The organism is Micromonospora sp. NPDC048898, from assembly GCF_043198035.1.
Taxonomy (GTDB): Bacteria; Actinomycetota; Actinomycetes; order Mycobacteriales; family Micromonosporaceae; genus Micromonospora.
The window spans coordinates 1-57,192 of sequence record NZ_JBICUF010000006.1 but is presented as its reverse complement, the minus strand read 5'-3'; the positions used below and the strand labels follow the sequence as shown (position 1 = coordinate 57,192).

The 57,192-nt window shown below is 72.0% G+C and carries 46 protein-coding genes and 2 pseudogenes; 21 read left to right on the top strand and 27 right to left on the bottom strand.

Annotated elements, in window-relative coordinates:
• Both ACGFIQ_RS17935 and ACGFIQ_RS17930 read left to right on the top strand, forming a co-directional pair.
• Positions 1-193, top strand: a pseudogene (locus ACGFIQ_RS17935) (hypothetical protein); the annotation flags it as partial.
• Between the two features lie 9 nt (positions 194-202).
• The gene (locus ACGFIQ_RS17930) at positions 203-1,471 is read left to right on the top strand and encodes a cupin domain-containing protein (RefSeq protein WP_393244816.1); all 1,269 of its coding nucleotides are present in this window, start codon (positions 203-205) and stop codon (positions 1,469-1,471) included.
• Position 1,472: 1 nt separating this feature from the next.
• Here the strand turns inward: ACGFIQ_RS17930 and ACGFIQ_RS17925 are convergent, their stop codons facing one another.
• The 7 genes and pseudogenes from ACGFIQ_RS17925 to ACGFIQ_RS17895 form a co-directional block, all read right to left on the bottom strand.
• Entirely contained in the window at positions 1,473-1,988 is a 516-nt protein-coding gene (locus ACGFIQ_RS17925) for a trypco2 family protein (RefSeq protein WP_393244814.1), read from the bottom strand.
• Between the two features lie 39 nt (positions 1,989-2,027).
• Positions 2,028-4,673 (bottom strand): CHAT domain-containing protein, encoded by a 2,646-nt coding sequence (locus ACGFIQ_RS17920; protein ID WP_393244812.1) that lies wholly within the window; start codon positions 4,671-4,673, stop codon positions 2,028-2,030.
• 87 nt (positions 4,674-4,760) lie between these two features.
• Positions 4,761-5,423, bottom strand: a complete 663-nt coding sequence (locus tag ACGFIQ_RS17915; protein ID WP_393244810.1) for a hypothetical protein — start codon at positions 5,421-5,423, stop codon at positions 4,761-4,763.
• Positions 5,420-8,095 carry an FtsK/SpoIIIE domain-containing protein gene (locus ACGFIQ_RS17910; protein WP_393245431.1) on the bottom strand — a complete coding sequence of 892 codons (2,676 nt, stop codon included), beginning with the start codon at positions 8,093-8,095 and terminating at the stop codon, positions 5,420-5,422. The genes ACGFIQ_RS17915 and ACGFIQ_RS17910 overlap by 4 nt, the downstream gene beginning before the upstream one ends.
• Positions 8,096-8,380: 285 nt before the next feature.
• Positions 8,381-9,398: pseudogene (locus ACGFIQ_RS17905) on the bottom strand (hypothetical protein); the annotation flags it as partial.
• A gap of 6 nt (positions 9,399-9,404) precedes the next feature.
• Positions 9,405-9,665, bottom strand: a complete 261-nt coding sequence (locus ACGFIQ_RS17900; RefSeq protein WP_030504016.1) for a hypothetical protein — start codon at positions 9,663-9,665, stop codon at positions 9,405-9,407.
• Between the two features lie 152 nt (positions 9,666-9,817).
• Positions 9,818-10,198: a hypothetical protein gene (locus ACGFIQ_RS17895; protein ID WP_357074157.1), complete on the bottom strand. Its 381-nt coding sequence runs from the start codon at positions 10,196-10,198 to the stop codon at positions 9,818-9,820.
• Between the two features lie 140 nt (positions 10,199-10,338).
• Here ACGFIQ_RS17895 and ACGFIQ_RS17890 point away from each other — a divergent pair, with 140 nt between their 5' ends.
• The gene (locus tag ACGFIQ_RS17890; RefSeq protein ID WP_393244807.1) at positions 10,339-12,897 is read left to right on the top strand and encodes an ATP-dependent Clp protease ATP-binding subunit; all 2,559 of its coding nucleotides are present in this window, start codon (positions 10,339-10,341) and stop codon (positions 12,895-12,897) included.
• Positions 12,898-13,082: 185 nt separating this feature from the next.
• Positions 13,083-13,433 carry a DUF3140 domain-containing protein gene (locus ACGFIQ_RS17885; protein WP_393244805.1) on the top strand — a complete coding sequence of 117 codons (351 nt, stop codon included), beginning with the start codon at positions 13,083-13,085 and terminating at the stop codon, positions 13,431-13,433.
• A 58-nt stretch (positions 13,434-13,491) separates the two neighbouring features.
• Here ACGFIQ_RS17885 and ACGFIQ_RS17880 read toward each other — a convergent pair whose 3' ends face one another.
• The 3 genes from ACGFIQ_RS17880 to ACGFIQ_RS17870 form a co-directional block, all read right to left on the bottom strand.
• A complete protein-coding gene (locus ACGFIQ_RS17880) occupies positions 13,492-13,737 on the bottom strand; it encodes a hypothetical protein (RefSeq protein ID WP_357074146.1) in 246 nt (81 codons plus the stop codon).
• 57 nt (positions 13,738-13,794) lie between these two features.
• Positions 13,795-14,775, bottom strand: a complete 981-nt coding sequence (locus tag ACGFIQ_RS17875) for a LysR family transcriptional regulator (RefSeq protein ID WP_393244802.1) — start codon at positions 14,773-14,775, stop codon at positions 13,795-13,797.
• An 87-nt stretch (positions 14,776-14,862) separates the two neighbouring features.
• Positions 14,863-15,471, bottom strand: coding sequence for a hemerythrin domain-containing protein (locus ACGFIQ_RS17870; protein ID WP_393244800.1), 609 nt, complete (start codon positions 15,469-15,471; stop codon positions 14,863-14,865).
• A gap of 185 nt (positions 15,472-15,656) precedes the next feature.
• Here ACGFIQ_RS17870 and ACGFIQ_RS17865 point away from each other — a divergent pair, with 185 nt between their 5' ends.
• Entirely contained in the window at positions 15,657-16,985 is a 1,329-nt protein-coding gene (locus ACGFIQ_RS17865) for a M20/M25/M40 family metallo-hydrolase (RefSeq protein ID WP_357074137.1), read from the top strand.
• 46 nt (positions 16,986-17,031) lie between these two features.
• A complete protein-coding gene (locus ACGFIQ_RS17860; RefSeq protein ID WP_393244798.1) occupies positions 17,032-17,694 on the top strand; it encodes a hypothetical protein in 663 nt (220 codons plus the stop codon).
• A gap of 101 nt (positions 17,695-17,795) precedes the next feature.
• Here the strand turns inward: ACGFIQ_RS17860 and ACGFIQ_RS17855 are convergent, their stop codons facing one another.
• Entirely contained in the window at positions 17,796-17,987 is a 192-nt protein-coding gene (locus tag ACGFIQ_RS17855; protein ID WP_013734349.1) for a DUF5703 family protein, read from the bottom strand.
• Between the two features lie 480 nt (positions 17,988-18,467).
• On the opposite strand from ACGFIQ_RS17855, the gene ACGFIQ_RS17850 reads away from it, so the two are divergent.
• Positions 18,468-19,367 carry a hypothetical protein gene (locus tag ACGFIQ_RS17850; RefSeq protein WP_393244796.1) on the top strand — a complete coding sequence of 300 codons (900 nt, stop codon included), beginning with the start codon at positions 18,468-18,470 and terminating at the stop codon, positions 19,365-19,367.
• A 24-nt stretch (positions 19,368-19,391) separates the two neighbouring features.
• On the opposite strand, the gene ACGFIQ_RS17845 is transcribed toward ACGFIQ_RS17850, so the two are convergent.
• Positions 19,392-20,363 carry an aldo/keto reductase gene (locus ACGFIQ_RS17845; RefSeq protein ID WP_357074128.1) on the bottom strand — a complete coding sequence of 324 codons (972 nt, stop codon included), beginning with the start codon at positions 20,361-20,363 and terminating at the stop codon, positions 19,392-19,394.
• Positions 20,364-20,548: 185 nt separating this feature from the next.
• Here ACGFIQ_RS17845 and ACGFIQ_RS17840 point away from each other — a divergent pair, with 185 nt between their 5' ends.
• From ACGFIQ_RS17840 to mshC, 6 genes are all read left to right on the top strand, one after another.
• On the top strand, positions 20,549-21,601 hold the full coding sequence (locus ACGFIQ_RS17840) for an LLM class F420-dependent oxidoreductase (protein WP_393244793.1): 1,053 nt from the start codon (positions 20,549-20,551) through the stop codon (positions 21,599-21,601).
• A complete protein-coding gene (locus tag ACGFIQ_RS17835) occupies positions 21,598-22,434 on the top strand; it encodes an undecaprenyl-diphosphate phosphatase (protein WP_393244792.1) in 837 nt (278 codons plus the stop codon). The genes ACGFIQ_RS17840 and ACGFIQ_RS17835 overlap by 4 nt, the downstream gene beginning before the upstream one ends.
• Before the next feature lie 303 nt (positions 22,435-22,737).
• Entirely contained in the window at positions 22,738-23,451 is a 714-nt protein-coding gene (locus ACGFIQ_RS17830) for a histidine phosphatase family protein (RefSeq protein ID WP_393244790.1), read from the top strand.
• Positions 23,452-23,635: 184 nt separating this feature from the next.
• The gene (locus tag ACGFIQ_RS17825) at positions 23,636-24,226 is read left to right on the top strand and encodes a DUF3090 domain-containing protein (protein ID WP_357074116.1); all 591 of its coding nucleotides are present in this window, start codon (positions 23,636-23,638) and stop codon (positions 24,224-24,226) included.
• Positions 24,223-25,041: an SCO1664 family protein gene (locus ACGFIQ_RS17820; RefSeq protein ID WP_393244787.1), complete on the top strand. Its 819-nt coding sequence runs from the start codon at positions 24,223-24,225 to the stop codon at positions 25,039-25,041. Before ACGFIQ_RS17825 ends, ACGFIQ_RS17820 begins: the two co-directional genes overlap by 4 nt.
• Positions 25,042-25,107: 66 nt before the next feature.
• Positions 25,108-26,346 carry a cysteine--1-D-myo-inosityl 2-amino-2-deoxy-alpha-D-glucopyranoside ligase gene (mshC, locus tag ACGFIQ_RS17815; protein WP_393244785.1) on the top strand — a complete coding sequence of 413 codons (1,239 nt, stop codon included), beginning with the start codon at positions 25,108-25,110 and terminating at the stop codon, positions 26,344-26,346.
• A 604-nt stretch (positions 26,347-26,950) separates the two neighbouring features.
• Here mshC and ACGFIQ_RS17810 read toward each other — a convergent pair.
• Together ACGFIQ_RS17810 and ACGFIQ_RS17805 are read right to left on the bottom strand one after the other, a co-directional pair.
• Entirely contained in the window at positions 26,951-27,742 is a 792-nt protein-coding gene (locus ACGFIQ_RS17810; RefSeq protein ID WP_393245429.1) for a GntR family transcriptional regulator, read from the bottom strand.
• Positions 27,743-27,919: 177 nt separating this feature from the next.
• The gene (locus ACGFIQ_RS17805) at positions 27,920-28,789 is read right to left on the bottom strand and encodes a PAC2 family protein (protein WP_357558847.1); all 870 of its coding nucleotides are present in this window, start codon (positions 28,787-28,789) and stop codon (positions 27,920-27,922) included.
• Between the two features lie 277 nt (positions 28,790-29,066).
• On the opposite strand from ACGFIQ_RS17805, the gene metH reads away from it, so the two are divergent.
• From metH to ACGFIQ_RS17790, 3 genes are all read left to right on the top strand, one after another.
• A complete protein-coding gene (gene metH / locus ACGFIQ_RS17800) occupies positions 29,067-32,567 on the top strand; it encodes a methionine synthase (protein ID WP_393245427.1) in 3,501 nt (1,166 codons plus the stop codon).
• A gap of 185 nt (positions 32,568-32,752) precedes the next feature.
• The gene (locus ACGFIQ_RS17795; protein ID WP_393244782.1) at positions 32,753-33,445 is read left to right on the top strand and encodes a response regulator transcription factor; all 693 of its coding nucleotides are present in this window, start codon (positions 32,753-32,755) and stop codon (positions 33,443-33,445) included.
• Positions 33,442-34,890 carry an ATP-binding protein gene (locus ACGFIQ_RS17790; protein ID WP_393244780.1) on the top strand — a complete coding sequence of 483 codons (1,449 nt, stop codon included), beginning with the start codon at positions 33,442-33,444 and terminating at the stop codon, positions 34,888-34,890. Before ACGFIQ_RS17795 ends, ACGFIQ_RS17790 begins: the two co-directional genes overlap by 4 nt.
• A gap of 203 nt (positions 34,891-35,093) precedes the next feature.
• Here the strand turns inward: ACGFIQ_RS17790 and ACGFIQ_RS17785 are convergent, their stop codons facing one another.
• Entirely contained in the window at positions 35,094-37,235 is a 2,142-nt protein-coding gene (locus ACGFIQ_RS17785; protein WP_393244778.1) for an MMPL family transporter, read from the bottom strand.
• A gap of 2 nt (positions 37,236-37,237) precedes the next feature.
• Positions 37,238-37,690, bottom strand: a complete 453-nt coding sequence (locus tag ACGFIQ_RS17780; RefSeq protein ID WP_393244777.1) for a hypothetical protein — start codon at positions 37,688-37,690, stop codon at positions 37,238-37,240.
• A gap of 494 nt (positions 37,691-38,184) precedes the next feature.
• On the opposite strand from ACGFIQ_RS17780, the gene ACGFIQ_RS17775 reads away from it, so the two are divergent.
• Complete coding sequence (locus ACGFIQ_RS17775) at positions 38,185-40,656, top strand: ATP-binding protein (protein WP_393244775.1); 2,472 nt, start codon at positions 38,185-38,187, stop codon at positions 40,654-40,656.
• A 61-nt stretch (positions 40,657-40,717) separates the two neighbouring features.
• On the opposite strand, the gene ACGFIQ_RS17770 is transcribed toward ACGFIQ_RS17775, so the two are convergent.
• The 5 genes from ACGFIQ_RS17770 to ACGFIQ_RS17750 all read right to left on the bottom strand — a co-directional run bounded on the left by ACGFIQ_RS17770 (position 40,718) and on the right by ACGFIQ_RS17750 (position 46,584).
• Positions 40,718-42,226: a cellulose binding domain-containing protein gene (locus tag ACGFIQ_RS17770; RefSeq protein ID WP_393244773.1), complete on the bottom strand. Its 1,509-nt coding sequence runs from the start codon at positions 42,224-42,226 to the stop codon at positions 40,718-40,720.
• A gap of 900 nt (positions 42,227-43,126) precedes the next feature.
• Positions 43,127-44,245, bottom strand: coding sequence for a hypothetical protein (locus tag ACGFIQ_RS17765; protein ID WP_393244771.1), 1,119 nt, complete (start codon positions 44,243-44,245; stop codon positions 43,127-43,129).
• Positions 44,246-44,323: 78 nt separating this feature from the next.
• Positions 44,324-45,094, bottom strand: a complete 771-nt coding sequence (locus ACGFIQ_RS17760) for a hypothetical protein (RefSeq protein ID WP_393244769.1) — start codon at positions 45,092-45,094, stop codon at positions 44,324-44,326.
• A 94-nt stretch (positions 45,095-45,188) separates the two neighbouring features.
• Positions 45,189-46,064, bottom strand: coding sequence for an alpha/beta fold hydrolase (locus ACGFIQ_RS17755; protein WP_393244767.1), 876 nt, complete (start codon positions 46,062-46,064; stop codon positions 45,189-45,191).
• Positions 46,065-46,212: 148 nt separating this feature from the next.
• On the bottom strand, positions 46,213-46,584 hold the full coding sequence (locus ACGFIQ_RS17750; protein ID WP_393244765.1) for a hypothetical protein: 372 nt from the start codon (positions 46,582-46,584) through the stop codon (positions 46,213-46,215).
• A 247-nt stretch (positions 46,585-46,831) separates the two neighbouring features.
• On the opposite strand from ACGFIQ_RS17750, the gene ACGFIQ_RS17745 reads away from it, so the two are divergent.
• Complete coding sequence (locus ACGFIQ_RS17745) at positions 46,832-47,272, top strand: VOC family protein (protein WP_393244763.1); 441 nt, start codon at positions 46,832-46,834, stop codon at positions 47,270-47,272.
• 15 nt (positions 47,273-47,287) lie between these two features.
• Here ACGFIQ_RS17745 and ACGFIQ_RS17740 read toward each other — a convergent pair whose 3' ends face one another.
• Positions 47,288-47,782: a GNAT family N-acetyltransferase gene (locus ACGFIQ_RS17740; protein ID WP_393244761.1), complete on the bottom strand. Its 495-nt coding sequence runs from the start codon at positions 47,780-47,782 to the stop codon at positions 47,288-47,290.
• Between the two features lie 66 nt (positions 47,783-47,848).
• Here ACGFIQ_RS17740 and ACGFIQ_RS17735 point away from each other — a divergent pair, with 66 nt between their 5' ends.
• On the top strand, positions 47,849-48,328 hold the full coding sequence (locus ACGFIQ_RS17735; protein ID WP_393244758.1) for a GNAT family N-acetyltransferase: 480 nt from the start codon (positions 47,849-47,851) through the stop codon (positions 48,326-48,328).
• A 50-nt stretch (positions 48,329-48,378) separates the two neighbouring features.
• On the opposite strand, the gene ACGFIQ_RS17730 is transcribed toward ACGFIQ_RS17735, so the two are convergent.
• Positions 48,379-49,317 carry an NAD-dependent epimerase/dehydratase family protein gene (locus ACGFIQ_RS17730; protein WP_393244756.1) on the bottom strand — a complete coding sequence of 313 codons (939 nt, stop codon included), beginning with the start codon at positions 49,315-49,317 and terminating at the stop codon, positions 48,379-48,381.
• 217 nt (positions 49,318-49,534) lie between these two features.
• On the opposite strand from ACGFIQ_RS17730, the gene ACGFIQ_RS17725 reads away from it, so the two are divergent.
• Positions 49,535-50,119 carry a hypothetical protein gene (locus ACGFIQ_RS17725; RefSeq protein WP_393244754.1) on the top strand — a complete coding sequence of 195 codons (585 nt, stop codon included), beginning with the start codon at positions 49,535-49,537 and terminating at the stop codon, positions 50,117-50,119.
• Between the two features lie 112 nt (positions 50,120-50,231).
• Here the strand turns inward: ACGFIQ_RS17725 and ACGFIQ_RS17720 are convergent, their stop codons facing one another.
• The 4 genes from ACGFIQ_RS17720 to ACGFIQ_RS17705 all read right to left on the bottom strand — a co-directional run bounded on the left by ACGFIQ_RS17720 (position 50,232) and on the right by ACGFIQ_RS17705 (position 56,383).
• A complete protein-coding gene (locus ACGFIQ_RS17720) occupies positions 50,232-53,063 on the bottom strand; it encodes a PQQ-dependent sugar dehydrogenase (RefSeq protein WP_393244752.1) in 2,832 nt (943 codons plus the stop codon).
• A gap of 89 nt (positions 53,064-53,152) precedes the next feature.
• Positions 53,153-54,352: a ThuA domain-containing protein gene (locus ACGFIQ_RS17715; protein WP_393244750.1), complete on the bottom strand. Its 1,200-nt coding sequence runs from the start codon at positions 54,350-54,352 to the stop codon at positions 53,153-53,155.
• A gap of 395 nt (positions 54,353-54,747) precedes the next feature.
• Complete coding sequence (locus ACGFIQ_RS17710) at positions 54,748-55,602, bottom strand: type II CAAX prenyl endopeptidase Rce1 family protein (RefSeq protein ID WP_393244748.1); 855 nt, start codon at positions 55,600-55,602, stop codon at positions 54,748-54,750.
• A 37-nt stretch (positions 55,603-55,639) separates the two neighbouring features.
• Entirely contained in the window at positions 55,640-56,383 is a 744-nt protein-coding gene (locus ACGFIQ_RS17705) for an SAM-dependent methyltransferase (RefSeq protein WP_393244746.1), read from the bottom strand.
• A gap of 74 nt (positions 56,384-56,457) precedes the next feature.
• Here ACGFIQ_RS17705 and mug point away from each other — a divergent pair, with 74 nt between their 5' ends.
• A complete protein-coding gene (gene mug / locus ACGFIQ_RS17700; RefSeq protein WP_393244744.1) occupies positions 56,458-57,027 on the top strand; it encodes a G/U mismatch-specific DNA glycosylase in 570 nt (189 codons plus the stop codon).
• The last annotated feature ends 165 nt before the right edge of the window (positions 57,028-57,192 follow it).

Here is a 57,192-nt window from a genome sequence, read left to right as displayed (position 1 = left end):
GGGCCCGGCCGACGGTGGTGCGACCCCCGGTCACCAGGACGGTGGCGCTGACGGTGGCGCGGAGGGCCCGGCCGACGGTGGTGCGACCCCCGGTCAGCACGACGGTGGCGCTGACGGTGGCGCGGAAGGTCCCGCCGACGGCGGTGCGACGCCGGGTCAGCAGGACGGTGGCGCCGACGGCAGCGCACGGTAGCGGCACACCATGACGCACCTCGACCCGCCGGGCGGCCACGGCCGCCCGGCGGTTCCGTCCGCAGCCGCCGCCCTGGCCCGTTGCGTCTCGGTCGAACCGGCCAAGTTCGCCGCCGCGCACTGGGGCCACACCCCGCTGCTGTCCCGCGCCGCCGAGTTGCCCGACCCGGCCGGCTTCACCGACCTGCTCAGTCCCGCCGACGCCGACGAGCTGCTGAGCCGGCGGGGTCTGCGTACCCCGTTCCTGCGGGTCGCCAAGGACGGCCAGTTGGTGCCCTCGGCGCGCTGGACCGGCGGCGGTGGTGCCGGCGCCGAGATCGGCGACCAGGTGCTCGACGAGCGGGTCCTGGAGCAGTACGCCTCCGGCGCCACACTGGTGTTGCAGGGTCTGCACCGGATCTGGCCACCCCTCGTCGACTTCGCCCGTGACCTGGGCCTCGCGCTCAACCAGCCGCTGCAGATCAACGCCTACCTCACCCCGGCCGGCAGCCAGGGCTTCGCCACCCACTACGACACGCACGACGTGTTCGTCCTCCAGGTCGACGGCCGCAAACACTGGCGGATCCACCCGCCCGTGCTGCCCGACCCGCTGGAGAAGCAGCAGTGGGGTGGCCGCGCCGACGAGGTCGGTGCGACCGCGCAGGGCCCCGCCGCGCTGGACGTGGTGCTCGCCCCCGGCGACGCCCTCTACCTGCCCCGGGGCTGGCTGCACAGCGCGCAGGCGCAGGACGCCAGCTCGCTGCACCTGACCGTGGGCATCCGGGCGCTGACCCGCTACGCCCTGGTCGAGGAGTTGCTCGCGCTGGCAGCCGAGGACCAGCGGCTGCGGGCCACCCTGCCGTTCGGCACCGACGTCGCCGACCCCGACGCCATCGAGCCGGAGCTGACCGAGACGGTGGAGGCGCTGCGCGACTGGCTGCTGCGCGCCGACCCGGGCGCGGTCGCCGCGCGGCTGCGCCAACGGGCCTGGCCGGCTGCCCGCCCGGCACCGATCCGACCGCTCGCCCAGGCCGACGCGCTGGCCGCACTGACCGCCGACACGCGGGTCACCCTGCGGCCCGGCCTGCGCTGGCAGTTGGCGCCACACGGATCGGACACGGTGGCGCTGCGGCTGTTCGACCGCACCATCACCCTGCCCGCCGAGTGCGCGGCGGCGGTTCGTGTCCTGCTCAGCGGCGCGGTGACCCGCGTCGGTGACCTGCCCGGGCTGCCCGACGACGCCGACCGGGTCACCCTGACCCGCCGCCTGCTTCGCGAGGCCGTCCTGGTCCCGGCCTGAGCTACCCGGCGGTGGCCGCGACCAGCTCGATCTTGAGCGTGTTCGTGATCTCGTCGGTCAGCTCGCCCTCCGCGCCGACCGAGATCGTGCCCTGCTCGGTGACGCCGAAGACGAGTTCCACAGTGCCGGCCTTCAGCACCAGCGGGTCATCGCCGCCGCTGCCGGCGGCGACCACCGCGCGGATCGTGGCGATCGCGTCCACGAGGGTCGCCGCGACCGCGCTGTGACGCAGCTCGTGCCGATCCTGGAGATCCTCGGCGACGAGCGTGATGTCGATCGTGTGGGTCTTCTGGTGGGCGCGGCTGCCAGCCACCTTGACCTTCCAGCCGATCACCGGGACCCGGAAGTCCACGCCACCGCCGCCCTTCGTGGTGACGACCGCGCTCAGGATCAGCTGAACCGAGGCGACCCGCAGGTCCCGGCCCTCGTCGGTCGTGGAGATGCCCGCCTGCTCCACCGCGTACTTCACCGCCGACACCAGTTCCTCGACGGGCACGCTGTAGTCGGTCACGTCCATGCCGCACCATCCTCCTGCACGAGTTGAACTGCCGACCGCTCAGACGGCGGCGGTGGCGAACGGGTCGCCGTACACGGTGTAGGCCAGCCAGGTCGGGTCGAGCGGATCATCCTGCTGCTCGACCCGTGCGGCGAGGGCCGCCGCGCCGAGTGTGGCGCCGTCGGCGAGGGAGCGGTAGAACGCGGTCGCGAAGCGCGCCGAGCTGTCCGAGCGCACCGCCCAGAGCGTGCCGACGAAAGCGCCCGCTCCGGACGACATGAACTGCTGCGCCCAGCCGAGCATCTTGGTGTACGTCGGGGCCACGCCCGCGCTGCGGCAGGCGTTGATGAACACGAGGGGGCCGGTCTCCGCCAGCAGTTTCCGGATGCTGGCCTCGGCGAGCAGGGTCGGCTTGAACCGGCCGCCGTCCATGTCGATGAACGAGCCGTCCGCCGAGAAGGTGTTGTGGCAGGCGAAGTGGGTCGCCCCCAACGCCCCCGAATTGATCAGGGCAAGGAGTTCGTCGGCCCTGGTGATGGACTCGCTGTCGTCAGCGCCGAGGATCGCGCGGATGGTGGCGATCTCCTCGCGCGCGCCGGTGGGGGCCCTGGTGGGCACCACGAAGCGCGGGTCGCGCAGGCCGATCGTCGCGTTCCGGCGTTGACCGTAGGTGCGGCGGACCACGGGTATCTGCTCGACGAGGAAACCGGCATCGCGCTGGGCGCTGAGCGGATAGAGCAGTTCCCACGGGACCACGTCGTGGTCGGTGGCGATCGTGAAGGCGCTCATGTCGGCGCCGACCTGCCAGAACTGGTCCCGCACGTCGGCCGGCACCAGCTCCGACCACAGCTGGATCCCCGCCGACCGGATGACCTCGCGGGCCATCGGCGCGCTGTAGCGGGAACCACCCCCGGCCAACTGCTGCAACTCCCGGATGGCGTTCTCCACGGCGGCGTTCGGCGTGTTCGTGACCGACTCGACGACCGGGGCGAACAGCGCCGCCTCGGAGCGCAACTGGAAGGTGTACCGGCTGCCGTCGAACCGGACCTCCATGGTCACCTCGCCCGGCCGCGCCTGCGGCGCGCCCATCGGCGCCGTCTTCGGTTGGCCGTCGCGGAACGGCCCACCATCCGCGACGGAGACCTCCACCGACACCTCACCGAGGAACGTGCCGCCGGCCCAAGCCGTCACGTCGACGCGATGCAGACCCGGGGTACGCGCCCCGAAACCGAACCGGATCGGGTCCGGATCGTCGTCCGGCAGGACCAGCACCGTCTGCTGGAGCGGGCCCTCGGCGTGCAGGCCGGCGGGCGCGTGGACGGTCACGGTGACCGGTGTGCCGGCGTCGGCGACGAGGAAGCTCCGTATCCGTGCCGTCACGGCGTCCGGATGAACCGATCGCCCCTCGCTGACGAGCCGGACCTCGACGCTCAGCTCCCGTCCCGCCGGGACCTGGGTGGGCGCGCGCGCCACCAACAGCCGCTCCGGCGCCCGGGTGACGTCCGGAAGTGACGAGGTCGGCGGCCCGGTGAACGTCGGTATCGCCCGGTCCTCGCTGGCGTAGACGTCACGGCCGAGAGCCATGGCATGGTTACCACGGGCGAGCTCACCGAGGTCGTGGCCGGCGGGCCAGATCCTGATTCCGCTGGTCTCCTCGCCGGCATCGGCCCTTCGGGCTCGCTCCGGCCGCTGCTCGGCTCGCTCGCGCCTGTCGTCCTGCGCTCGCTTCCACTCGCGCTCCCGCACATAGCGACCGACTCGTTCGTCGAGGGACAGCCGCACACTTTTCAGGCGGAGGGTGATGCCGTCGGGAACGGACGTGTCCTGACCGAGCCGTCGGCGTATGGCTGCCTCGGCTCGGATCACCTCGTCGATGGCGTACCGCGACGTGATCGGCCGGCAGGTGCCCAGCAGGAATTCGCGGACCAGGACCGCGGCGTCCCTGACCCCGCGTCGGACGATCCGCGCCGGATCGGTCACCCGGAAGCCGACGGCGATCGACGCCTCGAAGTGGTACGCGCCGCCCTCGGTGGGCAGCCGGAGGTCGACGACGACCGAGTGGTCGCTGATGTCCACCTCGTAGCGCGTCGCGTATCGGGCCATGAACCCCGGGTGCCACCACGCCATCAGCCGGCCACTGTCCGCGACCTCCAGACCATCCTGACGGGTCGAGTAGACGATCGCCGCCGACGGCCCGTGGCTGGGGGGCGGCATGAACCACCGCACCGGCTCCGCGCTGAGGATCAGGGGGATCGCGGGCCCGGCCGGTGCGGTCTCCGGGGCGAAACTCGTCGCCAGGTCGTCGACCAGGTAGCCGATGTCCGCCGGCGCGCTGGTCCTGTGGACCCGCCGGTAGTGCTGCTGGCCAAGCGGCCTGAGCGGTTCGGGCAGGCGCGTGCCGCGTTGCAGTTCGGCGTTGTCCACCAGCACCGGGATGACCGGAACCTGCTGGGTGAGGGCGGCTGCGATCGTCCGGCGGCTGATGCCCGGTAAGACTGCCGACTCGCCGGGTGAGCGAGGTTCGATCACGACGATGAGTGCCGCCGAGGCTGACAGGCGGAGCCGCCGCTCGGCGGCGGAGATGACCGCACCGGGGTCGTCGCGAACGACGCTGCCGCTGCCGAATCGAGCGGTCAGCGCGTCATCGAGCAGGCGCGCGACGACGCTGTCGTCGGCGGCGCGGTGACTGAGGAGGAAGCTGACCATTTGACGTACCGTATCGAAGATCGCGCGTTGAGCTTCGTCGCACCGGCGGTCGGCTTCTCGACAGCCCTTTGTGGACGCGCCGACCGGTCAGCGGCCGAGCGCCAGGAGCAGCGCGGTGGTCAGCACCCCGGCGCCGATGACCACCGTGATCGGCCGGGGGCCGAGCACCGCGTGCCGCCTGTCGGCCAGCACCCGCGCCGGCACCAGGCCGACCAGCGGCCCGAGCAGGGTCACCACAAGTGCCAGCACCGGCAGCCCGACCGCCAGGTCGCCGCCGTACCCGACGCCCAACGCCCGCGCCCCGGCCCCCAGCGCGTACGCGAGCACCGCGCCGGCCACCCCGCAGAGCGCCAGCAGCGGGTTGACCGAACCCGGCAGCTCACCCGGCTGCCCGGCCCGGTCGAGCAGGTCCCGGGCGCGGGTGAGCAGCAGCACCGCGTCGGTGCCCCCGTCACTGGCCGCGGGAGCGGGCGGGCCGCCGAGGCGACGGGCACCGAGGCGGGTACGCACCTGCTGCCACAGGTGTGCCACCTCGGCGTCGACCCGTTCCTGCTGCTCGCGCGCCTCGACGAGTTCCACCTCGGCGTCCTGGACCTGCTCGGCGGCGTCGGCGACGGCCTGTTCGGCGGCGGCGCACTGCCGCTCGTACCAGGTGTGCGCCTCGGCACGCTGCTCCTGCACCCGTGCGGTCAGCTCGGCCAGTCGCCGCAACTGCGCCGCGTACGTCTCACTGGCCACTGGCTCGTTCACCGCGACGGTCCATAGGGGATGATCACCTGTCCGGTGCGGTGGACGGCCCGGTCGAAGAAGAGCCCCCGCCAGGGGCGGGGATACCAGTCGGGGCCGCCGGTGCCCGGGTAGAGCGACGAACCCAGCTCACCACCGTGTGCGTCCAGCGCCACCCAGGCCCCGATCTGGTCGGTGCGGGCGGCCGGCCCGCCGAGGTCGGCGCGCATCCGGGCCACCCCCCGCCACCAGGCCAGCACGTGCGTGCGCCGTTCCGGCCCGTCGTGCAGGATCCGGCGTAGCTGCTCCAGGCCGGTGCGTCGGCCCGCACGGGCGGCCAGTGTGCCGGCCGCCGCGTCGACCGCGAACAGCAGCAGGTAGTGCGGACTGCCCGGCCCGGTCAGCCCGTCGGCCGTCTCGGCCATCAGCTCGCCCACGGTCTCGTCGTCGTACCAGGCGGCGTCGTCGGCCAGGTCGTCGTAGAGGGCACGGGCCATCGGGTCGGCGTCCGCGTCGAGGCAGGCGATGGAGAACCGGGCGGTGCCCGGCGGGTGCTGGCGGGCCAGCGACCGGGCCGCCGCGTCGAGCACCGCGCACGCCTCGTCCACGCGGGTGCCGAGCACCGCGAGGTTGCGCCCCGGTGCGCGCGGCAGCCGCAGCGCCGCCGAACGGGACTGCACGTCGATGATCTCGCCGAGCAGGGCCACCGGGCTGCGCGGCACGCTCCCGTCCGGGGGGACGGTGAGCGCCCGGAAGTCCGGTGCGTCGGCCAGCCGGGGGATCGCGTCGCCGTCGAAGAGCCGGGCCGGCGCCGCGTCGGGCGGGCGCATCCGCCACAGCCGGTGCTGCAGGCCGCTCCACGTCTCCCAGTCGCTGGCCGACGGGATCCGGGCGACCTCGTTGCCCTCCACCATGCCCGACTCGGCGTTGACCACCGCATGCCAGCGGGGCAGCGACTGCGCCGCGTCGTTGCGCTCGGCGAGGATCCGCAGCGCCTTGGGCAACGCGATGCGCAGCGTGAACTGGGCGACCAACGCCGGGCGGCCCCACAGCGCCTCGATGCCCCGCACGTCCTGCGAGGCGAGCACCAGGTGGATGCCCTGCGACCGGCCGCGCCGGGCCAGGTCCTCCAGCAGGTCGGCCGCCTCCCGGGCGACCACGTCCCGACCGGCCAGCAGCATCTGGAACTCGTCGACCACCGCGACGATCCGTGGCCAGTGCCCGTTCGGGTCGACGGCCCGCAGCTCGGCCAGCTTGGTCACCTCGTGCTTCTTGGCCGCGTCGGCCCGCCGGCGCAGCTCCTCGGCGAGGAACCGCAGCAGCGCCAACCCGAACTCCCGGTCGGTGTTGACGTTGATGCCGACCAGGCGCATGTGCGGCAACCAGCTCGGGTCGCGCCGGCCCTGCGCGAACCGCGCGAAGGACACCCCCTCCTTGAAGTCCAGCAGGTAGAACTCCAGCTCGGCGGGGGAGTAGCGGGCAGCGAGGGCCCCGATCCACGCGAAGATCAGGTTGGTCTTGCCGGTGCCGGACGGCCCGCCGATCAGCGCGTGCGGCGGGTAGTCACCCAACGTCAGCCGCACCGGCCGGCCCTGCGGCCCCTCACCGATCGGCGCGGTCAACCCGTCCGCGGAGTCTTCCCGCCACATCAGCTCGGGCGGCGGCAGCAGATCGGCGAACGGGGTCGGTGGCGGGCCCGCGTTGACCTGCGCGGCGATCTCCCGGCAGGTCTCGGTGACAAGCGTCGCCGGTGGCGGCGGGTCCAGGCGGATCGGCAGCCCGGCCGACCCGCCGATGCGCGCACCGGAGGCCCCGGCCACCACCCGGGTGACTGTCGGATCGTCCGGCACCGGCACACCGTGCACCACCAGGTGCACTCCGCACGCCGGGCCGGCCCGTACGACCCGGTCCAGCTGGCCGCGCTCGTGCCGGTTCAGCTCGTCACCGCCGAGCAGCACCGCCACCCGCCACGGTTCGGGTCGTCGGCCGGTCGCCGCGGCCAGTTCCCGCAGCGAGGCGTACTCGCCGGCGAGGACCGTCTCGTTGATCCTGCGGATCTGCTCCACCAGGTCGTCCAGCAGTGGACCCAGCCCGCCGGGGCCGACGAAGGTGAGCAGCCCCGCCGTGCCCAGCGGTGCGAACCCGGCCAGGCCCCCGCCGAGTTGCTCCGGGTCGTACCCGGTCAGTCGGACCGCGCCGGGGGCGGCGCGGCCGGCGGCCCGCAGCAACAACGCGGACACCACCGCGTCGCAGCCGGCCCGGTCGTTTCCGGAGAGGTGCACGTGGCCGGCGTCGAGGAGCGGCACCAGCGCGGGCACCGAGTCGACGCCGTCGATCCGGACCGTGCCGACCCGCAGCGCGCCGGGTGGCTCCGCCCGCCGGGTCGGCGTCGGTGCCCACCCCGCCCAGTCGGCACCCGCGCAGCCGGGCGCCTCCTGGCGGGCGGCGTCGGCGGCGCGCCGGGCCAGCTCGGCGATCCGGGCGGAGTAGCGGGCGTCGATGTCGGCGATGCGGCGGTCCCGCTGGGCGCCCACCCGTTCCGGTACGACGGCCGCCGCCCGCTGGACCCGGGCCAGCCGTTCCCGCCCGGCGGTCAGCTCCGCCTGCGCGGCGGACAGCCGGGTACGGGTGGCGCCCAACGCCTCGGCCAGGGTGTCCCGGACGCGCCTGGCCAGCTGACCGCGCCGGTCAGCCATCGGAGCCCCGACGGGTGGGCGCGTCCCGCCACGGGCTGCCCGAGCGCGGCGCCCGGCCACCGGGCCGTGGCGGCAGCTCATCGGGCCGTGGCGGCAGACCCTCCGAGCGCGGCGGCAGACCCTCCGAGTGCGGCGGCGGGCCCTCCGAGCGCGGCGGCGGGCCCTCCGAGCGCGGCGGCGGGCCCTCCGAGCGCGGCGGCAGGCCCTCGGAGCGCTGCGCACTGGCAGTGCCCGGCCGCTGCGTCGCACCGCCGGCGCGCGAACCCGTGCCCGCCGCCCGCCCAGCCCCGCCCGACTGCCCGCCCCCGCTCGACTGCCCGCCCCCGCTCGACTGCCCAGCCCCGCTCGACTGGCCGGTGCCCGCCGGTCGACCGGCCCGCGCCGGTTGCTGCGCAGCGCCTCGGTGCCCCGCCCCGCCTGGTCGTTCTCCGCCGCCCGGTTGCCCCGCGCCCGCCGGCTCCTTCGGGCCCGAGGGGAGGTCCCGGCCGAGGCGGGCGAGCAGCAGCCCGGTCGCCACGCCGGCGGTCACCGCGGAGTCGGCGGCGTGCGGCGGCTCCCCGGAGGCGCGCGGCGGCGGCATCCGGCACACCCGGGTCAGCAGCGTCTCCAACACCGGCGGCGGCAGCCCGGGCAGCAGGTCGCGCACGCGCCCGTCCAACTCGCCACGCAGCCGAGGGAGGTCGGCGGCGCGGGGCGGGTGCCCCAGCAGCTCACCGGCCAGCTCGCGCAGCAGTGGTGGCGCCAGCGCCGCCATGCCCAGCCCCACGTCGGCCGGGGCTCGTCGCAGCTCCTTGCGCAGCCGGTCCCGGTCGCCGGAGCGGACACCACCCACCACCCGGCGTAGCAGCTCCTGGGAGTCGCCCACCCGCTCGTCGGGTTCGTCGTCGGAGCCCTCGCGCCCGCCGGTCAGCTCCGCCACCCGCACCGACCACCAGCGGCGCATCCGAACCTGCTCGGTCGACTCCGGTGCGACCGCGGTCGGCCCGGCCGCCGGTGGCGTGTCGTGTCGGGGAGCGCGTTGCTCCGGGCGCGGCGCCGGAGACCCGTCCGCGCCGAGCCCGATCGCCGCCAGGTACGCCGAGAGCTGTTCCTGGGCGACGCGCAGCGCGTAGCCGGCGCTCTCGGCGTGTTCGGTGGCGGCGGACAACTCCGGCACCCCCATCGGGTTGGCCGACTCCTGGCGGACCCAGCGCAGCCGCTCCGCCGCCAGGCCGAACTTCTCCAGCGCCTGCCCGAGCAGCGCGACCGGGAACTCCTCGCTGGCGGCGCGGACCTGCCCCCCGACGTCCTCGATGATGGACACGACGGCCTACAGGGTCGCGACGTAGAGCTGCGCCTGCTCGACCGCGACAAGTGTCGCGGCGAGACACTCCTCCAGCTCCTGGCTGGCCTGCGTCAGCGACGCCTGGGCCGCCTCCACGGTCTCGTGCCCGCTGCCCTCCAGCGCACCGGCGAGGGTCTGCTGCGCCTCGGCCAGTTTCTCGCCTGCGGCCTGCACGGCTGTCTGCCCGTCACCGATCTGTTGGAGGGCGACATCGATGGCAGCCTTCAGCTCGGCGACGCTCGCCACGGCGGAACCTCCTGGGGGCGGGGAGATCTCCATTAGAGCCTATCGGCCGCGCCGAAAGAACATCCGCCCTGTCGGTGTTCCTGCCCGCCTGTCCGGTGTGGGCCCTGAAGTGCCGGGAGTCCGTTCTGTGGGACTCCCGGTGCGAGAACTTCTCAATTATCGCGCAGCCAACGGGGCCCGTACACCTCCGCGCCCAGGGCGGTGACCCGCTCGCGCAGCTCCCGGTCCGCGGTGACCACCAGCCGGCGCCGCCGCGGGGCGCCCGCGACCAGGTCGACCACGCTGTCGTCGCCGGAGCCCGGTGCGGAGACCACCCGGACGCCGTCGGTGCCCGGCACGTCCCGCGCGGCCCCCTCGACCACGAGCACCACCTCCACCGGGGCGGGCAGCCGTTCCGGCAGCCCGATGGTCGCCACCGGGGCGAGGGAGTCGCGCAGACGGGCCGCCGCCCCGGCACGGTCACGCCACCACCCGTTCGGGCGGGAGCCCACCACGTTGGCGCCATCCACGATCAGCAGCGGGGTCTCATCCATCCCGTCAGCCTGCCACCAACGGCCGGCCCCAGCCCGACGCCACTCCCGCAATGCCGGTGCTCCGCCTCCCGCGGCGTTTGTCGGGGCGCGCGCCGGGTAGCCCCTGCCGACCGTGCCGCGCCCTACTGCGGAGGACAGACATGATGGGACCCGGTGACACCGGCTCCGACCCGTGGGACGAATTCCTGGCCAGATACTTCGGTCGGGGCGAGGGAGGACGCCGACCGCCGCACCGGGTCGACATCACCCGACTGATGACCGCCGACGCCCGGGAGATGCTGGCCGACGCGGCCCGGCGGGCCGCGCAACGCCACAGCAGCGACCTGGACACCGACCACCTGCTCTGGGCGGCGCTGCAACGCGAACAACTCCGTGACCTGGTACGCCGGGCCGGAGCCGACCCGGACACCCTGCTCAACGCCCTCGGCGGGAAGGGCGACGGCGCACCGCGCGGCGAGGTGCCGCCCAACCTGTCGTTGACCCCCGCCGCCAAGCGGGCGCTGCTCGACGCCCACCAGTTGTCCCGGGCGATGGGCGCCAACTACATCGGCCCCGAGCACATCCTGATGGCGTTGCCGCTCAACCCGGAGTCGCCGGCCGGTCGGATGCTGGCCGCCGGTCGGATCCAACCCGAGTCGTTGCAGGCCGCCAACGCCGAGCGCGGGCCGATGACCGGGCCCAAGCCGGATCGCGGCACGCCCACCCTGGACCAGTACGGCCAGGACCTCACCGAGTTGGCGCGGATGGACCAGATCGACCCGGTGATCGGACGGGCCGACGAGATCGAGCAGGCCGTGGAGATCCTGTCCCGGCGGACCAAGAACAACCCGGTGCTGATCGGCGAGGCCGGCGTCGGCAAGACCGCCATCGTCGAGGGGTTGGCCGAACGGATCTGCGACGGCGACGTGCCGCAGACCCTGCTCGGCAAACGGGTCGTCCAACTCGACCTGGCCGGCCTGGTCGCCGGTACCCGCTACCGGGGCGACTTCGAGGAACGGCTGAAGAAGGTGATCGACGAGATCCGGGCGCACCGGGACGAGCTGATCATCTTCATGGACGAGATCCACACCCTGGTCGGGGCGGGTGGCGCCGGCAGTGAGGGCGGAATGGACGCGTCCAACATGCTCAAACCCGCCCTCGCTCGCGGGGAGTTGCGGGTGATCGGCGCGACGACGCTCGACGAGTACCGCAAGAGCATCGAGAAGGACGCCGCGCTGGCCCGGCGTTTCCAACCGGTGCTGGTGCCCGAGCCCAGCGTCGACGACACCATCGCGATCCTGCGCGGGTTGCGCGACAGGTACGAGGCCCACCACCAGGTGCGCTTCACCGACGAGGCGTTGGTCGCCGCCGCCGAACTGTCCGACCGGTACGTCACCGACCGGTTCCTGCCGGACAAGGCCATCGACCTCATCGACCAGGCCGGCGCACGGGTGCGGTTGCGGACCCGCACGCCCGCCGCGGACGTGCGGGAGTTGGAGCAGGAGCTCGACGAGGTACGCCGGGACAAGGAACAGGCCGTCACCGACGAGCAGTACGAGCGCGCGTCGGCCCTGCGCGACCGGATCTCCGAGCTGGAGGAGGACATCCGCCGCGCGAACGGGGAGGACGGCTCGTCCGGATCCCAGGTGCCCGAGGTGGGCCCGCAGGAGATCGCCGAGGTGGTCTCCCGGTCCACCGGCATCCCGGTCAGCCAGCTCACCGAGGAGGAACGGGACCGGCTGCTGCGCCTGGAGGGGCAACTGCACCAGAAGGTGGTCGGCCAGGACGACGCGGTCTCCGCGGTCGCCGAGGCCGTCCGTCGCTCCCGGGCCGGACTGGCCGACCCGGAGCGGCCGATGGGCAGTTTCCTGTTCCTCGGCCCGACCGGCGTCGGCAAGACCGAGTTGGCCCGCGCCCTGGCCGAGGCGTTGTTCGGCGAGGCGGACCGGATGGTCCGGGTGGACATGAGCGAGTTCCAGGAACGGCACACGGTCAGTCGGCTGGTCGGCGCCCCGCCCGGGTACGTCGGCTACGAGGAGGCCGGCCAGCTCACCGAGGCGGTGCGTCGCCGCCCGTACGCGGTGGTGTTGCTCGACGAGATCGAGAAGGCCCACCCGGACGTGTTCAACATCCTGCTCCAGGTGCTCGACGACGGGCGGCTGACCGACAGCCAGGGACGCACGGTGAACTTCAAGAACACCGTACTGATCATGACGAGCAACCTCGGCTCGGAGCTGATCACCGGCGCCCAGCGCTCGGTCGGCTTCGGCAGCGGGGCCGTGGGCAGCGAGCAGGAGAACGACGAACTGCGTGAACGGCTGATGCGCCGGCTGCAGGAGAACTTCCGCCCGGAGTTCCTCAACCGCATCGACGAGGTCATCATCTTCCGCCGGCTGGAGGCCGAGCAGTTGCGCGACATCACCGCGCTGCTGCTGGAGGAGACCCGCCGCCGCATGCACGCCCAGGACCTGCAGGTGGAGTTCACCACCGCCGGCATCGACTGGCTCGCCGAGCACGGCTACCAACCGGAGTTCGGTGCCCGTCCGCTGCGTCGGGTCATCCAGCGGGAGGTGGACAACCACCTGTCCCGCATGCTGCTGGAATCGGCGATCTCACCGGGACAGAAGGTCACCGTGGACGTCCGCGACGGCGCGCTCACCTTCGACGTGACCGCGGGCGAGCGGGGGTACACCGCCGCCACGACGACGCACCCGCGATGAGCGGGCCGGCGCGACCAGGGGAAACCGAGGACCCGCACGAGCCCGCGGGACACCGGGACGAGGACGACCATCCCGACCCGATCCTGGCGCCGCCCACCGCGAACCCCCGCCGGACGCGGGTGCCCGCGGAGGGCCTGCATCCGAAGACCGGCCAGGACGAACCACCGCCTGCGAGAGGAGACCCGATGGTACGCGAAGCGCGGCTCGACCCCGAGGTGGAAGTACTCTGGGAGGACTTCCACGCCGAGGTCAACGTCCCGTCGGAGCAACTGCGGACGTGGTTGCTGACCCGCGGCTCCGGGGAGGAGTCGTTCAGCCCGAACCCGACCCTCGACCTGCCCCAGCCGGGCCGCGAGATCCTCAAGGTGCTGAACAAGCGCAAGGTCGACCTCACCCCGGAGGACATCGAGGTGATGCGGGAGGCGGTCGAACGCATCCGCGAGCTGATGGACGCCAAACCGTCGCGCGGCAACGCCGACGACACCTGGCGGCACTCGCTGCTCGACCTGGGGCACGACCCGCTCGTCGAACGCTGACCGAGCCCACGTACGACGGTGCCGTCCCCCGCACGGGGGACGGCACCGTCGCGTCCGGCTACTGACCCTGGTCCGGTTCCAGGCTGGCGATGGTCAGCCCCGCCGCGTCGGCGGCGGCGTCCCGTTCGGAGCGGGTCTGGTCCTCCCTGGTGAGCAGGTTGGCGTACTCGGTGACGGCCGCCGGGTCGGGCACCTCCGGCAGGCGGCGCAGGAACGCCTCCACCGCACGGGTGGCGGCGGTGTGCGCGGCAGCCGCCTCGCGGAGCAGTTCGCGGTCGTCGGCGGGCGGGTAGAGGTCGGTCATGTCCGCCAGATACCCGGCCAACGGCGGTTCGCACCGCCACCGGCCGGGAATACCCGCTCAGACCGGTCGGATCCCGCTGGGCTGCCGCACACCGAACCCCGGATTGCTCAGCAGCCAGGACAGGTATTCCGGATGCGGGGCCAGCGAGTCGACGTACGCCGCCTTGGCCGTCTCCAACACCAGATCGGCGCCCTGGGCGGCGGGGGAGTCCGGGTGCCAGCCGAGCAGGAGCCGCCAGCGCAGCGGTGTGCCGGCGATCCGGCGGGTCACCAGCCCGGCCACCGGACGGAACGTCGCCTGGCACAACGCCACCCCCACACCGGCGTCCACCAGGTCGACACAGCCGCGGATGTCGGTCTCGTACACCTTGCGGGGGGTGAAGCCGGCGCGGGCGCAGGCGGCGGCGAAGCAGTCGCCGAAGCAGCCGTCGCCCGGGGCGGCCACCCACTGTTCGTGACGCAGGTCCGCCAGACGCACCTCGTCGTGTGCCGCGAGGGAATGCGTCTCGGGCAGCAGCACCAGCACCGGGTCGATGGCCACCTCCTGCCAGCTCAACCCGAACCCGCCCGACGGGCTGGCGTCGCCGCACACACCGGTGAGCGCGAAGTCCAGTCGGCCGCCGGCGACCAACTGCGCCAACTCGTCCACCGACCAGGAGGCGAACGTGGTGATCTGGGCGGGCGGCTGCGCGGCGGCCAACCGGTGCACCATCCGGCCCAGGATCGGGCTGTTCACCCCGCCGAAGCGGTAACACGGCGGCGCGTCGCCAGCCCCGGCCAGGCGGGCGGCCTCGTCCTGCAGACCCTTCATCGCCGGCAGCAGCACCCGGGCCCGGGCCAGCACCAGCTCACCGAGCGCGGTGGGCCGGGCGCCGCGCCGGTCCCGGTCGAACAGCGGGCCGCCCAGTGTCCGCTCGATGCGCTGGAGCTGGGCGGTCAGCGCCGGCTGGGCCAGGCCGAGCGCCGACGCCGCCTTCGTCACACTCCCCGTCTCCGCGATCGCGCAGACCACCCGCAGGTGACGCAGCTCCAAGTTCATACCGTGACGGTAGGACTACGCGTCAGCCGGCGGAATAGCCCGAGTGGATCGGTGATAATGAATGCACTTGGGGATCGCCGTCGTCCCTCACTCCCGAGGTGCCTGCGGCAGGTCCGCCAGGTACGTCGGCCGGCGGGTCACCGCGTCGAGCACCTTGTCCACCACCCCGACCGCCGGCTCGACGATCCGGTTCCACGGAGGGGTGGCCGGAGTGCCCGGGTGCGGTCGGGTCGGTGCCGCCTCCTCGGCGATCTCCAGCCGGTTGCCGAGCCGGATCAGCTCCTCCTCGGTCGCGACCGCGCGCAGCTCGGTGACGAGCGCGCCCACCCCGTCGACGTGCTGGCGAACCCGCTCGGCGACCTCGGTCAACGCCTCGTCGGTCAGGCCCTTCAGGGCGCCGAGCAGACCGGCGTCGGCGCTGATCTCGGCGTCCACCCGCTCGGCGGCGTCCGGCAGCGCGGCGCGTACCGCCGGTAGCAGATACTGCTCCTCGGCGGACAGGTGGCGCGACAGCGCGGCGGTGAGCACCGCCAGTCCCTCCTGCCCGGTGGCGTCCGGGCCGTTCAGCTGGTCCAACAGGGCCAGCAGCTGACGGTGCTCCCGGTCGACGATGTCGGCGATGTTGCGGCCACCGGGTCGGTAGCCCTCCTCGGGCGCGGGTGCGGGCGGCAGCGGCGGCAGGGGAACGGCGGACATGGTGCCCTCCTCGACTGGCGGGCGGAAGCTCCGGCAGGGGACGTACGGTCGTGGGCGGCGGTACCCGAACCCGGGGTCGGCGAAACCGGGCCCGTCGATGCGCCGCTCCGGGCACACCGGCGGGGCGGGGTCGTCCGCACCGGTGCGCCGGGCGGTCGGCCGGCGCCGACTGGTATGAAGAGGCGATGACGAGCGATGCGGCCTCCGCCCGACCCGACCCCACCGCAGAGGTCGTGGACCTCTGCCGCGACCTGCTGCGCATCGACACCACCAACACAGGGGACAACGACACGAGCGTCGGCGAACGCCGCGCCGCCGAGTACGTGGCGGAGAAGCTCGCCGAGGTGGGCGTGGAGTCCGTCCTGCACGAGTCCGCACCGGGACGGGCGAACGTGGTGGCCCGCATCCCGGGCGCCGACCCGAGCCGGGGCGCGCTGCTGGTGCACGGCCACCTGGACGTGGTGCCCGCCGACGCCGACGAGTGGTCGGTGCACCCGTTCTCCGGCGAGCTGCGCGACGGCTACCTCTGGGGCCGGGGCGCGATCGACATGAAGGACTTCGACGCGATGGTGCTCGCCGTGGTGCGGCACTGGCAGCGCACCGGCGTGCGACCACCACGTGACATCGTGCTCGCGTACACCGCCGACGAGGAGGCGGGCAGCGACTACGGCGCGCGCTTCCTGGTGGACAACCACAGCGACCTCTTCGACGGCTGCACCGAGGCGATCGGCGAGGTCGGCGGTTTCTCCTACTCGGTCAACGACAGCCAGCGGCTCTACCTCATCGAGACCGCCGAGAAGGGCATCGACTGGCTGCGGCTGCACGCCAAGGGTCGCCCCGGGCACGGCTCGATGGTGCACGACGACAACGCGGTCACCGCGCTCGCCGAGGCGGTCGCCCGGATCGGCCGGCACCGCTTCCCGGTGGTGGTCACCGACACCGTGCGCGCCTTCCTGGAGGAGGTCTCCGACCTGCTCGGCGTCGAGTTGGACCCGGAGGACCCGGAGACGGCCATCGCCAAGCTCGGTCCGATCGCCAACATCATCGGCGCGACCATCCGCAACACCGCCAACCCGACGCGGCTGGGCGCCGGCTACAAGGACAACGTCATCCCCGGCCGGGCCACCGCCACCATCGACTGCCGCAGCCTGCCCGGTCAGTCCGAGCTGCTGGAACGGCAGCTGCGCGAGCTGATCGGCCCGGACATCGCGATCGAGTACATCCAGCGGCAGCCGGCGCTGGAGACCACCTTCGACGGGGACCTGGTCGAGGCCATGTCAGCGGCGCTGCGCGCCGAGGACCCCGGCGCGCGCCCCGTTCCGTACATGCTCTCCGGAGGCACCGACGCCAAGGCGTTCTCGCAGCTCGGCATCCGCTGCTTCGGTTTCGCGCCACTGCGGCTGCCCGCCGACCTGAACTTCTCGGCGTTGTTCCACGGCATCGACGAGCGCGTTCCGGTCGACGGACTACAGTTCGGCGTGCGGGTTCTCGACCGGTTCCTCCGCACCTGCTAGCCGCGCCCGGCGCGCGACCTCCTTAAACGTGAAGGGACTGCCCCACATGACCGACCAGCAGGGTGAGCTGGACGCCGCTCTCGAGCGGGTGATCGAAGCGGCCCGCCACCACCTGGCCGCCGTACGCGCCGCACAGGGCCGCGTCGACGACGACGACGTCTGGCAGGCGTACGTGGCGTTGAACAACGCCTCCTTCGCGTACGACGAGCGGTTGCTCGACGCCTTCGGCGAGGTGACGCCGTGGGATGTCGACTCGATCGACCCGGACGAGGCCGACGAGCGCTTCGGCGGCCCCGAGGGCTCCGAGGCCAGCGACCCGCACCCCCGGGTGATCTCGGTGCGGCAGCGTCGCGACTACCGGGTGCCGAGCGTCGCCGCGCTGCTGCGGGTGGCCGAGGCGGCCCGTCGCGAGGGCACCCCGGAGGACGACGAGCCGGCACCGGTGGAGGGCGTCGGCGAGGCGGTGCTGGAGTTGCTGCAGAGCGGTGACGGCTCGCTCGGCGCGCTGGACGTCCCCGAGTTGGAGCCCCTCGACGGGGTCGTCATGGTCAGCGAGGTGGGCACCCCCGTCGACCTGGAGTCGTTCGACGACGACGACGCGGTCGGCCCGTTCCAACCGGCGGTCGACGACCGGCTGGTCGGCCGGCTCGACGAGCACCCGTTCCTGGAGCTCGACGACGACCACGACCACGCCGGGCACCAGCACTAGAAGGCCGAGTCGATCATGGAGTTGTGGTGCCGGGTTCGGTGCTCGGCGGGCCGTTTGCCACCCACCACAACTCCATGATCGGCGAGGCAGGGCGCCGACCGTCAGTACGACAGGCCCGGCTGGGGCTGGTTGACCCGTCGCCGTCGCAGCACGACCTGCCGTGTGCCGTCCCGGTACAACCGCACCCGGGCCAACTCCCATCCGGAGAACTCCGCCTGGATCGCCAGCTGCGCCGCGGCCGTCAATCGGTCGACGTTCGGCGGCAGCCGCAGTGGCGCGTACTCGTAGTCCATGCCACCCATGCTGCCCAGCCCAGCGGCTGTTCGCCACCCCCTCGGGGGTGATCGACGCCGCTGTCCTGGGCGGTTCGTGCCCCGGAGTCCGCGCCCGCGTGCTGTCTCCTGGCAGGAAAGACACGCCCGCGTGCGGGTCGGGTGGCCGGAAGCGGCGCCCGAGCCGCCGCCGAGCCGCGCTGAGCCGCCGCCGAGCCGAGCCGCGCCGCCGCGCCGAGCCGCGCCGAGCCGGCCCGGCTCGGGCATGGTGAGCGTCCGCTGGGCGTAGCTCGGCCTTGGGGCGTACCTCGGATCGGCTCTTGCCGCACCTCGTGCCTCCACGGCCGTCGCCTGGGCTCGGTCGCCCTCACCACCAGCCTCTCCGTGCCCGGCGGCGAGCAGATCGTCGACCAGGCGGTGCGTGGCGGCGTCGCGTCGATCGGACAGAATGTCGTCGGGCCGCCGCCAACGGGTCAGCCGGCGGGCCGCGAGGAGGAACGCGTGATGTCAGGGGAGCGGGGCCGGCTCGGTCGGTTCACCGACGCGGTGCGCGGCGGCGCGCGGGCCGCCCGGGACAGGGCCCGTGAGCTACGCGATGAGTTCCGCACCAGCGACGAACCCGAACGTGCCCTGGTCGCGCCCCTGCTGCCCGGACAGGAGCTGCGTTACGTGGGGCTCGGCCCGGTCCGCGCACCGGGCACCCACAAGGCCGGCCGGCAGCTCGCCGACGTGATGGCCGACGAGTTTGTCGACTCGCTCGACCCGAAGGTGCTGTTCGGGCTGCTCAACATCGTCAACCCGGTGGTGTGGGTGGACGCGGTGCTGGCGCCGGTCCGGCTGGCGGCGGGCGTGCTGCTGCTGCCCGGCAAGGTCGGTGCCCTCGCCGCCGGTGTCCCGGAGGCGGCCGAGCCGGAGCCGGGCCCGCGGGTACGGCGGGAGCCGATTGCACTCACCGAGGAGCAGGAGGCGTTCCGCGCCCTGTTCCGGCTCAGCCTGTACCGCCCGCTGGCCGACCAGCTCGCCGAGATCGCCTACCGTCGCCGGTACGTCTTCAGCGGCGACCTCGCCACCCTCGCCGGCAGCCTGCTGCTCTTCCTGGAGCGCTACACGGGCACCCCGCTGGCGGTGACCGACACCCACCTGCACCTGCTGCGGATGGGGCCCCGTCCCGACGCCGACCGTCCCGACCGGCGGCAACCCCGGGTGCTGTGGAGCGTGCCACGCGACCGGGTGGCCCGCATCGACTCGGAGCGCGGCGCGACCGGGCTCGTGCAGCTGACGTCCACAATCGCCTTCGACGACAGCTCGTGGATCCGGCTCACCCAGCCCGCACTCCGCGACGACCAGTCGCGCTTCCTGACCGCGATCCACGACCTCCCCGGGCAGCGCCCAGCACCCTGACGCCGTGCCGTGCGCCCGCGTCGGTCAGCCGTCGCGTTCGGGGTAGCCGAGCGGCACCGCCGAGACGTCGTCCAGTGCGGTGGTGATCTCCTCGGGCAGGGTGATCCGTTCCACTCCGAGTGCGCCGAGCAGTTGCCCGACCGTCCGTGCGCCGAGGATCGGCGCGGTCACCCCCGGCCGGTCCCGGATCCAGGCCAACGCCACCTCCAGCGGCGACACTCCGAGGCCACCGGCCGCCGTCGCCACCGCCTCGACGATGCTGGAGCAGCGCGGCTCCAGGTACGTCGAGACGAATCGCTCGAAGTGCGGCGACGCGGCTCGGGAATCCGCCGGACGGCCGTGCCGGTACTTGCCGGTGAGCACGCCCCGACCCAACGGTGACCAGGGCAGCAGGCCGAGGCCGAGCGCGTCGCACGCGGGCAGCACCTCCCGCTCGACGCCCCGCTCCAGCAGCGAGTACTCCACCTGGGTGGCGACCACCGGCGCACGGCCCGGCCAGGCGGTCTGCCAGGCGGCGGCCCGTGCGGTCTGCCAGCCGGAGAAGTTCGACACCCCGACGTAGCGGACCTTGCCGCTGGCCACCGCGTGGTCCAGTGCGGCCAGGGTCTCCTCCAGCGGGGTGTCCGGGTCGTACCCGTGCACCTGGAACAGGTCGACGTGGTCGGTGCCGAGCCGGCGCAGCGAGGCGTCCAACGTCCGCAGCAGGTGCCCCCGGGAGCCGTCGCGGCGTCGGCCGCTGCCCGGACGCAACCCCGCCTTCGTGGCGATCAACAGCTCGTCGCGGGGCACGAGGGAGCCCAGCAACGAGCCGATCACCGACTCGGCGTCACCGTCGCCGTACACGTCGGCGGTGTCGATCAGGTTGCCCCCGGCGTCGAGGTAACTCTTCAGCTGGGCGGCCGCGTCGTCGGCGTCGGTGTCCCGGCCCCAGGTCATGGTGCCGAGCGCGAGCCGGGAAACCGCCAGCCCGCTTCGGCCGAGCGGTCGCTGTTGCATGGGTGAACCTTATTTCGAACCTGCCGCCACGGATATCCTCGCTCCCGTATCTTCGCCGGTTCTGCCGGTTCCGCCGCTCTGGGCTGCCCCGATGGAGGGGGAGCTTTCGTGGAGAGCCGGTGATCGAGTCCGTTTTCGGCATTGCGTAACCTGGTGCGACCTGTGCCACGGATGGGGGAGGACCAGTGCGACTCGGGCTCAGTCTCGGATACCAGACAGCGTGGAGCACACCGGCCGACCATCTGGCCCTGGCCCAGGAGGCGGACCGGCTCGGCTATTCGGTGGTGTGGGCGGCGGAGGCGTACGGCTCCGACTCGCCCAGCATGCTCGCCTGGATGGCCGGCCAGACCGAACGGATCGACGTCGGCGCCGCGGTGATGCAGATCCCCGCCCGTACGCCGGCGGCCACCGCCATGACCGCCGCCACCATCGACGCGCTCTCCGGTGGCCGGTTCCGACTCGGCCTGGGTGTCTCCGGTCCCCAGGTCTCCGAGGGCTGGCACGGCGTGCGCTTCGCCAAGCCCCTCGCCCGGACCCGCGAGTTCGTCGACATCGTCAAGCTGGCCATCGCCCGCAAGGAGGTGGCCTACGACGGGCAGCACTACACGCTGCCGCTGCCGGACGGCCCCGGCAAGGCACTGCGGTTGGGCTTCCATCCACCCCGCGAGCACATACCGATCTACCTGGCCGCGGTCGGCCCGAAGAACCTGGAGCTGGCCGGTGAGATCGCCGACGGCTGGCTGGCGGTGTTCTACGCCCCGGAGTTCGCCGAGGAGCAGCTCGCCTCGGTCCGCGCCGGCCGCGCCAAGGTCGGCAAGGAGCTGGCCGGGTTCGACGTGGTGCCCTCGGTGCCCGTGGTGATCGGCGACGACGTGGCCTCCTGCGCCGAGCTCGTCCGCTGGTACGCCGCGCTGTACGTGGGCGGCATGGGCAGCCGCGAGCAGAACTTCTACAACCAGCTCGCCACCCGGATGGGTTACGGCGACGCCGCCCGCGACGTGCAGGACCTGTACCTGGCCAAGCGGCAGCGTGACGCCGCCGCGGCCGTACCCATGGAGTTCATCGACCGCACCTCACTGCTCGGCCCGAAGGAGCGCGTCGCCGAGCGGATGCGGGAGTACGCTGCCGCGGGCGTCACCACGCTGTCGGTGACCCTGTTCGTGGCCGACCGGGACAGCGGCGTGCAGACCCTGCGTACCGTCGCGGAGGCACTCGAGCTTTCGGGAGTCGGCGAGTGACCTGGGTTGAGGCCATCGTCCTGGGCATCGTCCAGGGACTGACCGAGTTCCTTCCGGTCAGCTCGTCGGGGCATCTGCGGATCACCTCGGCGATCTTCTTCGACCGGGACGCCGGCGCGTCGTTCACCGCGGTCACCCAGCTCGGCACCGAGGCGGCCGTGCTGATCTACTTCGCCAAGGACATCTGGCGGATCACCCGGACCTGGTTGGTGGGCATCCGGGACACCTCGGTGCGCTCCAGCCTCGACTACCGGATGGGCTGGTACGTGATCGTCGGCTCGATCCCGATCGGGTTGTTCGGTTTCGTGTTCAAGGACCAGATCAAGACCGCCGGGCGCAACCTGTGGGTCGTGGCGACCACGCTCATCGTGTTCGCCTTCGTGCTGGCGTTCGCGGAGTACTGGGGGCGGCAGACCCGCACCCTGGAGAACTTCCGGATGAAGGACGGCATCGTGATGGGCTTCGCCCAGGCCATGGCGCTGGTCCCCGGGGTGTCCCGCTCCGGTGGCACGCTCACCGCCGGTCTGCTGCTCAACCTGACCCGGGAGGCGGCGGCACGGTACTCGTTCCTGCTGGCCATCCCGGCGGTGGTGATGTCCGGCGTGTTCAGCCTCGGGGACGTCTTCGAGCCCTCCGCCCCGGGCACGTCCGTGCCCACGGTGGCCCAGACGATCGTGGCCACCCTCATCGCCTTCGGCATCGGGTACGCGGCCATCGCCTGGCTGCTGCGCTATGTCGCCCACCACACCCTGTACGTCTTCGTGCTGTACCGGGTCGCGCTGGGCACGCTGGTCCTGGCGCTGTTGCTGACCGGTTCGATCGACGCCACCTGACCGAGCCGTCGACGGCCCCCGGCCCTGCCTTCGGGCGGGACCGGGGGCGGCGGTCGTCTCCCCGCCCGCTCGCCGCGCGTGATCCACTCGACTTTCTTGATATCGCGCTGTCCGGGACGGCCGGACAACCCGACTTCCTGAAAACCGAGTCGATCATGACCGGCGCCGCACCCCCGGGCGCCGCACCCCCGGGCGCCGCACCCCCGGGCGCCGCGCCCCCGGCGCCGCCGCGCCCCCGGCGGCGCGTACCTCGGGTGGTGGCTCGGAGCCCGCGGCCGTCCCGGGTGGGACGCAGGTCATAGGGTGGTCCCCGTGGCGACCCTTCTGCTTCTGCGACACGGCCGGACCACGGCGAACGCCGACGGCGGCCTGGCCGGCCGGCAACCGGTCGAGCTGGACGACACCGGGCGCGCCCAGGCCGCCGCGGCGGGTGAGCGGTTGCGGGCGGTGCCGCTGGCCGCCGTGGTGACCAGCCCGCTGATCCGCTGCCGGCAGACCCTGGAGTTGGCGCTTCCGCAGGCCACCCCGGTCGTCGAGGACGGGTTGATCGAGTGTGACTACGGCAGCTGGGAGGGGCAGCCGCTGAAGAAGCTCGCGAAGGAGCCGCTCTGGCCGGTGGTCCAGCAGCGCCCCAGCGCGGCGGTGTTCCCCGGTGGGGAGGCGATGGCGGCGATGGCCGCGCGGGCGGTCGCGGCGGTGCGCTCGTGGGACGCCCGGGTGAGCGCCGAGCACGGGCCCGAGGCGGTGTGGTTGGCGTGCAGCCACGGCGATGTGATCAAGGCCATCGTGGCGGACGCGCTCGGCGTACACCTGGATCTTTTTCAGCGGATCGTGGCCGACCCGGCGTCGGTGACCGCGATCCGGTTCACGCCGCTGCGGCCGTTCCTGCTCCGGCTCAACGACACCGGCGGCGACCTGTCCGCCCTGGTGCCGCCGCCGCGCAAGCGGCGTCGGCGGGCTCCCCGCGCGGCCGACTCGGACGCCGCGGTCGGCGGTGGCGCCGGTGCGTCCTCGTGACGACGCCACCGGGCGGCCACCCCGCCACGACACCCCCACCTGATCGTGGGCCGAGGCTGACCGAGGCCGGCGGCGGGGCCGCCACGCCCGGTTATTGCCGCTGGTACGCCGGGCGCGCCGCCCCTGGGGCGATTCGGGTCGGTGGGGTGCGCGGTGCCGTGGCGGGCCGGATAGGGTCGTGGGTATGACCCACCAGGTGCACGCCTTCGAACCGCCGGAGCGGTTCGTCGCCGGGACTGTCGGGCCGCCGGGGGAGCGCGCGTTCTTCCTGCAGGCCCGCGGCGGCGGCAGGCTGGTCAGCGTCGCGCTGGAGAAGGTTCAGGTGTCCCTGCTCGCCGAGAAGCTGGAGGAGCTGCTCACCGAGGCGCAACGTCGCTTCGGGGTGGACCTGCCCGAGCTGGCGCCGGTGATCGGCGACAACGAGCCACTGGACACGCCCGTCGACGAGGAGTTCCGGGTCGGGACCCTCGGGCTGGCCTTCGACGTGGACACCGCGACCGTGGTGATCGAGGCGATCGCCGCGGGCGAGGTGGAGCCCGAGGTCGAGTTGGGCGACGAGGACGACGAGGACGCCGACGACGACGATGTCGAGGACGACGAGCCGGACGAGGACCTCGACCGGCTCCGGGTCCGGCTCACCCCACAGGCGACCCGCCAGTTCATCGAGCGGGCCCGGCGAGTGGTCAACGCGGGTCGGCCTCCGTGCCCGCTCTGCGGCCAACCGTTGGACCCCGCCGGGCACCTCTGCCCGCGGCACAACGGTTATCACCGGTGACCTCGTCCGGCCTCCAGCCTCGCCAGGACGGCGACGCCGCGCTGCGGTTGCTGCGTGACGGCACGCTCGACCTGGAGGGTCGGCTGGTCGACGCGTCGAACACGACGCTGCGCGGCATCCTGACCCTGGACGGGGCCACCGCCCGCTGCGTCTACAAGCCGGTCCGCGGTGAGCGTCCGCTCTGGGACTTTCCCGACGGCACCCTCGCCGGCCGGGAGGTCTCGGCGTACCTGGTCTCCCGGGCCACCGGCTGGGGCCTGGTGCCGCCCACCGTGCTGCGTGACGGCCCGTTCGGCCCCGGCTCCTGCCAGCTCTGGATCGACGAGCCGGAGGACGCCGAGCCGCTTGTCGGGTTCGTGCCGGCCGACGAGCTGCCGCCGCGCTGGTTCCCGATCGCCGCGGCCCGCGACGACGACGGCACCGCGTACGCCCTCGCCCACGCCGACGACCCACGGTTGGCCCGTCTCGCGGTGCTCGACGCGGTGCTCAACAACGCCGACCGCAAGGGCGGTCACGTGCTGGTCGGTGCCGACGACCGGATCTACGGGGTCGACCACGGGGTGAGCTTCCACGTGGAGGACAAGCTGCGTACGGTGCTGTGGGGTTGGGCCGGCAAGCAGTTGCCCCCGGACGCCGTGGAGATGCTCGACGGGCTCGCCGGGCAGGTCGCCGGGGCGCTCGGCGCGGAGCTGGCCGATCACCTGACGATCAGCGAGGTGACCGAGTTGGCGTCCCGGATCGACAGGTTGCGGGAGACCTGCCGCTTCCCGCAGCCACCGGAGGACTGGCCCGCGGTGCCCTGGCCGCCCATGTGACCCGCTGTCATCTTGATCACCCGTGGGACGCTCCGGCGTCGTGGGCGGGCTGGTTAGGCTGATCCCATGGAGTCTTGGGCGGGACACGAGGTGCCACGGCTGCCGGGCAGGGGCGAGCCACTGGCGTTGTACGACTCGGCGCGGCAGGGTGTCCACCCGAGTGAGCCGGCCGACGCGGGAAGCATGTACGTCTGCGGCATCACCCCGTACGACGCCACCCACCTCGGCCACGCCGCCACCATGATCACGTTCGACCTGGTGCAGCGGATGTGGCGCGACGCCGGCCGCCCGGTGCGCTACGTGCAGAACGTCACCGACATCGACGACCCGCTGCTGGAGCGGGCCGCCCGCGACGGCGAGGACTGGGTGGTCCTGGCGATGCGCGAGACCGCGCTGTTCCGGGAGGACATGGAGGCGCTGCGGATCATCCCGCCGGCGCACTACGTGGGTGCGGTCGAGTCGATCCCGGACATCGCCGACAAGGTCGAGGTGCTGGTCAAGGACGGCGCCGCGTACCGGCTCGACGACGGCACCGGCGACGTCTACTTCGACATCTCCGCCACGCCCCGCTTCGGCTACGAGTCGAACCTGACCCGTGAGCAGATGCTGGAGATCTTCCCGGAGCGCGGCGGCGACCCGGACCGGGCCGGCAAGCGTGACCCCCTGGACCCGCTGCTGTGGCGCGGCGCCCGCGAGGGCGAGCCGTCCTGGCCGGGCGGCGAGTTGGGCGCTGGTCGCCCGGGTTGGCACATCGAGTGCGCGGTGATCGCGCTGAACCTGCTCGGTGACCGGATCGACGTGCAGGGCGGCGGCAACGACCTGCTGTTCCCGCACCACGAGGCCTCCGCCGCCCACGCCGAGCGGCTCACCGGCCAGGCGCCGTTCGCCGAGCACTACGTGCACGCCGGGATGATCGGCCTCAACGGCGAGAAGATGTCCAAGTCGCGCGGCAACCTGGTCTTCGTGTCCCGGCTGCGCGCCGACAAGGTCGACCCGATGGCGATCCGGCTGGCGCTGATCTCCGGGCACTACCGCAGCGACCGCACCTGGACCGACGAGGTGCTCACCACCGCGCAGGAGCGCCTGGCCCGTTGGCGGCAAGCCGCCGCCGCGCCCGCCGGGGCGTCCGGGGTCGAGCTGCTGGCCGAGGTACGCGCACGCCTCGCCGACGACCTGGACACTCCCGGAGCACTGGCGGCAGCCGACCGCTGGGCCGACGCGACCCTCGCCGGCGCCACCGACGACACCGACGCCCCGGCCCTCTTCGCGGACACCGTGGACGCCCTGCTGGGCATCCGCCTCTGACCCCCGTGCGGTTCGCGTTGCCGTGATCGACTCGGGCTCCTGAATGTCGGGGTGTCCGGGCCCGTGTGATGCCCCGGTTTCCAGGAAGCCGAGTCGATCAACGCGTCACGGCATGAACGCCACCTCGGGGAAGGACCGGCTCGGGCCGCTCATGACGTGACCGCCCCGGCGCCGTAGGGCCTGGCGAAGAACGCCAGCGCGTACGCCTGCCGGTCCGCCAGGCCACCCGCCCCGCCCAGCCCCCCGCCACCCGCCCAGCCCCCACCCGCCCAACCACCTGCCCACGTCCCTGCACACGTCGATCATGGAGTTGTGGTGCCTGGCGCATGACGGTATGCACCTTTCGTGGGGCACCACAACTCCATGATCGACGAAGCGCTCGGGTGTGACGAGTCCCAACGTCCCGCAGCCCGCCTGCCCCGATCTTGCAGTTCCTGTCCCGTCGAAGGGGGCGGGACGGGGCATAGGGGCGGCGGTTTCTGCAAGAGCGGCGGACGGGGCGGCGGCGGGGCGGGCGGGGTGGGGTGGGCCTGGACGGGGCGGCGGCGGGGTGGGGCGCGTGGGGTGGGGCGCGGCGGGGCGGGCGGGGCGGGGCGGGTTCGGGTCAGCCCAGGACCAGGCCGGGGTCGGGTTCCGGGTCCGGGGTCGGGGCGGGGATCTTGTATTCCTCGGTGAGGGTGGTCATGGGGCCGGGCCAGGTGGCCTGAGCCACCTCGATCGGCTTGCGGTTCGCGTCGTAGGCGACGTGCAGCAGGTGCAGCACCGGGGTGTCCGGCCGGATCTGGAGCGTCTCGGCCTCCTCCCGGCTGGGTTGGCGGGCGCTGATCGTGTCGGTGGCCGAGACGTAGCGCCGCCCGGTGGCCTCCTCGGCCTCCTGGTAGAGGGGCCGGCCGAACGCCTCGGTGCGCTCCAGCGAGGTGCCGGCGGTGTCGCGGGGCAGGAACCAGGAGGCGCCCACCTCGACGGGGGAGTCGTCGGTGCGGACGAGGTGTCGGCGGCAGAGCAGGTCGGTGCCGTCGGGCACCCCGAACGCGTCGGCGACCTCGGCGGGGGCGGGGGCGCGACCGACCGAGACGAGTTGCTGACGGTATCGGGCGGCGAGGTCGGTGTGGTAGCCGCGGAAGCCGCCGTACCGGCCTCGGGAGAGGCGGTTGAGTCGGCGGCGGGTGCCGCGGACGAACGTACCGGAGCCGGGTTTGGTGATCAGGATGCCCTCGACCCGCAGTTGGTCGACGGCGCGTTGCACGGTCTGTTTGGCGACGCCGAACATCTCGGCGATGGCCGGGATGGACGGCAGCCGCTCGCCGGGACCCCAGTCGCCGCGGCGAACCTGGGCCTTGAGCTGCGCGGCGATCTGTCGGTGCGGGAACTCGGCGGCCCCGGGGTTGATCTGCACACCCACCTCCTTGATCACATCTAGGTTCCTAGGATGCCTTAGGGGGTGTGACGGCGCCACCCCGGACACGCGAAAACGGGCCCTCGAACCAGGAAAGGTGCGAGGGCCCGCGAAAATCCGAGGGCCCGCAGAAGCCCGAGGGCCCGCAGGAGCCCGAGGACCCGCAGGAAGGCGGTGTTACCAGGAGCCGGCGGTGGGGCCGGCCGAACCGCCCCGGCGCCGCAGGTACTTCTCGAACTCCTGGGCGATCTCGTCACCGGTCAGCGGGGTGATGCCCTCGTCGCCGACCCGTTCCTCCAGCTCGCGGACGTATTCACCCAGCTCGGCGTCCTGTTCGGCGGCGCTGCGCACCCGCTGCTCCCACTCGGCGGACTCCTCGGCCAGGTCGGCCATCGGCACCGGCAGGTCGACGACCTCCTCCACCCGGTGCAGCAGGGCGAGGGTGGCCTTGGGGCAGGGCGGGTTGTTGGCGTAGTGCGGCACGTGCACCCAGAACGAGACGGCGTCCACCTCGGCACGGGAGCAGGCGTCGTGCAGCACGCCGACGATCCCGGTCGGCCCGTCGTAGCGGGTGGGGGTGAGCTGGTAGCGCTCGGCGGCCTGCGCGTCGGAGGCGCTGCCGCTGATCGGGAGCGGCCGAGTGTAGGGAACGTCGGCCAGCAACGCGCCGAGCAGCACCACCCGTTCCACCTCGAGACTGTGGCAGATCTCCAGCACCTGCTCGCAGAACGTCCGCCAGCGCATGCTCGGCTCGATGCCACGGATCAGCACCACGTCGCGCTCGGTGCCCTCCGGGCTGGCCACCATGAACCGGGTCGTCGGCCATTCCACCCGGCGGGTCTCCCCGTCGGCCATGGTGATGGTGGGCCGGCTGACCTGGAAGTCGTAGAAGTCCTCCGGGTCCAACTCGGCGATCTGCCGGGCGTTCCAGACCTGCTCGAGGTGCTCGACCGCGGCGGTGGACGCGTCGGCGGCGTCGTTCCAGCCCTCGAACGCGGCGATGGCTACCGGGGACCGCAGCACCGGCAGTCCGTCGAACTCGGTCACGCCGTCACCTCACCCTGCTCGTCGCGGCCGGCGCCGGGGTGGCGCCCGGTCGTCATACCGTGGGGCACGGCGGCGTCCCTGTTGTCCTTCACGTCCGTCAGCCTACGTGCCAGCCGAGGGTACGGCCTGTCGGCCGCGCCGGTCGGGCGCCCGGAGGCCCGGTCATACACGAATGAACCGGACAGGGTGATCCCGCTGACACAATTTGGGATCGGGCGCCGAGGGGCGCTGTGGGGAGGGAGTGCCGCACTAACCTGAACGGGTGCGGACTTCGTTGATGGATGTGCTGGCCGACCGGATTCTCATCGCCGACGGTGCGATGGGCACGATGCTGCAGGCCGCGGACCTCACGCTGGACGACTTCGACGGTCTCGAAGGGTGCAACGAGATCCTCAACATCACCCGACCGGACGTGGTGCGTGGGGTGCACGACGCCTACCTGGCCGCCGGCGCGGACTGCGTGGAGACCAACACGTTCGGCGCCAACCTCGCCAACCTCGCCGAGTACGACATCCCGCAGCGCATCCGGGAGCTGTCCGAGGCGGGCGCGCGCATCGCCCGGGAGGCCGCCGACGCGGCCAGCACCCCGCAGCGGCCCCGGTTCGTGCTCGGCTCGATCGGGCCGGGCACCAAGCTGCCCACCCTCGGGCACGCCCCCTACGCGACCCTGCGCGACGCCTACCAGGAGAACGCCGCCGGTCTGATCGAGGGTGGCGCGGACGCGTTGATCATCGAGACCTGTCAGGACCTGTTGCAGGTCAAGGCGGCAGTGGTCGGGTCGAAGCGGGCGATGGCCGAGCTGGGCCAGTCGGTGCCGATCATCTGTCACGTGGCGGTGGAGACCACCGGCACCATGCTCGTGGGCAGCGAGATCGGCGCGGCCCTGGCGGCGATCGAGCCGCTCGGCGTGGACCTGATCGGGCTCAACTGCTCGACCGGCCCGGCAGAGATGAGCGAGCACCTGCGCTATCTGTCACAACACTCCCGCATCCCGCTGTCGGTGATGCCGAACGCCGGACTGCCGGTGCTGACCGCCGACGGGGCGTATTTTCCGCTGACTCCCGTGGAGCTGGCCGAGGCCCTGGAGCGGTTCATCACCGAGTACGGCGTGGGGCTCGTCGGTGGGTGCTGCGGCACCACCCCGGAGCACATCCGGGTGCTGTCCGAGCGGTTGCACGGTGTCACCGCCCCGGCCCGCGAACCCCAGCACGAGGCGGGCGTCTCCTCGGTGTACCACCCGGTGCCGTTCGCCCAGGACGCGTCGGTGCTGATGGTGGGGGAGCGGACCAACGCCAACGGTTCGAAGGCGTTCCGGGAGGCGATGCTCGCCGGCGACTGGCGCGCCTGTGTGGAGATCGCCCGCAGTCAGGCGCGCGACGGCTCGCACCTGCTCGACCTGTGCGTGGACTACGTCGGCCGGGACGGCACCCAGGACATGCGCGAGTTGGCCGGCCGGTTCGCCACCGCGTCCACCCTGCCGATCATGTTGGACTCCACCGAGCCGGCGGTGATCGAGGCCGGGCTGGAGATGCTCGGCGGCCGGTGCGTGGTCAACTCGGTCAACTTCGAGGACGGCGACGGCCCGGAGTCCCGCTACGGGCGGGTGATGCCGGTGATCCGGGAGCATGGTGCCGCAGTGGTGGTCATGTGCATCGACGAGGAAGGGCAGGCGCGCACCGCGGCGGACAAGGTCCGCATCGCCTCGCGCACCATCGACGACCTGACCGGCCGGTGGGGGATGGACCTCTCCGACATCCTGATCGACACGCTGACCTTCCCGATCGCCACCGGGCAGGAGGAGACCCGCCGCGACGGACTGGAGACCATCGAGGCGATCCGGGAGATCGCCCGGCGTTACCCAGGGATCAACTTCACCCTGGGCATCTCGAACATCTCCTTCGGGCTCAACCCGGCGGCCCGGCAGGTGCTCAACTCGGTGTTCCTGCACGAGTGTGTGCAGGCCGGCCTGACCTCCGCGATCGTGCACGCCAGCAAGATCCTGCCGATGGCGAAGATCCCCGACGAGCAGCGGGAGGTCGCCCTGGACATGGTCTACGACCGGCGCCGCGAGGGGTACGACCCGTTGCAGCGTTTCCTGGAGCTCTTCGAGGGCGTCGACGTGACCAGTGCCCGGGCCAGCCGGGCGCAGGAGCTGGCCGCGTTGCCGCTGGACGAGCGGCTCAAGCGGCGGATCATCGACGGTGAGCGCAACGGCCTGGAGGCCGACCTGGACGAGGCGATGGCCGGCGGCCGGTCCCCGCTGTCGATCATCAACGACATCCTGTTGGACGGCATGAAGGTGGTTGGTGAGCTGTTCGGCTCCGGCCAGATGCAGTTGCCGTTCGTGCTCCAGTCCGCCGAGGTGATGAAGACCGCGGTGGCCTACCTGGAACCACACATGGAGACCATCGAGGACGGCGGCAAGGGCCGCATCGTGCTCGCCACCGTGCGCGGCGACGTGCACGACATCGGCAAGAACCTGGTCGACATCATCCTGTCCAACAACGGCTACGAGGTGGTGAACATCGGCATCAAGCAGCCGATCAGCGCCATCCTGGACGCCGCCGAGCAGCACCGCGCCGACGCGATCGGCATGTCCGGGCTGCTGGTGAAGAGCACAGTCATCATGAAGGAGAACCTGGCCGAGATGGCTACCCGCGGGGTCGCGGAGCGTTGGCCCGTCCTGCTGGGTGGGGCGGCGTTGACCCGCGCGTACGTCGAGGACGACCTGCGGTCGATGTTCCCCGGGCAGGTGCACTACGCGCGGGACGCCTTCGAGGGGTTGTCCCTGATGGACAAGGTGATGACCGCCAAGCGCGGCGGCGCGCCGGTGATCGACCCGGAGCGGGAGGCGGCCCTGGCGGCGCGGCGGGCCCGCCGGGAACGGCAGCGGTCCATGGTCACCGAGTCCCTGCCGGAGCTGCACGACTCCTCGATCCGCTCCAACGTGGCCGCGGACGTGGCGGTGCCCACCCCGCCGTTCTTCGGCACGCGCGTGGTCAAGGGCGTGCCGATGGCCGACTACGCGGCGTTGCTCGACGAGCGGGCCACCTTCCGCGGGCAGTGGGGGCTCAACGGCGCCCGCGGCGGCAACGGTCCGTCCTACGAGGAACTGGTGGAGACCGAGGGTCGGCCACGTCTGCGGTACTGGTTGGACCGGCTGATCGCCGACCAGGTGCTGGAGGCAGCCGTGGTGTACGGCTACTTCCCCGCGTACTCCGAAGGCAATGACCTGGTGGTGCTCGACGAGAACGGGCACGCGGAGCGCGCCCGGTTCTCCTTCCCCCGCCAGCGGCAGGAGCGGCGGCTCTGCCTGGCGGACTTCTTCCGGCCCAAGGGCGACCAGCTCGATGTGGTCGCGCTGCAACTGGTCACCGTCGGTCAACCCGTCAGCGAGTACGCGGCGAAGCTGTTCGCCCGCAACGAGTACCGCGACTACCTGGAGGTGCACGGGCTGTCCGTGCAGCTCACCGAGGCCCTTGCCGAGTACTGGCACCGGCGTATCCGGGCCGAGATGACGCTGCCCGACGGCCGTCCGCTGGGTCACGACGACCCGACGGACCTGGCGGGGATCCTGCGCAACGACTACCGGGGCTGCCGGTACGCGTTCGGCTACCCGGCCTGCCCCGACCTGGAGGACCGGGCGAAGATCGTGGACCTGCTCGGCTCGGAGCGGATCGGCGTGGAGCTGTCCGAGGAGTTCCAGTTGATGCCGGAGCAGGCCACCGACGCGATTGTGGTCCACCACCCGGAGGCGAGCTACTTCAACGCCAAGTAACGCGGGCAGGTGCCCTGACCTGCAACCTGAGGTCGTCCGGTCCTCCCCCTGCTCATGAGCCGACGGTCGGTTCCATTTCTGAGGTGTCCGTTAGAGCGCGGTCCCCAGCGACGCTCTAATCCTGGCCTCAGGTTGATCGGGGACAGTGAGCGGCAAAAGCATCGACTGGGAGGGGGCGGTCCGGCGTGCGGATCATGATCGCGGATGATGACGCGGCCATCCGTGAGTCGCTGGAGCGGGTGCTCCAGGTCGAGGGTTACGACACCAGCACCGTCGCCAACGGTCTCGCCGTGCTCGACGGGGTCGGTGAGGCCGGCGGTGACACGCTGGATCTGCTGATCCTCGACGTGATGATGCCCCGTCTCGGCGGGTTGGAGACCTGCCGGCGGTTGCGGGCCGCGGGTCGGGATCTGCCGGTGCTGATGCTGACCGCCCGTGACCAGGTCTCCGACCGGGTGGCGGGGCTGGACGCGGGCGCCGACGACTACCTGCCCAAGCCGTTCGCCACCGAGGAGTTGCTGGCCCGGGTGCGGGCCCTGCTGCGCCGGCGCACGCCGGGCGACGGGGAGTCGCAGATCCTGTCGTTCGCCGACGTCCGGGTCGATCCCGACAGGTTCGAGGCGTGGCGTGGCGGGCGGCCGCTGCGCCTCACCAGGACCGAGTTCTCCCTGCTGCAGGTCCTGGTGAGCAACGCGACCCGGGTGTTGACCCGCGACGCGCTGTTCGAGGCGATCTGGGGCTTCGACATGAGCGCCACCGCCAACAACCTCCAGGTGTACGTGAGCTACCTGCGCCGCAAGATGGAGGCCGAGGGTGAGCCGCGATTGATCTACACGCTGCGCGGCCTGGGATACACGTTGCGGGAGACTCCTCCGTGAGCAGGCCCGCCGGCCGGGAACCGCGCCGGCTGACCCGATGGTGGCGCCAGCGGTCCCTGCGGACCAGGCTGACGGTGATCTCGGCGACAGCCATCGCGGTCAGCGTGTTCGTGGCCTTCCAAGTGGCCAGCGAACTGCTGGACGGGAAGCTGCGGGACACCGCCGAGGAACAGCTGCGCGCCGACTCCCGCGTCCTGGCGGCGAACGCGGAGCGCGCCGGTCTGGCGCAGGTCCAGCTACCGCCGTATCCCGGATCCGGTCGGCTGGTGCGGGTCATCCTGCCCGACGGCTCGACCCGGACGCCGGCCGGCCAACCCGCGTTGCCTCCGGTCAGCGAGCACGCAAGGCGCGTGGCGCAGGGCGCGTCGAACGACCTGCTGGAGTCGACCGACTGGAACGACGGCTACCGCATCTACACGCTGCGGGCGGGCGACGGCGGGGTCCAGGTGGCCGACCTCGCCGACGACACCCCAATCAACCAGTTCGGGTTCGGCATGCTGCTGATCGGGCTGTTCTGCGTGGTCGGCGGCGCCCTTGTCGGGCGGACCGTGGCGCGGACCGGGCTGGCACCGATCGACCGGCTGACCGCCGCCGCGGTACGTGTCGCGCGCACCCAGGATCTCGACGCCGACATCCCGGATGAGGGCGGTGGGGAGATACGGCGGCTGATCCAGTCGATCAATGACATGCTCACCGCGCTCCGGGACTCCCGGCGGGCCCAGCGGCTGCTCGCTGAGGACGCCGCCCACGAGCTCAAGACCCCGCTCACCAGCCTGCGCCTCAACGTCGAGCTGCTGATCCGGCTCGATCGGCGCGGCACCCTGGACAGCGCACTGCCGGCGGAGAGTCGGACTCGGCTGCTCAACGATCTCGGCGCCCAGGTGGCCGAGTTGAGCACCCTTGCCGCCGAGCTGACCGACCTGGCGCGCGGTGAGGTCAGCGACGAGAACACCGAGCTGCTCGACCTGGCCGACGTGGTGGTGGCCGCCGCGACCCGGGCGCGTTCCCGCGTGCCCGACATCGAGATCGCGCTCGACGTGACCTCCGTGTGGGTGAGTGGGCGTCCCGCCGCGCTCCAGCGGGCGGTGCTCAACCTCATCGACAACGCCGGCAAGTGGTCTCCCGCGGACCAGCCGGTCCAGGTCCGGCTCCGTGCCGAGGGTGCGTCGGCGGTGCTCGAGGTCGACGACGCCGGGCCGGGCATCGACGCCGCCGACGTACCGCGGGTGTTCGACCGGTTCTACCGTGCCGACAGCGCCCGGGGGTTGCCGGGATCCGGTCTGGGGCTGTCGATCGTGCAGCGGGTCGTCGACGCCCACGGCGGCCGGGTCACCGTCGTCCGCTCCGCACGCGGTGGGGCGCTGCTTCGGGTCGACCTTCCGGCCGCGGCCCCGCCCGCCCTGATCGCGCGGTTCACCGCCGGGGAGGACACCGCGGTGCGCTGACCCGCCCCGGCGGCGCAGGACAAGGGACGGCGGCCCTCAGGCATGGCCCCGCGCGGCTCACCGTCGGGGCAGGACACCGCGGTGCGCCGACCCGGCCCTGGTCGCACGGCACAGGACCAAAGGGTGACGACCGTCGGGCCCATGAAAAGATCCGGGACGGGTCTGGGTCCCCGTCCCGGATCTCGTCCGCGCCGCGCTAACCGTTACCGCGCGGGCTCCTTGTCGTCGGCGAGCGACTGTTGACCGTCCGGCGGCTGCACCGTCGGACGGGACAGCCGGTTCGGCCACCAGATCCGCCGGCCGATCAGCAGGGTGAGGGCGGGCACCAGGACCGACCGCACCAGCAGGGCGTCGAGCAGTACGCCGAAGGCGACCAGGAACCCGACCTCGATCAGCATCACCAGCGGAAGTGTGGCGAGGACCGCGAACGTGGCCGCCAGGACCACACCTGCCGAGGTGATGACGCCACCGGTGGCGGAGAGGGCCTTGAGCATGCCCTCTCTGGTGCCGAGACGCACGGTCTCCTCCCGGGCCCGGCTGGCCAAGAAGATGTTGTAGTCGACGCCGAGCGCCACCAGGAACAGGAATGCCAGTAGCGGCACCGAATAGTCGATACCTTTGAACCCGAGGATCGTGTCGAAGACGAACACGCTGCCGCCGAAGGCTGCGGCGAATGAGACGATCACGGTGGCCATCAGGATCAGGGGGGCCACGATCGCGCGCAGCAGCAGCCCGAGGATGATCAGGACGACGGCGAGCACCAGCGGGATCACCAGCTTCTCGTCGCGGCTGGTGGTCACCTCGGTGTCGAGGTTCTCCGCACTCGGCCCGCCGACGATCGCCTCCGCCCCGCTCACCGCGTGCACGGCGGTGCGCACCCGCTTGATCGTGTCGTACTCCGCGACGGTGTCCGGCGCGTCCGTCGGAAACACGGAGATGTCGGCCCAGCCACCGCTGGTCTGACCCGGGACGGCCAGGGCCACACCGTGAGTGCCCTTGACGATGTCGAGCACCCGCTCCTGGTACGCCGGCCGCGTGAAGATCGTCATCGGCTGGCCGCCGAGCTCCGGGAAGTGCTGGCGGAGAACGGTGAAGCCGGTGACCGACTCCGGCGCGGACAGGAACTGGTCCTGCTCCCGCAGGGCGCCGGTGTTGCCCGCCAGCCCGATGGCGAGAACGCCGAGGACTCCGAGCGAGCCGAGCGTCGCCACCCACCGGCGGCGGTTGATGGCGGTGCCAAGCCGTCCCCACAGCCCCGGCTTCTCCTCCACGGCCGTGCTGAACCGCGGGATGGCCGGCCAGAAGATCCGCCTGCCGAGCACCACGAGCACCGCCGGGAACAGCGTCAGCATGGCCACCAGCGCGCACAGGATGCCGGCCGCACCGATCGGGCCCAACCCGCTGGTGCTGTTCAGGTCCGCGACGAGCAGGCAGAGCAGGCCGGCGACCACGGTGGCCGCGGACGCGACGATGGCCGGTGCCGCGCCGCGTAGCGCGTGGAGCATCGCAACCCGGACGTTCTCGTGGTGGCGCAGTGTCTCCCGATATCGAGCGATGAGCAACAGCGCGTAGTCCGTGCCGACGCCGAATACCAGGATCGTCAGCAGCGCCGAGTTCTGGTCGTTGACCACGATGCCGAAGCCCTTGACGAGCAGGTAGACGGTCGCCATCGCGGTCAGTGCGGCCGCGCCCACGGCCACCAGCGGGATCAACCACAACACCGGGCTGCGGTAGGTGAGGATGAGCAGGAGCGTGACGACGACAACTGTGGTGAGGAAGACCTGCAGGTCGATGCCGTCGAAGACGGCGTCCATGTCGCCGTCGATCGCGGCCGGGCCGGTCACGTCGAGTTCCAGGCCGGCGGGGCGGTCCTTCGCGGCGTCACGCAACGGGCCGACGATGGCCTCCGGTGCGCCGTAGGTCGTGCTCACGTCGAGGGTGAACATCATCGCCTTGCCGTCGGTGGAGAGTCCCGTCGGTGGGCCCTCGTCGTCCTCGCCGGCCGCCGCCACTGTCGGCGGGTACCGCTTGGCAAGGGTGTTGTAGTGGCGCTCGACCGTCGCGCGGTCGGCGTCGGTCATGCCGCCGGCGCGGTGGTACACGAAGACGAACGTGTTTTCCTCCCCGCCGGGGAGACTGTCCTCCAGCACCGCCACCTTGGTGGACTCGGCACTTGCCGGCAGGGTGTCCACGGCGCTGTCGGTGGTGACCGAGCTCAACTTTCCGCTCAGCGGCACCATGACCGCTGCCAGCGCCACCCACAAGCCGATCACCAACCACGGCACCCAGCGGCCTGCCAACCGACCGGCCGGCGCTTCCCCGGACGGCGCTGCGTTGACTGCCATCACTAGCCTCCTACATGCGGGTTACATCGCTCATCTGACGCCTGCTTCATACCGAGCGAATCTGAGACGACCGTTAATGCGGCGCTCAGGCCGGTTGGCCGATCCAGGTGCCCAGCGCACGCACCAGCTGGTGGCGTCGAGTCCTGCCCGATAGGCAAGGCCCAGGCGACGCAGCCGTCGGGCTGGATGAGCGACGCGTCGACGTCCACCCGGTCGGTGCGGGCGGTGACGGTGTTGACCCGTCCGGTCCACCCGGCCGCGTCGCGGACCTCCGCGCGGTCGACGAGGTCGAGCAGGAGCCCACAACCCTCACGCAGCAGGGCCGCCGACCGGGTCACCGCGGTGACGACGTCCGGGTCGGGCCGCTCCAGCGTCCACGTCATGTCCGGGCACAGGGTGCCGACAAGCCGGCGGTCGTCGCCCAGGTCGTACCGGACGACCGTGCCGCCGAGCATGTCGGCGACGTACCGCAGGAAGTCCCGTTCTGTACGGGCAGCCGCCGTTCGGTGACCGAGTTGGTCGCAGCCCTGGCCTAGTGCTGCTCTTGTTTGATCTAGACGAGACTGCCTGGCGTTCCCAGCGGCCAGGCTTGTGTATCGCGGTCTGCCTGAGCAGCCATGGCAGACGCACCCCTGGGCCGACCGGGTGAGGCCCAAGACAGGCGCCCTGACGCACCTGAGGTCGCCTGGCGGGCCGCCGGACCATGAAATCCGGCGCCACCGTCCCGAACCGACCGGGGTTGGACGGCCGAGATCGGAATGGCTTTGCGCCTGGCTCGGGATCCGCGAGCGTGAACTATGGCCGCCGATCGCAACCTGAAACCTGGTGACTCGTCGAGGTATCGCCATGGCGATACTCACACTCGGTCCACAGTGGCCCGAAATTCGTCACGCTCATGCGAGCATCAAGGCACGTTACGTAACTGCGGGCGCTCGGTGGTGGGGGGAGCATGCCCAAGAGTCAGGTGCGACGTGACCAGTTCGGAGGCGTCCTCAGGACCCTCCGCTTGGAGCGGCGGCTGACCCAGGAGGAGCTTGCCGAGGCGGCCGGCGCCAGTGTTCGCGGGATCCGGGAGATGGAGCGCGGCCGGGTCCGCAGCCCGCAACGACGGACGGTGGCGCTGCTCGCCGATGCCCTGCGGCTGGCCGGGGCCGACCGCGACCGCTTCGTCGCCCTGGCCCGGGTCGAGCGGCAGCCGCACGACCGAGCGCCGGTGCCGGACGAGGGCGTCGCGGTGCCGGGCGACCGCGCGGAGGTGCCGCACGATCGGGTGCCGACGCCGTACGACCGCTCCACGGCGGTCGTACCCGGGGAACTGCCCGCCGCCGTTCCGGACCTGGCCGGTCGGGCGGAGATCCTGGAACGGCTCTCGGCGCTGGCCGCCGACGTCACCGCGGGGCAACCGGACACCGCCTCGGTGGTGGTGCTGCACGGGCCGCCGGGGATCGGCAAGACCAGCCTCGCTGTCGCCGCCGGGCATCGGCTCAGCCCGGCGTTCGCGGGCGGGCAGCTCTTCGTCGACCTGCAGGGCGCCTCGCCGGACGGCCCGGTCGACCCGGGCGAGGCGCTGGCCGGGCTGCTGCGGTCGCTCGGGGTGCCGGACAGTTGGGTGCCGGTGTCACCGGCGGAGCGGGGTGGTTTGTTCCGCACCCTCACCCGGGACCGGCCGCTGCTGGTGGTCCTGGACAACGCCGCGAGTGAGGCACAGGTACGCCCACTGTTGCCGGCCGGGCGGGGATGCCTCGCGCTGGTCACCTGCCGGCGTCCACTGACGGGTCTTGCTGGTGCCGTCCGCCTGCCGCTCGACCTGCTCGACCCGGCAGCCGGTCGACTGCTGCTCGCGGCGATCGTCGGTGCCGACCGGATCGCCGCCGAGCCGGCCGCGGCCGACCAACTCGTCAAACTCTGCGGCCGGCTGCCGCTGGCCGTCCGGATCGCCGGCAACCGTCTCGCCAGCCGGCCACAGTGGTCGGTCGGTTGGCTGGTGGACCTGCTCCGCGACCAGCGTCGGCGGCTGACCGTGCTGACCGCCGGAGACCTGGGCGTCCGATCCGCGTTCGAGGTCTCCTACCGGCAACTGGATCCGATGGCCGCGCGAGTGTTCCGGCGGGCCTCGCTGATTCCCGGCACCGACTTCGAACCCGCGCTGGTCGCCGCCGTGGCCGGCACCGGCGAGGAGACCGCGGCGGCGGCCCTGGAGGAGTTGGTCGAGGCCGGTGTCCTCCTGACCCTGGGCGACCGGTACCAGTTCCACGACCTGGTCCGGCTCTACGCCCAGGAACGCCTCGACGCCGAGGAGCAGCAGGCATTCCGGGCCGAGGCGCACGATCAGATGGTCGGCTGGCTGCTGCGGCGTACCCGGCAGGCCGGCTTGATGTTCGAACCGGCCGCCGCTCGGGTCGACTCGCCGTTCGACGACGACCGGGCGGCGGCCTACTGGTTGGATCGGGAGTCCGGCAACTGGCTGGCGGCGCTGCGCGACGCGGCCCGGCGCGGTCGGCACGCCGAGGTGGTCGCGGTCACCAGGGCTCTGCACTGGTACTCCGACGCCAACAGTCACCGGCACTCCTGGGACGAGATCTTCTCGCTGGGAGTGGCCGCGGCCCGGGCCGCCGGTAGCCCCCGCGACGAGGCCGTCCTGCTGAACTTCCTGGGCTGGGCCCGGTACTTCTGCCGGGACCGCAACACCGACGGGCTGGCCGCCCTGGACCGGGCGCTGGAGTTGGCCCAGCGGATCGGGGACCGCCGGGAGGAGGCGTGGGCGCTGACCTACAGCGCCGCGATCCTCATTCGGATCGGCAGCGGCGAGGCGGCCGTCGACCACTGCCTCCGGGCCGTGGGCCTGTTCCGCGAGATCGGGTACGCCCTCGGCGAGCACAGCGCGGCGGGCGTGCAGGGCGGGGCGTTGGCCGCGCTCGGCCGGTTCGCCGAGGCGGCCGACCTGCACCGCGCCGTGTTGGCGTTCTACTCCCGTGGCAGTAGCGGTCTCAGCCGTACCGGTGTGGCGGTGGCCAGGGCCGGGACGATGATGAGTCTCGGGGCGGACCTGGCCGGGATGGGCCGGTGGCGGGCCGCCGCCGACGAGTACGCCCGCGCCCGGCGGGTGTTCCACCGGTGCGGCGCGACGTTCAGCGAGGCCAACGCCATCCACCGGTACGGGCTCGCGCTCCAGGCGTTGGGTGAGGTCGACGCGGCGGCCGAGGCGCTGCGGGCGGCGTTGGCCCTGTATGCCGCGCTGTGCTGCCCGTGGTGGGAGGCGCAGACCCTGTCCGCGCTCGCGGCGCTGGCCGGCTCGGGTCCGGGCCGGGCCGCCGACGCCCGCCTGCTGCGCCAGCGGGCGCTCGACCGGTGCGGCGAACTGGACGCACCGGAGGTGCGGACCCTGCGCGCCAGCCTGCGACGCGAACTGGCCGAGTCCTGATTCTGAGCACGAGCCGGGCCCCGCCGACGATGCGGCGGGGCCCGATGTGCAGGGACAGGGGTCAGTTGCAGGTGGTGCCGTTGAGGGTGAACGGGGCCGGGACGGCGGGGGAGCCGGCCGCGGTGAAGCCGAAGTTGACGGCGCCGCCGGTCGGGATGCTGGCGTTGTGGTTCTCGTTGGTGACAGTCACCGCCGCGCCGGTCTGCTGGAAGATGCCGTTCCAGTGGCCCTGGACGAGTTGTCCACCCGGGAAGGCGAAGCCCAGTGACCAGCCGTTGGCGGCCGGGCCGTCGTTGTAGACGGTGACGCTGGCGCTGTAGCCGGTGCCCCACGAGTTGGTGACGACGAAGGAGACCCGGCAGGTGCTGGCGATCGTGGTCGCCGGCACGATGTTGCCGTAGTCGTCGCGGGCGGTGGCGAAGTCCTGGAAGCCGAAGCCCACGCCCAGTGACCGGGTGGTGGTGCCGGCGGCGAGCACGGTGCCGTTGGCGTTGACGGAGTAGACCGGGCCGCCACTGTCGCCGCCCCGTGCGGCCTCGTCGCCGTCGAGTTGGGTGGCCTCGACGAGGTCCTCGATGTCGTCGTAGTGGAAGTCGACCCGCAGGTTGCAGACCGGACCGCCGATCTCGCCCGCGGAGGTGTGCCCGGACTGGCACAGCAGTTGGCCGGGGAAGACCTCGGTCCAGCGGAGCACCTTGGCGCGGACCTCGTCCTGCTGACCGCCGACGTAGAGGTGGTCGCCGGGTGTCGACGTCGAAATGATCATCGTGTCGTGGTCGTCGTTGCTGTCGACCGCGTAACCGACAAGCGTGCCGGTGCCGGTGGACAAGCCGACGTGCCAGGGCGAGCCGATGGCACCGCAGTGTTCGGCGGTGAGGAGGTAACCGGCGTCGGTGTCCACGTTGCGGACGCCGAAGCCGGCGGTGCACCAGGGTACGGTGACCCCGATGCTCGCCCCGCCGTCGAACGGCGCGGCATCGTTGGCCCGTGACCGTTCGACCATCCGGTCGCGTTCGACGAAGCTGGTACGCACGCCTGTGGCCGGCAGCTTCGGCAGCTTGGCGCCCGCGGTGTAGTCCACGCCGATGTCGATGCCGGTGCCGTCGGTGCGCAGCCGGACCGAGTGGCTGGCGTCGGCCGGGTTGGCCTTCACCGCCGGGGTGAGGGCGGCGGCCGCCTTGCGGAGTTCGGCCTGGGAGTAGGTGGCCTTGGCCACCTGGACCGGCGCGGTGCGGCGGGCGGCGGTGACGGCTGCGGTGACGTCGGTGGGTAGTGCACCCTTCCACCACAGGGTGACGTGGTCGTCGACCAGGCCGATGCCGGCGTAGCCGCGTGCCGGCGCGCGGTCCACCGCGGTGCGGATGACATTGGCCGCGTCGACAAGCGGGGCCTGGGCCACCATCCGGTCCACGATGGGTGCCGGGATGATGTCGAGGATGGAGGCGGGGGCTGGGGTCGCCCCGGGCTGGCCGGACTCCGCGTACGCGGAGGTGGGACCGGCGAGCGCCGTCGCGCCGACCAGTGCCCCGGCGATCACCGTTCGGGTGATCGCTTTCCGTATTGATGTCATGCCGCTGAGTCAAGCAACGTCCGCTGCCGGGAGACAGGCACGACGCCCGGCAGGAGTCAACAAGCCGGTGGTCCTGCCGGCAGTCTTCAGAGGCTTTTGTGGCAGATGCGGCGACACAAAGTGCAAGATCGCGGAGGTTGGGGGTTATGGAGGGCCCCCTGGACATCAGAGGTATCTCTTACGTCGCCGGCCATGCCTCCGGCGAGGCGGTGCGCCGGGACATGCACGCCATCCGCGAGAGCCTGCACTGCACGACGGTGATGGTGATCGGCACCGATACCCGGACGCAGATGGACGCCGCGCGGCACGCCCTGGACGTCGGGCTCGACGTCTACATCCGGCCGTACCTCGCCGACCGCCCGCACCGCGAGATCCTGGCCCATCTCACGGCGACGGCCGCCGCGGCCGAGGAACTGCGCGTGCGGTACCCGGGTCGGGTCACGCTGCTGCTCGGCAGCGAATTCTCCCTCACCTCCCCGGGGATGCTCCCGGGACCGCGTGTCTTCATCCGACTCCAGGTGCTGGTGCGGTGGCGACGCTTCTTCGACCGCCGGATCACCCGCAGACTCAACGCCCTGCTGGGCGCCGCCCTGCCTGTTGCCCGCGCCGCGTTCCACGGGCCGGTCACCTACACCGCGGGCTTCTGGGAGAAGGTCGACTGGTCCGGCTTCGACGTCATCGGCGTCAACCTCTACCGTCTCGGCCCCAACCCGGCCGCCTACCAGCAACGGCTGATTGCCCTGCTGAAGGAGGCGGACCGGCCGGTGGTCATCACCGAGTTCGGGTGCGGCGCCCACCTCGGGGCCGAGCGCCGTGGGCCCGGCGCGTTTCGGATCGTGAACTGGTTCGCCCGACCGCCCCGGGTCAGGGACGGGCACGTACGCGAAGAGGCCACCCAGGCTAGCCCCTCCCCACGAATGCTGAGAACAGGCCCCGCTCGTGGAACGCGGCGAGTCGCTCCGGTGGCAGGCAGCTGGCCAGGTTCCGTTCCAGGTCGACCAGTTCGAGGTCGACCGCGTACACCACGAAATCGTCGGTGACCGGCAGGGTGGCCGACCAGTCGCGCAGGTTCAGCCGAGCCGCCACCGCGCACCACAGCCGCCGGCCGATCGCGGATCCGGCCGCCACGTCGGCGTCGTCCGCGTCGAGCAGGGCGAGTTCCTGCTGGACGAGCCGAGACGGTTCGGTGTCGCCGAGGTCGATGCCGGTGCTGGCCTCGAAGTCCGCCGGCGACCAGGCAGCTCGGGCGTCGATCGAGGCCAGTTCGGCGCGCTCGTCCGCGGTGGCCGCGCTGATGTCGATCACCAGCTGTGTCGGCCGGTCATAGCCGAGGGCGAGGCAGGCGATGGGGTCGCCGACTGCCAGCCGCGCGGCGGCGTCCGGGACCAGCGCGACAAGACTGTCCTCGATGGCGCGGCACGCCGACGCAAGATCGAAGCCTGCGGGTGGGCGGGCGTACCGCGTTCGCGACTGGTTGCCCCGGACCTCGACGAGCCGGTGCAGACCGTGGTCGTCGTGCTCGGCCACCAGTACGGCAGGCGGGCCGCCGCTGTGCTCGATCTCGACGCGGCTGATCCGCCCATCGGTGTACGAGTACGACTCTCGCCCCGAGCCGCGTCGCGCGACCATGGTGGCCGTGCGCATCAGCCCGCCTTCGAAGCGGTACTCGTGCAGGTGGATCGGGTCGTCTGTGCCGAAGTGCGCCACCTCGACGACCTCGTCGCCGTGGCGGTAGAACGTCTCGTAGTGCAGCGTGCCGTGGAGAAAGCCGCTGTACTCCTCGACCACGGCCACGCGGCCCTGGGCGTCGAACCCGACACGCAGCACGTCCCGATCTGTCGGGGGACGGGCATCCAGACGACGCCCAGGCTTGAGCAGGTCCCGTTCGAAGTGCAACGGACGCAGATCGAGACCCGGCCAGGTGTACCAGTCCCAGCCCTCGACGAGCGCGGTCGCCGCCCGCTTGCGGGCCTCGTGTTCGTCGGCGAGCTGGGCGAACCGCGCGGCGAGATCAGGCATGTCCAGGATCGTACGGACGACGCGTACCATCGGTGGCCGCCGCGGAGCGGGACCGCCGGGTCACCGATGAACCAGGCCCTAACGGTGCGCAATGGACGAGCCGGCCGGCCGGCCATCGACGCGCAGATCGTTCAGTGTGGAGGCGAGGCGGGCCGCGAGCGCCGCATCGGTGAGCGTGATTTCGGCGATCAGCGCGGCCGTCGCCGCGGACAGAGCGCGGGTGAGTTCGGCTTCGTCGAGCGCACGGACCAGGGTGGCGTGCAGCGGCGCGGTCACGTCCGGGGCAAGCAGGTGGGCGCCTTTCGCGTAGCTGGTGGGATGACCGAGGCGCAGGCAGGCCAGGGCGAGAACCTGGCCGCGTAGGGCGCTGATCCACTGCTCGGCCTGCCACCAGCGGTGTCGTTGGATGCAGATCCACGCGTGCAGGGCGTGGTGCCAACCCATCCCGACCAGGGTCCGCCGGCCGGGGGACGGCTCTTCCTGCGCCGGTGCGGGATGCCCGAAGACGGTACGCCAGGTCGGACCGCGCGGCCCGAACTGGGCGGCCGGGGTGAACCCGATGTCCACCTCGAGCATGCCGGGAAGCAGGAACACCCGGTACACCGACGAGCCGGACGGCAGATCCCAGTGGTGGACGGCGGCGAAGTCGCGGTAGAGCAGGTCGCTCCAGCGGTGCAGCGCCGAATCCAGTGCGCCGTCGATACCGAGGACCAGGTCGATGTCGGACCATCGGTCTGCGCCCTCGACGGCGTGGGATCCGGTGACCGCGGCCCCGACGACGGCGGGGTCACGGTCGGCTGCGGCGAGCAACCGCTCCCGGATCGAGTCACGCGTGCCGACGGAGAACACCGCGCCACCCTACGCCTCGATCCCGGGTCGCTCAGCCACCGTTCCCGGCGGCCCGACGAGGCGCGGGTTTGCGGCTGAGTGACACCGAGGCGGCTCAGGCGTTGTCGAGCACGAACGTTCGCATGAGGTCGGCGCATTCGGCCGCGTGCGTCTCCAACAGGAAGTGGCCGCCGTCGTAGATGTGCGCCTCCATGCGCGCGAGAGCCCGGTGGTAGGCCAGAACCTCGTCGACGTCGAAGAACGGGTCGTGCCGTCCCCAGAGCACCAGCGCCGGCGGCTGGTGGGCCCGGTGGTACTCGGCCAGCTCGGCGAAGCGGGCGACGTGGTTGGCGTAGTCGGTGAACAGCGCGAACTGGGCGTCGATGTTGCCGGGTCGACGCATGCGCTCCCAGTCGAGGTGCCACGACTCGGGAGGTTGCAGGGCGCGCACGCCCTCGGGCAGCCCGGCGAGGTACTGGTCCCGGGTGCCGGCGAAGGTCAACCAGTCCGGCAGTTTGGCGCGCTGCTGGTCGCTCGGGTCGGCCCAGTACGCCTTGGCGTCGTCCCACTGCTCGCCGAGGCCGTCGTCGTGCGCGTTGCCGCTCTGCACGATGAGGCCGCGGATGCGATGGGGGTCGCGGGTGGCCAGGTGGTAGCCCACGGGTGCGCCGAAGTCGTGCAGGTAGACGAAGAAGTGGTCCACCCCGAGCTGGTCGAGGAGGTGCTCGATCGTCCGGGACAGGTTCTCGAAGGTGTAGTCGTACGCGTCGATGGTCGGTGACGACGACATGCCGAAGCCGGGAAGATCGGGCGCGATCACGTGCGCGACGTCGGCCAACGTGGGCATGACCTCGCGGAAGGTGTGCGACGAACTCGGAAAGCCGTGCAGCAGCAGTACGGTCGGCTGACCGGCGCGCCCCGCCTCGCGGAAGAACACCTCCAGCCCGTCGACGTCGGCCTGTCGATGGCGGACCTTCCGGATCGCCTGCATCGCGTCCTCCTCCCACAGCGTTGGCGAGCATCGGGTGCCCGCCGAACATCCGCGCACCACCGGCAGCGACGTCCATTGTTCCCTGCCCGGCCGGGCCGCGCAGGCACTGCCGCTCCAACCCGTACCCGACAGCACCGCTGGCAGAGCCTCAGCGTGGATGCGCCTGCCCGCGGTTGAGGTGGCGGTGGAACCATGCCGCCGCCGCGGCGGCATCTGTCGTTGGATCGACACAGTCGAGCCGCAGCCCGGCCGGGCCCGCGGTGTTGATGAGGGCGTCATCGGCTCGCACGCCGTCGTCCCAGTTGAGACACGCCGGGCTCCAGCCGCCACGCAGGTTCTTGCCGTCATAGTCGAGCCGCAGGGTCTGGTGGATCCGGTTTTCCCGGAGGAGGTCGTACGACGCGATCATCCAGAGGGTGCCGTCCTCGTCCTGGTGGTACCAGTCCTGAACATCCGGGACGAGCTTCGCGAGTGCGGTGAAGAAGGCGGTCTCGTCGGCAGTGGGCTCGGCATCCCGCATAGATCCGAGTCTCGCACCGGCAACGACGAGGCGCACGGGAGGGCCCGGTCGGGCCTGCGATGCTGATGCTCCACGGCGTCGCCGGGCAGGCCAGGAGCGGTGCTCCTGCCGCTGGCAGGCGCGAAACAGTCCTCGGAAACGCGGAGACCGTGACGGCCCGGACGACCCATGTCGAGAACGGCCGGGCGGTTCCGTCTCCCGGTGGTGAGCGGCCGGTGTGGCCGCACGGCAGAAAGGCAGACCCGCCATGGCGATCCAGCGGATGGACAACGTCCTCATCGTTGTCGACGACCTCGACGCGGTCATCGCGTTCTTCGTCGAACTCGGCATGGAGTTGGAGGGCAGGCGGCCGGTCGAGGGGCGTTGGGTGGAGCGTGTGATCGGGATCGACGACGTCCGGCAGGAGGTCGCGATGCTGCGGACCCCGGACGGCCACGGCAAGGTCGAGCTGGCGATGTTCCACACGCCGAAGGCGATCCGTGCCGAGTCGACCGACGCCCCCACGAACACGCTGGGCATCCGTCGCATCATGTTCGCCGTCGACGACGTGGAGGACGTCATCGCCCGCCTCCGTACGCACGGGGCCGAGCTCGTCGGTGAGCTGGCCCAGTACGAGGACAGCTACCGGCTCTGCTACGTCCGTGGCCCCGAGGGCATCATCGTCGGACTGGCCGAACAACTCGGCTGAGGGCCGCCGAAGTGGTCACGCCCGAAGGTCGGCGAGCATGGTGTCCGCGTTCTCGAACGACTCGACCGTGCGGAACCCCTCGGCGGCGTACAACCCGGCGGCGAAGTTCGCCCGCTCCACGCTCAGCGACACCCGGTCGGTGCGGCGTGCACGCGCGACGTCCAGGGCGGCGCGCAGCAACACCCGACCCACACCTCGGCCCCGCCACGATTCCAGCACGCCGATGGTCAGCTCCGGCACGTCGTCACTCACGTACCCGTATCCCGGATCGGCGGCGCTCAGGTGCCGCAACCAGGCCGCGCCGACCGGCCGGCCAGCCGGCTGCGTCGCGACCACCCCGACGTCGTCGGGCCGCATCCACCCGGTGACGTAGTGCGCGAACGCGGGATTCGCCAGGATCTGCTCGCGAGACCAGTTGCGCTCCGGCAGCCAGTTCACCGCCTCCACCAGCATGTCGACCAGAAACTCACGATCGGTCGGGGTGGCCGCACGGATGTCGACGTTCTGCACCGCCACACACTGCCACAGGACCAGTTTCCGTGAGTGGGAAAAACAGTCCTGGCTACGCTTCGGGGCATGTTCCGTGCGGCGCGGCTCGACGACTTCGAGCAGATCATCCGACTCTATCGGCAACTGAACGCGGACGATCCGGTGCTTGCGGATGGCTCCGACGAAGCGGCCTTCCAGCAGATCGTCAGCTCACCGGGGCTGCACCTGTTCGTCCTCGAACTGGACGGGATCGTCGTCGCCACGACGTACCTCAATGTGATCCCCAACCTCAGCCGGTCGGCGGCGCCCTACGCGGTCATCGAGAACGTCGTCGTCGACGAGTCGCGGCGCGGCACGGGCCTCGGCAGGCAGATCATGGCGGGCACGCTCCAGGCGGCGTGGGACGCCGGCTGCTACAAGGCCATGCTGATGACGGGCTCGCGTGACCCCGCGACCCACGGCTTCTACCGGGCCTGCGGGTTCTCGGCGGACGTCAAGACCGCGTACCTCGCACGACCATCCCCACCCCCGTCGAGCGCGGGCGACCCGTCGCCTACCGCCTCTTGACACGAAGGCGCGGCCAGGCATCTCCGCCGCGCGTCTCGATCGACATACGGCTACCCCGCCGTCGCGGCACCAGCTGGCGCCGTCGTCGGGAAGGTCTCGCGGAGCGCGGAGTCCAGTGACCGGCCGGTCGTCGGCTCGACGAACAGCTCGACGAGCAGGAGGTCCGCGAGGTGGCTCAGGTTGATGCCCGACTCCTTGCCCCCGAGGCCCTGCAACGCGCCGCCAAGGCGGAACGCGGCCTTCGCCGCGCCGGCCGGCAGTCGGCCGACCCGGCGGCGTCGGCCGACCGCCTCGGCGATCCGCCCGATCATGTCGCCCCAGGTCAGGTTCTCGTCGGCGACCGGGATGTCCGCGCCGCTGGCCTGCTCCAGGGCGTCCGCCGTGACCTCGGCGACGCTGCGTGCCGACACCGCGGCGCTTCCGCCGGTCGGCACGGCAAGGGGGGTACGGGACCGCGCCCACCGGTCCAGCGGCCCGGCCCAGTTCGGCAGCCGGTCACCGGCCCGACCGAACACGAAGGGCAGTTCGAGGACGGCGACGGGCAGATCCGGGCCGGCCGCCGCCCGTCCCTCGCGGGCCTGCTCGACCCGGCACCTGATGTACGTGTGCCGCTCGGCGAGCCGCCACTGCGGATGCAGCCTGTCGAAATAGGTGTAGTACGAGCCCATCACGGCACCGCGGGTGAGACCCTCCAGACGGGCGGCGGTGAACAGGCGCACCACCGGGTCGACGTTGTCGCGGCGGAACCGCGGGTAGATCGGCTTGGGCAGCGGCCGCTGCTCGTCGGTGCGGGTGGCGTACACGACGCCGTCGTGACCGGCGAGCAGCGGCCGCAGGTCCTCGACCGAGGCGGACCCGAGGTCGAGCAGGTGGTCGACCCCCGGCTGGGCGGTCCGTGCCACCGTGGTGGTGGCATGGCCGCGCTCGCGCAGCACGTCCACGACATGAGCGCCGATCAGGCCACTGCCACCCACCACGAGGATTCGCACGGTGCATGGTCCACTCCGGACCGGGGTGTTTGTCAAGCCACCGGACAGCCCCCTGGGGTTGGCGGTCGGAGTCAGCACGCTCCGGCGTCGCATCGCCCACGCTAGGGTCGGGCGGGCGATCCACAGTGGTCCTGTCGTGTACGGTCGGTGACGGTTGCCTGACTGCGGAACGCACCGCGTCGTGTCTGAGAAAACTTTCACGAATCCGGGGGTGGGGATGTCCGAGCCGCGCGCCTTCTGGCTGGACGAGCAGTTCGACCGTGAGCACGGCACCGACACCGGTGGCCGCTACGAGGCCGAGGTGCGGCGGCGGATCGACGACTTCGCCAACACCTGGGGTGACATCTCGCCTGTGGAGTTCGCGGCGACAGCCTGGCGGGTCGCCACCGCTCTGTCGCCCGGCTTCGTCCGCTGGCACCGGCGGATCGTCTCGGCGACCTGCGCGCGAAGCCCGTGGGACGGCAGCATGGTGTGCGCCGTGACGGTGGTGTCCCGCTGGCCGGCCGAGCTGACCTGGACCAGGCAGTGGCAGCGCGACCGCGGCTGGCGGGACTGGCCCCAGCTGTTCGGCCAGTACACGACCCCGACCGAGCAGGACCAGACCCGCAGCCCGCACCTGCGGGCGATGCTCCAGGTCGAGGCGCCGGTGCCGCTGGACCAGCTGCCACCGGCTCCGGACGGCCCGGACGACGACGTCGCCACCACGGCGCGCCGAGCCATGGTGGTGCTGGCCCGGGAGCTCAACGACCTTCTCGCCCCGATGATCGGCCAGCTCGACGCCGGGGTGCCCGCAGGCTCGTGAGTCCACTGGGCCGGTGGCCACGCCAAAAGAACCGGGGCGGACGGTTTTCACCGCCCGCCCCGGACTCCCGCCGTACGGCGGCCCGGCCGCCGACCAGGCCGGGTACCGCCGCCTAGCTGGTCAGGACGAACCTCTCCCAGGACCCGACCGACGTGCGGTTGGCGATCAACGAGCCCGCACCGGCGTTCTCGGCGGCCACGATCTGGTTGTTGGCCAGAGCCCGCAGGCCGACCGTGCCGTCCGAGTTGTTGATGATCTGGAAGGTCTCCCACGGGCCGATCGTCGTGCGGCTCGCGACCAACGGACTGGCGCCGGCGTTGTCGGCGCACACGTACAGCCCGTTGGCGCGCGACCGCAGGGCGATGTTGCCGTTGCCGGCGTCCACCCGGTCGAACTGCTCGGTCGTCGAGACGCTGGCCTTGTTGGCGATCAGCGGGTTGGTGCCGACGGCCGACACGTACTGGTTGTTGACCTGCGCCCGCAGCGTGATCCCTCCGCTGGGGGTGGTGGTGCCGGTGGTGAAGGTGAACGCGTCGACATCGAACAGGTAGCCGGACCCGCCCTTGAACACCAGGTACAGCGCGGTCGACGCGCTCGGCGGGTTGCTGATCGTGCCGGACGACTCGACGAAGGTCTCCCAGTTACCGGTCACCGGTACCGTGACGGTGCCCAGCAGGGTGCCGGTGGCCGACCCGGCCCGGACCTCGATGGTGCCACCGGCGCCGGCCGACGACGTCCGCACGGTGATGCGGTTGGCGTTGGACAGGTTGTACGGCTGGTACGAGATCCAGTCGTTGTTCTCGATGAACCCGGCGGTGCGACCACCCTCGGCGTTGGTGTGATCGGTCGCCTGGACACCGGACTGGGCGCTGAAGTGCTCACCCTGGCGGTGCTTCGGCTGCAGGGTCTTGATGCTGTGCGTGGTGAGCCCACCGTTGTCGGTGTAGGCGGCGTCGAAGACTCCGTAGATGTTGGCCGCGGAGTCGTGCTCCCCGTCCGTCGGGACGGTGATGGAGCCGCTGCAACCGGTCTTCGAGGTGATCTGGTGCGCGTGGCTGTCGTGGCCCAGCGCGTAGGTCAGGCTCACCTTGGAGCAGTCGATCGTGCCGTCCTGCGGGTCGGTCACCGAGATCTGGTACGGCACGGTGTCACCGAAGCTGAACAGCTGCCCGTCGGCCGGCGTGGTCAGCGTCACCGTCGGCGCGGTGTTCCCCACGGTGATGACCAGGCTCGCCGTGCCGGACTGGCCGGTCGGGTCGGTGACCTTCAGGGTGGGGGAGTAGGTGCCGTTGGTGGTGTACGTCTTGGTGGGGTTGGCCGCCGTCGACGTGGTGCCGTCGCCGAAGGTCCACAGGTAGCTGAGCGCCCCACCCTCCGGGTCCGAGCTGCCGGCCGACGAGAAGTTGACCGTCAGCGGGTTGGCCCCCGACGTGGGGTTCGCCGAGGCGACCGCGATCGGGCTGCGGTTGCCACCACCGATGTACTCGATCCGGAAGAGCGCCTGGTTGTTCGAGCCGGTGCCGTAGTCCAGCACGTACAGCGCGCCGTCCGGGCCGAAGGCCATGTCCATGACCTGGGTGCCGCTCCACGGGAAGTTGGAGATCTCCCCGCGCGAGCCGTCGGAGTTGACCGCGATGGCCTTGATCCAACGACGGCCGTACTCACCGGCGAAGAACTGGCCGTTGAGCGACGACGGGAACTTGATGCTGGAGTTGAGCGAGGCGTCGTACCGGTAGACCGGCCCGCCCATCGGCGACTCGGAGCCGCTGCCGAACTCCGACGGAGACCCGGAGTCGCCGGCGTACTTGATCCAGGCCGGCTTCGCCGCGGGCAGCGTGCCGAGGCCGGTGTTGCGGAACGAGTTGTTGGTCGGCCCGCCCGTGCAGTTGTACTTGGACTGCGACGGCCCGGACGGGAAGGTGTACTCGTTGTACGTCTCGGTGCTGGTGTTGGTGCCGGTGCAGTACGGCCAGCCGTAGTTGCCGGGCGCCGCGATGCGGTTGAACTCGACCTGACCCGACGGGCCACGGCTGGAGTTCGTCGACCCGGAGTCGGGGCCGTAGTCGCCGAGGTAGACGACACCGGTCGCCTTGTCGACGCTCATCCGGAACGGGTTGCGCAGACCCATCGCGTAGATCTCCGGGCGGGTGCCCGACGTGCCGGGCGCGAACAGGTTGCCCGACGGGATGGTGTACGTGCCGTCCGCCTGCGGCTTGATCCGCAGCACCTTGCCCCGCAGGTCGTTGGTGTTGGCCGACGTGCGCTGGGCGTCGAACTGCGGGTTGCGGTTGGTCCGCTCGTCCAGTGGCGCGTAGCCCGACGACTCGAACGGGTTGGTGTCGTCGCCGGTGGTCAGGTACAGGTTGCCGGCGGCGTCGAAGTCCAGGTCGCCGCCGACGTGGCAGCACTGCCCACGGTCGTTGGCGACCTGGAGCACGATCTTCTCGCTGCCCATGTTGAGCGTGTCGTCGCTGTTGAGGGTGAACCGGGACAGCCGCAGGTGCCCCTTCCACCGGTCCCAGTCAGACTGCGAGCCGGTGGTCGGCGCGTCGCCGGACGGGGTGCTCAGCGCGGGCGAGTAGTACAGGTAGATCCACCGGTTGGTGGCGAAGTTGGGGTCGACGGCGACGCCCTGCAACCCCTCCTCGTCGTGCGTGTAGACCGACAGGGTGCCGGAGGTCTTGGTGTTGCCGGCCACGTCGGTGACCCGCAGGACGCCGTTGCGGGCGGTGTGCAGCACCGAGCGGTTGGGCAGCACCGCCAGGGACATGGCCTCACCCAGCTCGGCCGAGCCGGTGGCGAGTTTGACCTGCTGGTAGTCGCTGGCGGGGATGACCACCGCCTGCGCGGTGGACGGTGCGGCGGCCACGGCCAGGGTCACGCTCGCGACGGTGGTGACCGCCGCGACGAGGACCCGGGGCCAGCGCCGAGGGTACGAGAACATGATCGTCCTTTCTCGACGACCGGGGGACGGGCGCGCGGGGGCGCGCCACGACCAGGTGGGGTGTGGTGGAGAACGAGCTGGGAACCAGGTCAGCTGGTGGTGACGAGGTCGAACTTCTCCCACTGACCGATGGAGGTCCGGTTGGCGATCAGCGGGGAGTTGCCCCCGTTGTCAGCGGAGACGTAACGGTTGTTCACCGTGGCCCGCAGGCTCACCGTGCCATCGGAGTTGCGCACGAGCTGGAACGTCTCCCAGGAGCCGGCGCTGGCCCGGTTGGCGATCAGCGGGGAGGACCCGGAGTTTTCCGCCGCGACGAACTGCCCGTTGCCCTTGGCGCGCAGGCCCACGTTGCCGTTGGCGAGGTTGACCAGGTCGAACCGCTCGGTCGTCCCGACGGAGGTCTTGTTGGCGATCAGCGCGGTGGTGGCGTTCGGCGCGCTCACGAACTTGCCGTTGGCGCGGGCCTTCAGGGTGGAGCCGGCGGGGGTGGGCGGCGGAGTCGTCGGCGGAGTCGTCGTCCGCGGCGAGCAGTCGGCGCTCACCGAACCCGAGGCGACCTGGAGACCGCCGAGCAGCATCCTGGTGAAGTTCGGGTCGGTGTACGACGCCTCGGTGTGCCCGAGGCCCGTGTACCAGGCCCGGCCGCCGCCGTACGCCTTGCACCAGGTGATCGGGTGGTCGCCGCTCATGTTGCCGCCGCTGTACGACGACTCGTCGAGGCTGGCGAGGACCCGCGCGGTGGACCGGGGGTTGGTGCGGTAGTTGTACCACTCGTCGGAGCGGGACCAGGTGGCGGGCAGGTGCGCCGTCGACGGGTTGGTCTGGTCCTCGATCTTCACGGTCGCCGTCTGGATCGCCGGGTGCGAGTCGAAGTACGCCCCGACCAGCGCGCCGTACCACGGCCAGCTGTACTCGGTGTCGGCGGCGGCGTGCACGCCGACGTACCCGCCGCCGGCGGCGATGTACGACTCGAAGGCCGTCTGCTGGCTGGCGTTGAGGACGTCGCCGGTCGTCGACATGAAGACCACCGCCTGGTATTGGGCCAGGTTGGAGGTGGTGAACTGGCCGGCATCCTCGGTCGCGGTGACGGTGAAGCCGTTGGCCGAGCCGAGCTGCTGGATCGCGGCGATGCCGTTGGGGATGGCCGAGTGGCGGAAGCCGGCGGTCTTGCTGAACACCAGGACCTTGGTCAGCGGTGCGGCCGAGGCCTGTGTGGGCAGGGCTACCAGGCCGGCCATCAACACGGCCAGGCCGGTGACGAGGGCCAACAGGCGGGGACGGGAACGCATGGTCTTGCTCCTCTGCTGAGCGGCGACCTCAGGCTGTGCACGCGGGCAGGCCGAAGGCCACAGTGGCGGTGGTGCGGAAGCCGGGCCGCCGATGCTCGGCTGAGGTGGTGCGGGGTGGTGGGGGGGGATGGGGCGCGCGACCAGCAGATCACGCCGACCGACACTTGTGGACGGTCGAATTGTATCGACTGGCATCGCTGACGCAGTAAACCTCCGATGTCTGCGCCCCGTCAAGCCCACGTTCACCGGCCCGGGTCCCCGCTGGCGCGGCTGGCGCCGGTGCCGCGCGCGACGTGTGGCCGGCTGTGGGTGCACCGACTAAGATTGGGGACTTCTCGCCGGGTACCTCGTGGCGCTGCGAGTTGATCATGGCAAGGTGCGACGATTCGGCGCGTTCACCCGCTCGGGGAGACACCGCTCCCGTGGCGGTCGAGCGGTGCCTCGGCGTACGGGTCCGGTTCGCGCGCCCGCCAGTCGAGGCGGTCCCGGTAGACGCGGCGCACGACCAGCCAGCCGACCGAGAACGGGACGGCCCCCATGGCCACGACTCCCAGGACGGCGGACCCGGTCACGTCGAAGACCGCTCCGACGTCACCGAACAGCTGGGCGACCGTCTGGAAGGCGAGGTGGAAGCCGATGCCCGCCCAGATGTCGCCGGTGGCGGCACGGAAGGTGCCCAGGAGAAGCGCGAAGACGAGGAACAGGGCGAGCCGGTCGACGGACCGGGCGGCCCCGATGAGGAACCCGAACAGGGTGAACAGCACCGCCTGCCCGATGACGGCCTGCCACGCCGGCAACCGGGTGGCGAGGTTGTGCTGCAGGTAGCCACGGAAGACCAGTTCCTCCGGCAGCGCCTCCAACAGCAGGACGAGCACGACCAGCAACGCCGCCACCCCCAGGGCGTCCCCGGCGGACGTCCGCACGCTGATCCTGACCCAGCCGAGACCGAGGCAGAGCGCGAACCCGACGGCGGCGGGGAGGAGCCAGCAGGCCATGCCGAGCAGCAGGCGACGCCAACCGGCCCGCAGCGAGGGCAGGCCGAGACCGGCCCAGGGACGTCGGTCGAGCCGGCGACGGGCAACCACGACCAGGGGTACGACGAGCGCCGTCGTGAGGACCGCCCCGACGGCATGGGTCGGGCGGTCGTAGTCGCGGTCGAGGAGAACCCCGAGCACCAGCCACACCAGCACGGCGCCCGTGCAGGCCACGAGGATCCGCGCGGGCAGGGCGACACGACGTCTGACGCTCACCGCCGGCAGCCTATCCAGTGGTGTCAACGCGGGCCGATCAGCGACCGAGGACGAGGTAGGCGAGGCCGAGGACGCCCCGGTAGCCACCGACGTACTGACGCAACCGCTCGTCGAGTTCCGCGCGGACGTCGGCCGCGCGGGGATCCTCCGGGTACGTCAGCAGCCACTCCTGACGGCCCGCGAGCCAGGTGGACTCGAAGTCGTCCCACTCCCGTTGGTCGGCGGTGCTCAGGTGCAGCACCCGCCAACCGCGCTCGCGGGCGGCCTCGACCAACCCGGGCAGGGGTGCGACCTCCGGGCCGAAGACCTCGGCGATCTCCGCCGTGGGTGACAGTTCCCAGTAGGCGTCACCGAACAGCAGCCGCCCACCGGGGCGGACCAGGGCGGCGAGGGCGTCGAGGGCGGCCCCGGTGCCGCCGAAGGCGTGTGCCGACCCGATGCACAGGACCCGGTCGGCCGGCTCCTGCCAGGCCGCCGCCGCACCCTCGACGAAGGTGACGTGTCGGTGCAGCGACCGGTCCGCGGCCAGCCGCCGTCCCCGGTCCAGGGCGTCGCCATCGGTGTCGACGCCGACGCCCCGCGTCGCCACCGGGCCGGACACGCCCCCGGCGGCGACCGCGCGCAGCAGCAGCTCGCCCCAACCGCAACCGAGGTCGAGGACGCGCGCGCCGGGGCGGACGTCGAGTCGGCGCAGCAGCAGCGCGGCGTGCTCCGGTGAGAGCGGCGTGTTCCAGCGCATCCGGGCGTAACGGCTGGCGGCGAGGTGGTCGGCTGACTGCATCCGCTGAGGGTGCCACGTCGTGATCGTCGGCGTGCGCCGTGTCCGGTGCCCGCGCGTACGGCAGGATCGGACTGGTGGACGCGCAGCGGTCGGGGCCGTTTCGGCCGCCGACCCCGCAGGAGGTGGCGGCGGCGGCCGGCCGGGGCCTGGCCGACGTGATCGGCCCCGGCCTACGGGTGCTGTTCTGCGGCTTCAACCCGGGTCTCTACTCCGCCGCCGTGGGGTTGCCCTTCGCCCGCAGGGGCAGCCGGTTCTGGCCGGCCCTGCACCGCGGCGGTTTCACCGACCGGGAGTTGCACCCGTGGGAGCACGACGAGTTGCTGCGTCAGGGCCTGGGCATCACCAGCCTGAGCAACCGGGCCACCGCCCGCGCCGCCGAGCTGACGTCTGACGAGCTGGTGGCCGGGGTGACGGGGTTGGCGGTGAAGGCCGAGCGGTACCGGCCGCGGTGGGTGGCCATCCTCGGGGTGACCGCGTACCAGATCGCCTTTGTCCGGCCCCGGGCCGGGCTGGGTCCGCAGCCGGATCGGCTGGGCCCGGCCCGGGTCTGGGTGCTGCCCAACCCCAGCGGCCTGAACGCGCACTTTCCGCTGCCGGCGCTGGCCGCCGAGTTCGCCAGGCTGCGGCGGGAGCTCGACCCCTAGGGCCTGTGTCAAAGCCCTCGGTCGAGCCGAGGCGGAGTCCAGGCGGCGATCCGGCAAGGCGGAGATTGGTCCGGATACCGGTGTTGTATCCGGGCCAATCTCCAACGCGGCCGGTCGTCGTCTGGGCCCGCCGCAGGCCGGCCAGGGGCTTTGACACAGGCCCTA

Excerpts from the sequence above, each read along its gene's own strand:
- ACGFIQ_RS17870 (WP_393244800.1), bottom strand. The coding sequence starts at position 15,471 with ATGTCCGCCGTTCCCCTGCCGCCGCTGCCGCCCGCACCCGCGCCCGAG.
- ACGFIQ_RS17715 (WP_393244750.1), bottom strand. The coding sequence starts at position 54,352 with ATGCGTTCCCGTCCCCGCCTGTTGGCCCTCGTCACCGGCCTGGCCGTG.
- ACGFIQ_RS17930 (WP_393244816.1), top strand. The coding sequence starts at position 203 with ATGACGCACCTCGACCCGCCGGGCGGCCACGGCCGCCCGGCGGTTCCG.
- ACGFIQ_RS17755 (WP_393244767.1), bottom strand. The coding sequence starts at position 46,064 with ATGCAGGCGATCCGGAAGGTCCGCCATCGACAGGCCGACGTCGACGGG.
- ACGFIQ_RS17725 (WP_393244754.1), top strand. The coding sequence starts at position 49,535 with ATGTCCGAGCCGCGCGCCTTCTGGCTGGACGAGCAGTTCGACCGTGAG.
- ACGFIQ_RS17875 (WP_393244802.1), bottom strand. The coding sequence starts at position 14,775 with ATGAACTTGGAGCTGCGTCACCTGCGGGTGGTCTGCGCGATCGCGGAG.
- ACGFIQ_RS17785 (WP_393244778.1), bottom strand. The coding sequence starts at position 37,235 with ATGGCAGTCAACGCAGCGCCGTCCGGGGAAGCGCCGGCCGGTCGGTTG.
- ACGFIQ_RS17885 (WP_393244805.1), top strand. The coding sequence starts at position 13,083 with ATGGTACGCGAAGCGCGGCTCGACCCCGAGGTGGAAGTACTCTGGGAG.
- ACGFIQ_RS17720 (WP_393244752.1), bottom strand. The coding sequence starts at position 53,063 with ATGTTCTCGTACCCTCGGCGCTGGCCCCGGGTCCTCGTCGCGGCGGTC.
- ACGFIQ_RS17705 (WP_393244746.1), bottom strand. The coding sequence starts at position 56,383 with ATGCAGTCAGCCGACCACCTCGCCGCCAGCCGTTACGCCCGGATGCGC.
- ACGFIQ_RS17845 (WP_357074128.1), bottom strand. The coding sequence starts at position 20,363 with ATGCAACAGCGACCGCTCGGCCGAAGCGGGCTGGCGGTTTCCCGGCTC.
- ACGFIQ_RS17890 (WP_393244807.1), top strand. The coding sequence starts at position 10,339 with ATGATGGGACCCGGTGACACCGGCTCCGACCCGTGGGACGAATTCCTG.
- metH (WP_393245427.1), top strand. The coding sequence starts at position 29,067 with ATGGATGTGCTGGCCGACCGGATTCTCATCGCCGACGGTGCGATGGGC.
- ACGFIQ_RS17895 (WP_357074157.1), bottom strand. The coding sequence starts at position 10,198 with ATGGATGAGACCCCGCTGCTGATCGTGGATGGCGCCAACGTGGTGGGC.
- ACGFIQ_RS17925 (WP_393244814.1), bottom strand. The coding sequence starts at position 1,988 with ATGGACGTGACCGACTACAGCGTGCCCGTCGAGGAACTGGTGTCGGCG.
- ACGFIQ_RS17920 (WP_393244812.1), bottom strand. The coding sequence starts at position 4,673 with ATGGTCAGCTTCCTCCTCAGTCACCGCGCCGCCGACGACAGCGTCGTC.
- ACGFIQ_RS17865 (WP_357074137.1), top strand. The coding sequence starts at position 15,657 with ATGACGAGCGATGCGGCCTCCGCCCGACCCGACCCCACCGCAGAGGTC.
- ACGFIQ_RS17745 (WP_393244763.1), top strand. The coding sequence starts at position 46,832 with ATGGCGATCCAGCGGATGGACAACGTCCTCATCGTTGTCGACGACCTC.
- mshC (WP_393244785.1), top strand. The coding sequence starts at position 25,108 with ATGGAGTCTTGGGCGGGACACGAGGTGCCACGGCTGCCGGGCAGGGGC.
- ACGFIQ_RS17880 (WP_357074146.1), bottom strand. The coding sequence starts at position 13,737 with ATGACCGACCTCTACCCGCCCGCCGACGACCGCGAACTGCTCCGCGAG.
- ACGFIQ_RS17735 (WP_393244758.1), top strand. The coding sequence starts at position 47,849 with ATGTTCCGTGCGGCGCGGCTCGACGACTTCGAGCAGATCATCCGACTC.
- ACGFIQ_RS17825 (WP_357074116.1), top strand. The coding sequence starts at position 23,636 with ATGACCCACCAGGTGCACGCCTTCGAACCGCCGGAGCGGTTCGTCGCC.
- ACGFIQ_RS17860 (WP_393244798.1), top strand. The coding sequence starts at position 17,032 with ATGACCGACCAGCAGGGTGAGCTGGACGCCGCTCTCGAGCGGGTGATC.
- ACGFIQ_RS17780 (WP_393244777.1), bottom strand. The coding sequence starts at position 37,690 with ATGCTCGGCGGCACGGTCGTCCGGTACGACCTGGGCGACGACCGCCGG.
- ACGFIQ_RS17775 (WP_393244775.1), top strand. The coding sequence starts at position 38,185 with ATGCCCAAGAGTCAGGTGCGACGTGACCAGTTCGGAGGCGTCCTCAGG.
- ACGFIQ_RS17770 (WP_393244773.1), bottom strand. The coding sequence starts at position 42,226 with ATGACATCAATACGGAAAGCGATCACCCGAACGGTGATCGCCGGGGCA.
- ACGFIQ_RS17855 (WP_013734349.1), bottom strand. The coding sequence starts at position 17,987 with ATGGACTACGAGTACGCGCCACTGCGGCTGCCGCCGAACGTCGACCGA.
- ACGFIQ_RS17765 (WP_393244771.1), bottom strand. The coding sequence starts at position 44,245 with ATGCCTGATCTCGCCGCGCGGTTCGCCCAGCTCGCCGACGAACACGAG.
- ACGFIQ_RS17750 (WP_393244765.1), bottom strand. The coding sequence starts at position 46,584 with ATGCGGGATGCCGAGCCCACTGCCGACGAGACCGCCTTCTTCACCGCA.
- ACGFIQ_RS17910 (WP_393245431.1), bottom strand. The coding sequence starts at position 8,095 with ATGGCTGACCGGCGCGGTCAGCTGGCCAGGCGCGTCCGGGACACCCTG.